Origin of the sequence: Natronoarchaeum philippinense (genome assembly GCF_900215575.1) — an archaeon.
Classification (GTDB): Archaea; Halobacteriota; Halobacteria; order Halobacteriales; family Natronoarchaeaceae; genus Natronoarchaeum; species Natronoarchaeum philippinense.
Map to the genome: position 1 here is coordinate 542,117 of NZ_OBEJ01000002.1, position 54,324 is coordinate 596,440.

Genomic DNA, 54,324 nt, shown 5'->3' on the forward strand with positions numbered 1-54,324 from the left:
TCTTCCTCGCCGATGCGCTCGACATCCTCAGGCGCCCGGCCCTCGTCGGCGGTCAGCGCGTGCACCGACACGTCGACTTCCTTCTTGCGCGTGATCGTGTCCGAGATCGTCGCCACGCGGGTCGCCCGGCCCCAACCGAGGCCGACGATGCACATGATCGAACTCAGCGCGAGGCTGACGGGGATGCCGAGATACGAGAGAAACGTCGTGATCGTCGAGGAGACGACGGCGACGATAAGTGCGGCCAGAATCGGTAGGTCAGTGAGATCGGTTCCCACAGTGTCCATCGTCCGGCGGGCGATCGTAAACCCGCCCAGTCCGATGGCGACCGCCCCCAGCAAGATCCCCCGGTCCATCGAGATGGCCTCGCTGCCGACCAGCGGTGCGACGGCGTTGGCGACGTTGCTGGCACCGGCGCTAAACGCCATGTAACAGGCGATAGCGACCACGAGCGCGCTCCCGACGACCTCCCGGGGCGTCGTGTTCGGTCCCAGCGCCGGGCGCGGCACGGCGCCGCTGCGATCCAGCGCGAACAGCGATCCGGGCGAGGTTTCGACCGCAAAGCGCGCTTCGAGGTGGGGGTAGAGATACCGACCGATCACGCCGCCGATCCAGAACGCGAGGACGGGGGCGACGATCCACCACAGCACGATCCGACCCATCTCCTCGTAGCTGAGGTCGCCGACGGCCAGCCCCAGTCCTGCGATGGCGCCGACAGCGGTCATCGACGTCGAGACGGGAACGCCGTAGACGTTGGCGACGAGCATGCCTAGGCCGATAAACAGCAGGATGGCGACGCTCGCAGAGAGCGTGAAGTAGTCGGCCGGGACGATCTTGCCGCCCATCGTCTCGACGACGTTCCGGCCGACGGTCCACCCGCCCAGCAGGACGAACACGCTCATCAGCGCCCCGGCCGTCACCTTCCTGAGTAGTCCGGCGCCGACGGCCGGCCCGAACGCGACGCCCGTCGAGGAGCCGCCGATGTTGAATCCGACGAAGGCCGCCACGAGCAGCCCGGCGATCAGCAGTACCTCGACCAAGCGACGAACACCTCTGTCATGTCTCGAAGACGACGCCGTGCGGACTTAGGGGTGCCGGGATCGGGTCGGACGATTACTCGAACAGTTCGGCTTCTTGGGAAAGGTCGTCGACGCCGTCGACGGGGCCGTTGACGAACAGTCCGTGATAGATCGCTGCCATCGCCACGAGTCCGCCGATGGCCATCGTCAGCGGGACCGCGGCCGACGTGGCGACGCCGACGCCGAGACCGGCGAGGAGGCTGATCGCGACCCCACCCAGCACGAGATCGTAGTACTGTACGGTGTAGTCCATACGCTCAACTCGGGCGCCCGGACACAAAACTCCCGGCAACTCGTCTAGATGTCACCAGCCAGCGCCTCGAACAGTCGCTCGGTGAACTCGTGTTCGGTGAGCCCCTCGGAGGGGCCGATTCCCTGCATGTGCGCGATCGAAACCTTCCCGCCGCCCATCCGGGCGTGGCCGCCGGCCGACGCCATCGGAATGTCCTCGACCGCCGAGGAGAGGATATCACCCATGTGGACGCGGTCGTCGCGCGAGCGCCCCGAGAGATGGAGACTACCGTCGTGCTCGCCGTAGACGACGACGGCCGTGATCCCTTCGAGCGCGAGCAGTTCGTCGGCCGCCTGCGGGATGGCGTCGACGTTCGAGACCGATCCGACCGCGGCGATCGCAAAGGAGCCACGGATCTCGCGCTCGCGGATCGCACGGGCCTTGATCTCTAAGGTTTCAGCGCTGACCTGCGGGTTAGCGATCCTGTCGAGTGCGCCCTCGTCGATTCCGGGAAACAGGTACGCCGCGGCGGAAAACTCGGCTTCGGTACAGCCCTTCGTAAGGTGGTTGGTGTCGGATTGGATGCCGTACAGGAGTCCGGTCGCCACCTCCCACGAGAGCGGCTGTGCCGCGTCGTCTTCGTCGTCGTCGGCCGGGCGGGCGCCGACCGACTGGAGGTACTCGGCGAGGATGCTCGCACAGGCGCCGTAGTTCGTGCGAACGTCGGTGAGTTCTTCGCCCTCGCCGCCGCCGGGATGGTGGTCGACGACGGCGAACGGGTCGACGCGATCGGCGCCGGGAAAGCCCCGGGCTGCGTTGTGATCGACGAGGACGACCGGGTCGGCTTCCAGTTCGTCTGCTGTCTCGATCTGCTCGGCTTCGAGGTCGAGGACGGTCCGGAACGCCCGGTTTTCCTGATGACGGATCTGTCCGGGGTAGCAAAGTCTGGCCTCCGTATCGACGGCCTCGGCCAGCTGGGCGACCGCCAACGCTGAGGACATCGCGTCGGGATCGGGGTTCGGATGCATCAACACTGCAATACGGTCGTGTTCGCCCAGCAGCCGCTGGAACCGAACGCCTGGAGGTCGCCTGATCCACTGGACCCCGAACCACAGCACCGCCAGCAACACGACGGCAGCGATGCCGCCGAGCAACAGCGTCAGATCGGGGCCCACCGCCCGGAGCGCGTCGTCGACGACGCCTCGCTGGGCGACTGGAGACCGCATATGCGTTGTGAGACACCCATCGGCTAAGAATGTTCGCCCGAACCGGCATCAAACAGCAGCGCCGCCTCCAAAACGTCCAGTTCAACCCACCACACGGCACCGTTTCAGCGATCGCCCCTCGCGCCCTCAGTCGGATTTGCCGGCACGGTACGCGTCGATTGCGTCCCGGTATCCCTCGCGGTACGTCGGATACACGAGGTCGTACCCCAGCGACCGAAGCCGGTCGTTCGAGCAGCGCTTGCTCGTCTCGATACGGCGTCGCGCCGCCGCCGAGAGGTCCGGATCGTCGAGCCGTTCGGCTTTCGTTCGCTTCGGCGGTGCGGACTCGCCACACCGCTCGGCCAGCCAGTCCGCGAAGTCCCACTTCGGCGCCGGTTCGTCGTCGGTGACGAGTACGACGCCGTCCCGGGCGAGATCCTCACCCAGCAGGTACGCCACGGCGCCGGCGGCGTCGTCGCGGTGAACCATGTTCAGATACCCCTCGGTCACCGGTCCGTCGAGATAGCGCTGAAGCCGATACCGTTCCGGTCCGTACAGCCCGGAGAACCGAGCGACTGTGCCGTCGATCCCGTGCTCGGCGGCGTGCTCGCGGGCGATCCGCTCGGCCTCGGCGAGCACTTCAGTCTTCTCGGTGGTCGGCTCGATCCGTGTCGACTCGTCGACGAACGCCCCGTCGTGGTCGCCGTAGACGCCCGTGCTCGACGTGTAGACGAGCCGATCCGGGGCGTCCTCGCGGGCGCCGAAGTGATCGATCGCAGTTCGGAGACCGTCGACGTACACTTCGCGGGCGGCGTCGGCGCCGCGGCCGCCGGAACTCGCCGCGAAGACGACCGCGTCGGCGTCCGGCACGGCCGACAGGGCGTCGGCGTCCGTGACATTCGCCTGTACCGCCTCGAAACCGGCGTCTTCGATCGCCGCGACGCCGTCGTCCGATCGCCTGACGCCGACCACCTCGTGACCGGCGGCCGTCAGCTGCCGTCCGAGTTCGAGGCCGACGTAGCCACAGCCGAGAATTGCGACGCGCATGGGCCCACTCGGTGCCCCGCGCAACTGCCTTTTTCGGTCGACGCTAGCGCTGCCGGTCGACGATGGCGTGCTCGATGGCGACGAACTCGTCGAGCGTCGCCGGCGCGCGGCGTTCGAGTTTCTGCTGGACCTCCTTGGCGGAGAGGTCGTCGTCGATCTCGTTGGCCAGCGTCTCGACGTCGAGGACGGCCGAGGACATTCCCAGTAGGAGGTGTTCCCACGCCATCTCGACGATCGTCTCGGCGTCGGGCGCGTCGGCGTCCAGCGCCTGCAGCGCCGCGGCGTCGCCCACCGAGATGTCGGGCGACTCACCGGCCGTCAGCGCCGTGACCGCATCACGGTCGACGCCGGTCTCCGCGATGACTGTGTCGACGCCGCCGCCGTCCTCGACGGCCGCGCGGAGAGCGTCGTCGTACTCGCTTCGCAGGTCCGCGGGCGACAGCCCGTCGGTGTCGAATCGCTGTTCGTGGAGCATATCGGTGAGAGCGCTCGCCGACAATTAGGCGTTACCACTCGGCGTCTCGGGCGCCGGCATGGCAGCGTCGTCGGGCGCACCGTCGACGAAGCCGGGATCCGGCCAGCCGCCCGAGCGCTCGGTCGGGCTGCCGCCGACGTCGCCGACGCCGCTTTTTCCGGCCGGAACGACGACCAACACGGTCGTGTCCGCCCGGAACGCGACTCGCGTCGACCGACCGATCGTCTCGGGGATGCCGTCGCCCGTCAGGTCGAGCTTTACCGAATCGCCGTCCCGGACGTACGATGTCGTTCCGCCGACGGCACCGCCCGCTACCGGCGTGCCCTGCCGGGCGTCGATCCGGAAGGTCGCGTACTTACCGGCCAGTTCGACCGTCCAGACGTTCGCCGTCGCGTACCAGTAGCCCGGCACCGGCGTCACCGGGAAGCCGGCCGGCATCTTCGAGGCGTTCGTCGCAAGCTTCGTTCGGAGGCGCTGTTGCTGTCGCTTGACGGCGTCCTGTGCCATCACTTTCGCTTGTCGACGCGTCTCTTCGACGACTGTTCCGACGGCGCTGTCGGGAAGTCGCACCGTCTCGCCGGACGCCGCGTCCGAGAGCGTGACGAGCAGTCGCGATCGCAGTCGATCTCGGAACGCCGGCGTCGAGGGCGTATCGTCGCGCTTGGCGGCAACCCGGGCTACTGCCGCGGCCGCCGAGCCGTCGACCAGCGCGATCGCGCGGGCGCTCGGTGAGTCCCACTCGTTCAGCGCACCATCGATAATTGCGGTTCGATAGTGGTAGGGAAGCGAAGTCTGCTCCCCGAGTACGCCCAGCGCTTTGCCGCGGAGAACCCGGTTCGAGCTAACGAGCTCCTCGCGCAACTGTCGCCGGCTCGCCCCGGCGCCGTCGCTTCCCGACAGCGACGCGACGCCGTCGGCCGCGGCAAGCGCCCGAGCGCTGCGCCGGAGCCCGACCGTCTCGACGTCGCCGAGCGCGCTGTCGGTGACCGCGGCCGGCACCGGGTTCGCCGGGTCCGCAAACAGGTTCGCTGTCTCGGCGACCAACGGGTGGTACGTGGCGTTTGCGGGCAGCGTCGAGAGATCGGAGTTGGTGATCGACGCGAGCGTCAGGTACGCCGGCGTTCCGTCGACGCTCAGTCTGATCGAGTCGGCGGGTGGCGCCGCGGCCGTCGACCGTGGCTCGGCCGCTTGCACGTCGTTTCGGAGCGAGAGCAGCGAGTCGAGGTTCCCGATCGGCGCGGCGCCCGCGCCGTCCAGCGAACTCTCGACGCCGTTTTGAGTCGCTTCGACATCTTCGGCGGCCGCATCGAGGTCGTCGACGAGTCGGTTGAGGTACGCCACCCGCGCCGCAGCGCGGGCCTTGTCGGCGACGCTCTCGTAGGACTGATACCGATCGGTTTCGGCGTTACGACGCGCCCGCAGTTTCGCTTCCAGTTCGGCGGCCGGATTCACGCCCGTTGCGAGACGGCCCCGGTCGACGGTCACGCTGATGTCACGGGCCGTCTCCCTGAGTTCGACGAGGTCGCGATAGATCCAGTCCCGAACTGTCGGTGCTGGCGGTCGACCGACGGTGATCTTGCGGTCGTCAAGATCGCCACGAACGGCTGCCCGCGCTGCGGCGTCAGGCCCGCCGGCAGCGTCGAGCAGCCGATCGACGGCCTCCTCAGGGACGCCGTCGAGGTTTCGGCTTTCCGCCGGGCCGCCGGGTTCGTAGAGTCGCTCGATGCGGTGCTCGGGCACGCGAGCGCTCCGGGCGGGGTTGCCGACCACCGCGATGCCGACGTGGTGTGTCGTCGTCCAGTTCGCGCTCGTCGTTCGCGTCGATCCGTTTCGGGCGATCCAGCGCGTCGTTGCGACGTGCTCGCGTGTGACGGTTCGGGCGTGGGCGGCGTACTCGTCCCAGCCGTAGGGGCCGCTCGGCGTCGGCCTGTCGTTCGCTGAGACCTCAGTAATCGTCTTCGTGACCGATTCGTCGGTCTCCCACCAGTCCGGGCCCGGCCGGGCCGGAGCGACCGATTCGTTGCTGTCGGTGCGTTCGACATCGACGACGCGCTCGACGTTGGCCTCGTACAGGTCGTCGACGATTTCGTCCAGCGAATCGCCATCGCGCCCGGTCGAGAGAGCGTCCAGTGCGACGACCGCAGAGCGGTTGACGCCGACGGTCGTTTCGGATCGCCCGGCTGCGGGCTGGCCGGCCTCAGCGGCTGGCTCGGCAATCTGGCCGCCGCCGTCGACCGGTACGGTCTGGTCCCCGAGGACGGCGTCGAGCCACCGCTCGCCGTCGTAGCCCGCCCCGGCCAGCAAGTCGGTCGTTCCCACTCGCGCTGCCGCCCGACCCATCGCAGCACGGCCGGCGGGGTCGCTGGTCCCGATCGCGGCCCGCTGGGTCTGGAGCAGCGCGGAGTTCGCGCTGAGTTCGACGTGGCGGTTCGCAAGGACGTTCTCGATCGGTGCGCCGCCGTACTGGGCGTAGCCGCGCGCCCACGTGATCGCGTACAGCCGCGCGGCGAGGCGCCGGCCGAAGCCGGGGCCGGCGAGCGCGCCCCGATCGAGTTGCGTCTCGAATCGGGTGGCGCGCTCGTGGAGCGCCAGCGCCGGCGTCGCCACCGAGACGGTTACCGATCGCTCGGTGCGCTCGATCGTCCGGCCGCGCACGGTCGCTTCGAGCGAGACGTTCTCGACTTCGACGCCGACGACGCCGACGCCGCGGTCGACGAGGCGGACCCGGTCGAGGGCGTCACGCATCGTCGAGGCGTTCGTGATCGGCTGCAGGTCGGCGTCGACCCGGACGCCGCCGACCGACGCCTCGGTGTCGGCGAGCGCGGCGACCGCCTGCTGGTAGATTCTGATCCGGAACGCGTCGCGGTACGGGGTCTCGGCGTCGAGCACTTGTCCAAACGTATTGTTCGCGCGCTCGACGACGGGGGCGCTGGCGGCGTTCGCTCCGGCACGCTCGACGGCCTGCCGGAGCTCGGTGCGGACGACGCTCTCGGCTCGGTCGATTGCGGGCCCGGCGTCGGCGTCGACCTGCGGCGGGCCGCGGGCCGAGAGCGCGACCGTCCACGTGACGCTGCCGACGAGCAAGAGCACGCCGAGCAGCGCGAAGGGCACGCGAGCGCGATCGTCCTCGGCCAGCCGAACCCGGGGGCCGGCGTCCGTCTCGCGCCACTTCATCGGTCCCACGTCCGTACGGTGATCGTCACGCGGCCGGGCGACGCCGCGCCGGCCGCCGCGATTGGATCGTCGTAGTGCTTCCGAACGTCGGCTTCGAGCGCGGTCGAGAGTCGGTTCTGTAGGCGGGTGTTGACCGCACTGACCTCCTCGGGCGACGGCGTCGACGTGATCGACGCGTTGAACGCGTCGGCGGCCAGCCGATACCGGTGGACCGCGAGCGTCGATGCGGGCGGCTGGCCGCGAAGCGCGACGCGCGTGTCGGCCGGCGGGAACAGCGTCTGAACGACACAGTCCGCGAACAGTCCCGGCAGCCTGTCGAACCCGTTCTTGCGGGCAGCGAGATCGGCCGCCTCGTTCGTACACCCCGTCGTCACCGACACGGCCGTCGTCGCCGCGGTGACATCGGCGTCCGGCGGCGGTCGCGGTCCCACGGCTACGGTCCCGTTGACCGACGACTCGGGGAACGGTTCCCAGCGCGCAACGACGCGAACGCCGGCGTCGACGACAGCCAGCTGCTCGCTCGTCGCCGCCACGACCCGCTCGGGAAACTCGTCGTGTGGCACGACGCGGTGTCCGTCGACGCGCGTCTCAGCGACCGCCGCCGCGGCGAGCAACTCGCCGAGCGTCCCGTGAGCCGAACGGCGGTAGGCCGTCTCGGACGCCTCCGGGTAGGTCGGTGCGGCCTCGCTCGTCACCGAGGGTTGTACCGAGTAGTCGACGGCCGCGGTGCTGGTCGTCAGCACGTCCGCGACCGACGCCGCCGTCCGCTCACCGCGGATCTGCTGGCCGCTCGATGGCGCCGCGACGTGGACGCCGACGGCGGCGGTCACGAGCAACAGGCAGGCCACCACGTCAAGCACCGTGCTGACGCCGCGGTCGGGGCTCACGACCAGATCACCGTCTCGAACGTGCCGGTCCGGATCCGCCCCGATCCGACGCGCACCGAGACCAGCCGCGACGCCGTCCTCGCGTCGCGGGCAGCCGGATCCGTCTCGACGGGCGGCGTCGGCCCGGCGCTCCAGCGGCGCCCACCGACGCGGAGCGAGACGTTCGCCTCGTAGCCGCCCGGGACGGTGGCGACGCTCGCGTCGAGTCGGTCCGGAACGACGACGCCGCCGTCGCTGGCTCGTTCGAGGGCGTCGCTCGTCGCCGGCTCGACGATGCTGCGCTCCGGGCCGGGAGAGCGGTCCAGCAGCGTCGTCGCGTACAGCGACACCGCCAGACAGACTACGGCGGCGGCGAGCAACGCGGGGATCGGCATGACGGCACCGCGCGTATCCGGCATCTCAGGCACCCACCAGCGTCGCGTCGATGTCGTCCCAGCTCACCGTCCGCACCGAAAGGCGATCGGGCGAGACGCGCCACGACGGATCGCGTGCTCGGGCCCGATCCAGCGCCTCGTCGAACGCTTCGGGCGACTCGAAGACGTGATCCGGCCGGGCGCCACGGAGCAGTTCCCAGAGCATAGTTCCCTCACGAACCGGCGTGACGGGGCCGTAGGCCAGCGTCTCGAAAGCCGCTTCGTCACCGGATCGGACGCCGATACGGTCGGATTCGATCCGGACCGCATCGGCCGAGAGCGGATAGGTTCCGGTTCCGGTGTGGCGGCTTCCCGCGACGGCGTCGACGGCGTTGGCCGGGCCCGCGGCGTCCGGCGGCGGTCCGTCGGGCAGTTGTGCGACGATTCCGACGAGCGACGCCCCGAGTAGGGAGAGCCCGATCCAGACGTACCACGCGTCGGCTGGCGAGTCGAACATGGCCCGCTCTCGCCGCCCGATCCGGTATAAATGCCGGCTCGGTGTGGCGTCGGTCAGACCACCAGCCCGGCGGCGACGAACGCCGTCAGATAGATCGCGGTCGCCGACAGCACGGCGCCGCCGACGCGGTAGCCGACCAGTGCGCGGTCGAGTCCCCGTTCGAGGCCGATCGCCAGCGCGGTCAGGATCGCCGCCAGCGCGAGCGCGTACGCGCCGACGACCGGGCCGAGCACCGCGGTCGGCACGGCCTCGGCGCCGTCGCCCAGCGCCGCCATCCGGTCGGACAGCGCCACGGTGACGCCGGCGACCAGCGGGCCGAAGATCGTCGCCGTGCTCCGGAGCGTGCCGGTGATCGTCGCAAGCTCCCGTCGTGCCTCGTCCTCGACCGACCGGAGCTCTTCGAGGTGGCCGGCCATCGAGACGATCGCGGTCCCGGCCGGCTTCCCCTCGCGGGCGGCCAGCGCCAACAGCGTCGCCGTGCTCCGGGCGCGCGGGCTGGGAACGTCCGCGAGCGCGCCCTGATCGCCGAGGAACGACGCCCGGACGCCGATGCGAAGCTGGCGCTGGCGGCCGGCGGCGTCGGCGAGCATCGTGCCGGTCGCGCCGTCGAGTCGCTCGCCAGCCCGTTCGATCGCCGTCTCGACGGCGGCGCCGTTTCGTACCTCGCGTCCGACGAGATAGAGGGCGTCTGGCAGTCCGTCCTCGACCGCACGCACGTGGTCTCGAACTGACGCAATGGGTCGATACCACCACGCCAGCCCCGCGCCGACGCCACAGCCGACGCCGGCGAGCGCACCTGCCCAGCCGCCGATGGCGCTTCCCGCGACGGCGCCGCCGCTGACAGCCCCTACGAGGCCGACGGCGAGGGGTCGCCACCACGCCCCAGTCACGTCTGGATGCGAGCGATCGACCGGCGGTGGCGGGAACGCGACGGGACGCCGAAGCAAGAGCCAGCACGCGCCTACGAGCACGACGCCGGGGAGCACGCCGCAGTAGACGACCACCAGCACAGGCGCGGAGATCGGTACGCCGGCCAAGCGTGCTGCGGGCGCGACCGCGATCAACGCCAGCGGGAGCAAGACGCCGAAGGCGTACAGCGCGGTCGCCGGCTCCCGGATCGAGCCGGCGAAGCCGGCCATCCGATCGCGCGTCCCGTCGAGCACGGCCCGGAGCGCCCGATCGAGCGATCGGGAGCGCTCCGTGGCGCCCGCCGTCGCCGCGGCGTCGAGCAGCGTCACCGCCCGCCCGAGTTCCGGGAACCAGCGCTCCCACTCCGCGGCGAAGCCGTCGAAGCCCGCGCGTGCGGTTCCCTCGGCCCGGCTGGCGTGGCTGGCGAGGCTCTCGGCGAGCGGTCCGTCGCCCGTCTCGGCGGCGAACGCGGCGGCAGACTCGGCGGTCGGCGTCACCCGCATTCTGAGGACCGCCCGGCCGACGATGCTGGGTGCGGCCCCCAGCGCCAGCGCGCGCCGGGCCGCGGCGAGCACGGGCGGAAGGCGATGGACGGCGTGGATTGCCCCGAGCGCGGCGACGAGCACGAACAGGACGGCTGCGGGGCGGAACGCCGGCGGCGCCAGCAAGACTGTCGGCGTCAGTGCGACGGCTGCGACCACGGCGGCGCCGTACCCCGCTTCGACGACGGTTGCGGGGCCGACCGGCAGGTCGAGAAAGGCGAGCGCCCGCCGGAGTTCGACGCTCGCGGTTTCGCTGCCGGGCTCGCCTGCTGCGTTGGCAGACGCGGACGCCGCGGCGTCGCCGGCATCGGTCCGACGCCGCACCCCACCGGATCTGCCGGGTGTGGGACGTGTCCTGTTTTCCCCATCTACGTCGACCGGCGAGACACGGGCGAGCGCGTACAGCAGTCGCGCCAGCATCACTTGCCGGCCTCGCCGTCGACCTCGGCCCGGTCGCTGTGCTCGTTCTCTCTGAGGGCGTCGCGTTCATCCCGCCGGCGCACACCGTAAGCGGTCGCCACGTCGGCCGGTCGAGTTCTACTCTCCGTCACCAGACGCTCCAGTTCGGCTTCGCGGTCCGACAGCAGTTTGCGGATATCGGCGTAGGACTCCCCTGAGCGCCGGAGCCGGTCGAGCAGCCGGCTCTCGCCGCGCCCGATGCGCCCGGTCGGTTCGAGGATGCCGTCGTGCAGTTCGAACAGCGACGCGAACGCGACGCCGTCCTCCCGGTCGAGCACTTCCTCGACGCGCTCGACACGGCGTGCGCGCCCCTCGGGGCCCTCGTAGGCCGCGACCGTAACGACGAGGTCCGTCACCGCGAAGGAGGACTCGGGCACGTCGAGGTCGGCGACGACGCGCTCGCGGACCGACGCGCCGCCGTCGCCGTGGATCGTTCCGAGGACGGCACTGCCGCTGGCGCCGACGCGCATCGCCTCGTAGAGCACTTGGGCCTCCTCGCCGCGGACTTCGCCCAGTACGAGCGCGCCCTCGCCGAGGCGGAGCGCCGTCCTGAGCGCCGCGGTCGGCGTGATGCCCGGCCCGTCGTCGGCGTCGACCGCGGTCGTTAGCTGCTGTACGTCTCGATCTGTGTCCAGGAGGGCGCCGACGGGCAGCTCGGGCGTGTCTTCGATGACGACCGTCCGCGTCGCGGGCGACAGTTCCCACAGCAGGGCGCCGAGCAGCGTCGTCTTGCCGGCGCCGCGGGTGCCGGCGATCAGCCCGGCGCAGGATCGTTCGACGGCGACCGAGAGCAACGCGGCGGCGTCGGGCGGGAGCGTTCCGTTGGCCACGAGCGCGGGGATCGTCAGCGGCTCGTCGCCCTGATCGCGGAAGACGAAGGCGTCGCCGTCGCTGACGGGATCGGTGACGCCCGCGACGCGGACCGTCCGGTCGTCTCCGATCTCGGCAGAGGCGGCCAGCGTCGGGCTGGCACGCGAGAACGCCCGGCCGCTCGCGCGGCGGAACCGGGAGGCAAGCGCCGCGGCGTCCTGCTCGGTGAGCCGAACGTTCGTCGGGAGCCGGTCGCCGTCGAACAGCACGCGCACCGGGTTGTCATCGACCGGCGCGGTGGCGAACACGTCCGAGACGGCGGGGTCAGAGAGGAGATCGGAGACGGCGCCGAACCCGCGCGTGTGCTTTTCGAGGATCTCGGTCAGTTCGGTGACAGGAGTCCCCTCGTCGGCGACGCGCCGGACGGCACGGCCGGGCGCCCGATCCTCGCCGTCGACGCCGCCCGCTGCGAGCAGTCGATAGGCCGCGGCGAGCGTCGCTCGCGCGTCGGCATCGAGACGCCACGACGCGGGCAACAGGTGGTAGGTTCGACCGGCGCCCGGCCGCTCGTAGATCCGGGCGTCGCTGCCGGTATCGAGCGACCGCGTGTCGAGTAGTCGACCGTCGGCTGGCGGTCTAGCCGCAACCCGGGCGCCGGCGACCGTCGGCCCGACGTAGGGCCGGAGCGCTGTCTCGTAGCTCGCCGCCGACTCGGCGACGGCGGCCAGCCCGGTTTCGGCGGCGACGCCGCTGATTTGCGATCCTCTGGCGTCGGCGTCGCGGCTGGCTCGCAGCGGATCGCGGCGTGCACGCTCGGCGAGTCGTTCGTCGCGAAACGCGATCCGCTCGGCGAACCGGCCCGCGGCGACCAGCAGGGCGGCAGCGCGGTCCTCGTAGGCGCGTTCGACGCCGTCGGTGCGCGTCACCACGCGCTCGGCGTCGCGCTCGGTCAGCGCGTCGACGACGGTTGCCCGACACTTCTCGCTCTCGGCGAGTTTACCGGCGCCCGCGCAGTCGCCGGCATCCACCCTGAGCGTCTCACCGTCGAACGCCGGGCGACAGCCACAGTACCCGTCGTCGCCGCCACCTCTGATACGATCGAGTAGCTTCCGCATGGCCGGTCCTCGCCGCGAGTTCCGGTATAAATCTGCGCCCGGTCGGTCCGGATTATCTCTCGGACGCGATGCGCTCGACGACGATTCGACGGCGCTCGTCTTCGTGCAGCGAGAGGGCGATTTCGTGCGGGCCCGCTCCGTCGAGTTCGACCGGCGTGTCGCCGTCGGTAGTGATCGCAACGGGGGTGCTGATGCGACGGACGCGCCGCTTGCCGCCGCCGATTCGGTAGCTGAACAGCAGTGTGCGTTCGGACCGCGCGTCGAGCCGGGCAGCGTCGATCTCGGCTTCGTCCCAGCCGCCGCCCGGAAGTTCGATCTCGACGACGCGACGGGCGCCGGGCCGCCCCTCCGGAACTGCCTCGTCGGCCGCGACCGAGCGCGCGGCGGCTTCGAGACGGTCGACAGCAGTCTCGATCCCCCCGTTGGCGCGGCGCACGCGAGCCCGGTCGATTCCCGGCGTCGCGGCGGCTGCCAGCGCGGCCGACAGCAGGGTGGCCAGCAGCGTGCGACGGATCACAGCGCGTTCCTGAGCCGGGCGACGATCCCCTGCTCGTCGACGTCCTCGATCGGGTCAGCGTCACGCTCGTCGCTGTGGTGGTTCTCTGGTTGGTCGGGCCGAGTGGTGTGGTCGTCGCCTCGGGTGACGCCGCAGTGAGGACAGTGGCGACGGGTATCGGCGGATCGGGGGGTAGCAGTCTGCGACCCGGCGGGCTGACGTTGCTGTCGAGGCTGCCTCGGAGCGTTTCGTGTTCGGTGGTCGGTCGCGTGCTCTGTTGCAGCCCCGTCGCCTCTCGTGGGCGGTCGCCGGCGATCACCGGGCCGGTCGGTGCCGCGTGGGGAGGGATCGGGGCTCGGAGTGGCGTCGTCGCGGCCGATGTCCGAGGTATCACCACCGCGATCAGCGTCTGGGCGGGAACCATCGCTCTCGGCGTCTTGCGACGGCTTCGGCATCTCGACGCCGCCGTCTTGCAGTCTCTTCTCGACGGCGTCGAGGCGCTCCCTGATGTCGTCGAGCCCGTCTTCGGCATCGTCGACGGCCGCCAGCGCAGCGTCGGCTCGTGCCGCGAGATCGTCGTCAGTCGAGCGCACTTCGCCGACGTAGCCCCGAACCGCTTGCAGTCCGGCTTCGATCTCTGCCGTCGTCGATTCGAGGTCGTCGACGCGCTCGGTCAGTTCGCCCGTCGGATCGACGAGATCAGCGTCGGCGTCACCGTCGGCGACAGCACGCTCGACAGCTCTGAGTCGCTCGTCTACCGCGTCGATGTCGGTCACGGTCCGGGGTCGCCGCCCGATCCGACATAAGGGTGTGGTAGCACAAGGTTCATGGCCGCCGCCCGAATTGGCAACTGTATGAAAGTCGCCCTCGTCGGCGTCGGACAGGCTGGTGGCAAGGTGACCGAAGCCATCGCCGCGTTCGACGACCAGATGGACTTCGGCGCGGTGCGTGGCGCCCTCGCGGTCAACAGCGCACAGGCGGACCTCCGATCGCTTTCGCTGGATACCGTGCTCGTCGGGCAGGACCGGGTGAACGGACACGGCGTCGGAGGCGACAACGAACTCGGCGCCGAAGTGATGCAGGCAGACGCGAATCAGGTGATGAGTTCGCTCGACGGCCGAATCACCGCCGAGGCCGAAGCGATCGTCGTCGTTGCGGGGCTCGGCGGCGGCACCGGCAGCGGCGGCGCGCCCGTGCTCGCCCGCGAACTCTCGAAGGTCTACAGCGTCCCCGTCTACGCGCTCGGCATCCTGCCGGGCCGCGACGAGGGCTCGCTGTATCAGGCCAACGCCGGGCGCTCGCTGAAGACGCTGACGCGGGAAGCCGACGCGACCCTACTGATCGACAACGACGCGTGGCACGACGCCGGCGAGAGCGTCGAGGGCGCGTTCGATGCGATCAATCAGGAAATCGCCCGTCGGGTCGGGCTGTTGCTGGCCTCCGGCGAGGCCGTCGAAGGCGTCGGCGAGAGCGTCGTCGACTCCAGCGAAGTGATCAACACGCTGCGCGACGGCGGCGTCGCCGCGCTGGGCTACGCCAGCGCCGCCGCCAGCGACGACAGCGCCGACAACATCAACACGGTCACGAGCACCGCTCGGAAGGCGCTCTTTACCGGCACCAGCCTGCCCGACGCGACGACGGCCGACGCAGCCTTGCTGGTCGTCGCCGGCAAGCCCGAGGCCATCCCGCGCAAGGGCGTCGAGCGCGCTCGCCGGATGGTCGAGGACGAAACCGGCAGTCTGCAGGTCCGAGGCGGGGACTTCCCGCTGCAGTCCGACCAACTGGCCGCGCTGGTGCTGCTCGGCGGCGTCGAGCGCTCCGACCGGATCGACGAGTTCATGCAGCGCGCGCGGGAGGCCCAGAAGGCTGAAAACGAACCCGAGCGCGACCCGACCGAACAGTTCCAGAACGACGAACTCGACGGCCTGTTTTAGCGGTCAGTCCCCCGATTTCGTTTGTGCCCCTCGACGCGGTGGCTTCGGCGCCGAGCGACGCCGCTGGTCGACCGCTTGCGGGATGAAAAAGACAGCGTCGCCTACAGCAGCGTCGCGCCGTCGAAGTCAGCGCGACCGTACTCGATGTCGAGCAGGTCGAGCAGCGTCGGCGTGATGTCGAACAGGTCGGCACCTTTGACCGTCGCCTCGGGATCGTCGATGAACAGGCAGGCGTTGTCGAAGCTGTGCATTCCGTTGCGCGGGCCCTTGCCGAACACGTCCTCGTGGCCCTTGAAGCCGGCCTTGAGGTCGTAGCCGTGGTTCGGGATCACGACCAGATCGGGCGCGATGTCGTCGTGGTCGCCGCGGAAGGCGTCTTCTTTCTCGACGACGCGGTCGGCCACCGGTCCGTGGGGGCCTTCGAGCGCTTCGAGTTCCTCCTTGAGTTCCTGTCGGACCTCTTCGTAGTCTTCCTCGGGGACGCTCCCGCGGGGCTCGCGGCCCTCCAGATTGATGTAGAAGCGACCGGGAATCAGCGAGTACGCCGTCGTGTCGTCGGAGATGTCGCCCAGTTCCTCGTGATCGTCGTCCTCGAAGTCGAGCCAGCCGTTCTCTTCGAGCCACGCGTTGCAGTGGACCTCGTGTTCGAGCGTCGTGAAGCCGTGGTCGGAGGCGACGACCATCGTCACGTCTTCGGGAAGTTGCTCGCGCAGTTGGCCGAGATAGTCGTCGAGTTTGCGGTAGAACTCGAGGAACTCCTCTTTGTACTCGCCGTCTTTCTCGTAGTGCTCGAACAGGAAGTGGTTGACACGATCGGTCGTCATGAAGACGCCGAAAAACAGATCCCAGTCGTCCTGCTCGACGTAGTTCGAGAACGCCTCGTACCGGGCGTCGAGCGTCTTGTGGGCGTTCTCGATGAACGCGGACTTGTCGTCGTCGTGGCCGAGCTTGGCGTTGGCGTCGATCTTGTAATCGATGCCGTCCAGATACTCGGCCAGCTCGTCGGGGTAGGCGGCCTTGTCGATACCCGGCGAGAGGAACCCAGAGACCATCCGCTGGACGTTTCGCTGTGGCGGGAACGTGACGGGGACGTTCATCACGGTGGCGTCGCGGCCCTCCTCTTGGGCGATGTCCCAGACGCGGTCGGCCTGCACGTCCCGACCCATCGGAACGTAGGTGTCGTAGGAGCCGACTTCGCGGTCCTGAAAGCCGTAGACGCCCGTCTCGCCGGGATTCTTCCCGGTCGTCAGGCCCGGCCAGCAGGCGGAGGATTCGGGCGGGACGATGCTGTCTATCGGACCGGCGGCGCCGTCCTCGGCCAGCGCCGCCAGATTCTCGAACTCGTCGAAGTGGTCCGCGAGCAGGCTATACGGTACGCCGTCGATGCCGAAAAAGGCGACACGCGGGGCGTCGTCGCCGCGCAACCGATCGAAGAGACCCATGTTGCCCCCTTGAGTGGACTGATACAAGAAGGTTCTTTTCGGGTGCGAGAACGGCCGCTCGTCGCCGATCGCGTCAATGCTTGCAGGAGTCGAGCCGTCGCGGCGTCGAGACGCCGCCGCGCACGCTCTCCGGACGGGTCACTCCTCGTCGCGGTCCTCGGCGTCCGGCGTCGTCTCCGAATCGAAGTTGACCGGAACGACGGTCGGATGAGCGATGCCGACGCTGGGCCCGTCTTCGCGGCGATCGTCCGAGGGCGGTGTTCTCGTAGCCATCACGGCTGGACGTAGGAGTGGGACGCCCAAAAGATTACCCATGCTCATAACACATGACCGGATCGGCGCAGTATTCCTCCGGTGCATGTGGGCGACGCCGAAACCGCGCGACGCCGCCGTGGAGACGCCAGTGTTGGCTGTCGGGGCGATCTGGCGACCGGCCAGCGGCGTCACGACGGCGCTGAAAAAACGAAGTTCGAACGACGGCTCAGTTGCGCGGGCTGTCGAAGTTCTCGTCGTAGAGGTCCATCGCGTGTTCGATGGCGTCCTTCGCGGCGTCTTTGTCCTCCCAGCCGAGCGTCTCGACTTCCTTGCCCGCTTCGAGGTTCTTGTAGGTCTCGAAGAACTCCTCGATCTCGTCGAGCTGCTGGTCCGAGAGGTCTTCGAGGCCCTCGACGTGGTCGTAGCGGGGGTCCTCAGTGGGGACGGCGATGACCTTGTCGTCTTGCTCGCCGTCGTCGTCCATCTTCATCAGTGCGACCGGACGGGCCTCGATCACGCAGCCGGGGAACGTCTGGTCCTCGACGAGCACGAGCACGTCGAAGGGGTCCTCGTCGTCGTAGTACGACCGCGGGATGAACCCGTAGTCCGAAGGGTAGTGAACGTTCGAGTGGAGCACGCGGTCGAGCACGACGCCGGGCACGTCCTTGTCGTACTCGTACTTGTTGCGCTCGCCTTTGAGACACTCGACGACTGCGTAGATCTCTTCGGGCGGGTTCGGTCCCGTCTCCAGATCTTCCCAGAGGTTCGTCATTGCAGGTACGGATCGTCGAGGCGGCCAAAAAGCATTTTCGGCATTGCCCCGAGCATCAATACGGACAAAAACGGCCACGAAACGACGGTGTCGGCCGGACGCGAGTTGCGAACGGCCGTCCCGTTCCAGTGGCTACTGACCCGCATATTACGAATTGATATCGAAGAATAGTTACGAAGTGTTAAATATCCTGGTTACATTCACACACTCAGCCATGTCAGAGGCACGGACAATCACCGAACAGGGAGTCGCACGCGACCTGACAGCGTTTCAGCGAAATATTCTAACCATTCTCGCCGAAGAACCGATGTACGGTCTCGCAATCAAGCGAGAGCTTGAATCGTACTACGGCGACGAAGTGAACCACGGGCGCCTGTACCCCAATCTCGACGAGCTCGTCGAACTGGGTTTCGTCGAGAAGAGCGAACTCGACAAGCGAACGAACCAGTACGAACTCACCGACGACGGTGAAGCTGCGGTGTTCGACCAGTTCGAATGGGCCCTCTCGAAGGTCGTCACCGACGAGAATCGAGCAGAGGACCTCCGAACGCTCGTCGACGACCAGCTCTAAAACTCGGGGAGTCGGGCGTCTGCAGTCTCGAAGACGAGTTCGATCGACCGATCGATTTCGGCCTGTTGCGTTTCGGACGGCCACGCGTTACGTGGGAAATACTCGCTGAGAAACGTCTGGATTTCCTCACCCGTGGCCGATTCGACCGGCTTGGCCAGATGGTTCTGCATGAAATCGGCGAACGCAGCGGCGTTGTCGCCGTGTACGTCGCCGTGTGCGTCCCGTACCTGCTCGGCGATCGCCTCGTTGTGGTCCCGCACGTCGTCCCACTCGTCGGGGTCGCCGGGGCCTTCGAGTGAGATCTCGGTCGCACGATCGGTGTCCTCGATCCGATCGGGATGGATCCGGCCGTCCTCGATCCACTCCTCGGGATGTAACACGAGCACGTCGCCCGTCTCGTCCTCGCGGATTCGGGCGGTGAACTCGTGGTTGTCGAGCAGACTCGCTCGTCTGCGGCGGTAGGCCGCCGCCTCGTCCTCGTCGACGGCTTCCCGGGCGAGTCTGGTCAGGCGCTCTGCTTCCTCACTGACATCTGTCGGTAGCTCTGACATCGTGATGTGGTCGCCGGATCGGTCACTCGCCGTCCAGCGCCTCGTTTGCCAAGTCGTCGGCGCGCTCGTTTATCTCCCGCGGTACGTGTTCGAGCGACCACGTCTCGAATCGGTCGAGCAGTTCCCGCGCTTTGACTCGTCGCTCACGGAGTCCCGGATCGTTCGTGTCCCACTGGCCCGTGACCTGCTTGACGATCAGTTCCGAGTCACCCCGAACGTCGACCTCGTCGAAGCCGTAGTCGGCCGCCATCTCCAGCGCGCGCACGAGCGCCTCGTACTCCGCGCGGTTGTTCGTCGTCTCACCGATACGCTCGCCGCCCTCCGCGACGATGCCGTCGCTGGTGACGATCGCCCAGCCGACCGCCGCCGGGCCGGGGTTGCCACGGCTCGCCCCGTCGAAATAGACGTGGGCCCGGCCGCCTTCCTCGCGCAGGATCGCCTCGATGTCCTGTGGATTTGCTCCCTGAATCACGACCTTGCCGTCGTAGGCGACGGCCGTGGCGTCTCCCCGCGAGGCGCGCCATCGCTCGTGGTCGGTGTTGCCCTCGGCCACCTCGACGCCCGCGTCGAGAAGCCGCTCCCGAGCGCGCTCGGCGTCACATTCGATCGTCGGCATTGACGGAAGGTCAAGCGATTCGGGATATATGTGTTTCCGTTCTCGATCGCCCGTTACTACCGGTAATCGGCCGCAGTCTTCCGATTCGATGATTTCGGCCCCTATTCTGTCCTCTGGGATAGAATAGAATTCCCACCGAGGGTTTAAGTGCCTCGATGATACTACTATAAAAGTGCGATGACACGGTCCACCCGCCAGCGGGAGCGCGAACACGAGACGGAGCAAGGAGAGGAGGAGGAAGAGGGGGTCCGGGAGTGTCCCGAGTGCAACTCCGATAACCTCGTTAAGAGCTCCGACAGGGGCGAACTCGTCTGTAACGACTGTGGCCTCGTGGTCGAAGAGGAGAAGATCGACCCCGGTCCAGAGTGGCGCGCATTCAACCATCAGGAGCGCCAAGAGAAGTCGCGCGTGGGCGCCCCGACCACGCAGACGATGCACGACAAAGGATTGACAACGACGATCGACTGGAAAGACAAGGACGCCTACGGTCGCTCTATCTCCTCGAAGAAGCGGAGTCAGATGCACCGGCTGCGCAAGTGGCAGGAGCGAATTCGGACCAAAGACGCCGGCGAGCGTAATCTACAGTTCGCGCTCAGCGAGATCGACCGGATGGCCTCCGCGCTGGGGGTCCCCCGCTCGGTACGCGAGGTCGCCTCGGTGATCTATCGGCGCGCGCTCAAAGAAGACCTCATCCGCGGGCGCTCGATCGAGGGCGTCGCCACGTCGGCGCTGTACGCCGCCTGTCGGAAAGAAGGCATCCCGCGCAGTCTCGAAGAGATTTCGGAGGTCTCCCGGGTCGAGCGAAAGGAGATCGGCCGAACGTATCGCTACATCTCCCAAGAACTCGGCCTCGAGATGAAACCCGTCGACCCCAAAAAGTACGTCCCGCGCTTTTGCTCTGAACTCGAACTCTCCGAAGAGGTCCAGACGAAGGCCAACGAAATCATCGAGACGACGGCCGAGGAAGGACTACTCTCGGGCAAGTCCCCGACCGGCTACGCAGCCGCCGCCATCTACGCCGCCTCGCTGCTGTGCAACGAGAAAAAGACCCAACGCGAAGTCGCTGACGTTGCTCAGGTGACGGAAGTCACGATCCGGAACCGCTATCAAGAGCAGATCGAGGCGATGGGCATCCACAGTTAATCTCCCGCCTTCTTCACCGCTTTCCCGCATTCGGAGCACCTGCTGGTTTTGGACTCTGTCGACGCCGATCCGGCGTCATCGCGCCGAAGCCCGACCTCGATCGACTCACGCCGCGGCGTCGGATTCGTTCGACCAGTGCGTCGTCGACTCAGTCATCAATCGATTACAGCCGAGGTCGGGCCCAGACGTGGCCCCACCACAGCTCACTGTCTGTCCGTCGACGGTCGTTGCGACGCGGTGGCCGACGGTGTCGTCGCTGGCGTGGGTGTCGTACTCGATCCGGTACGCGATCCGACCGGGACACGTCTCGTTTGCGGTGGTCGTTTCGTGCGTTCGGAGGTCGATTCGGTACGTAGTGATCGCTGCGCCCTCGGGCGACGTTCTGCGGATCTGAGCCGAGAGTTCGGTCTCGGGCGTCGCCGTGTCGATCGTTCCGAACTCGGTACCGTCGGTCCCGCTGCTCGACGACGAGAATTTGCGGACATCGTCTTGACAGCCTCGATCGGTGATCTCGAACGACTCGATTTCGGGGGGACCTGTCGGCTCGGCGTCGCTCTGGAACGGCCCAGCACCGGCCAAGGCGGCGCCCGTGGCGACTGCTGCGAGTACGACAATGAGGAGGGACAACCGCTTCATATCCACACGCTTGTATTTGATACCCAATAGATCTATCCGTTCGATTGACACTCGGCCATCGACGCACCGACGCCGGGAGACGAACATTCATAGGCGCGACGCGCCAACTACTGGCGAATGCGGCTCGACGAGTTCGTCGAGGGACTGGAGCGCGACGAGGCCGCCGAGCGACGGCGTCTCGCCGAGGAGAAGTCCTACGAGATCACAGACTACATCGACCGCGTCGAGGACCGGTTCGAGGACGTCGTCACGGGCGACTCGCTGGTCGGCTCGACCTCGCCCTCGATCTTCGTCGGGCGAACGGGGTATCCCGACGTGTCGACGGGCGTGCTCTCGCCGGTCGGCGACGAGGACGACGCCGCGGACTACGTCACCGACGGGAACTGGTACCAGCAGGGCTACTCGATCGACGACGTGTTCCAGCGCCGGACCGGGCTGATGAACTCCCGTCGGCGCTCGAAAGTCGACGTGGAAGACGTTTGGGACGGCTTCGTCGGTGCCCAGCGCGAGGTCGCTATCGCCGACCGGCCGGTCGACGTGGAGATCGGACTCGACGGTAGGCCCGAACTGGACATGGACGTCGACGAGATCGCCGCGCCAACCGGCCCGAACGTCGACGCGAAGTCGGTCGATCTCACCGAGAACCCCTACGTCCCGAAACCGGTCAAAAAGACCCTCGAAGACGACGATTGGCAGGCCCAAGGCGCGATGACGTACCTCTATCGCCGCGGGTTCGACGTGTACGACATCAACAAGATCCTCTCGGCCGGCGCGCTCGGGCAGGGCGAGAATCGCAAACTCGTCCCGACGCGCTGGTCGATCACCGCGGTCGACGATACGATCGGTCAGTATCTCCGGGGCCAGATCCGCAACTCGCCGTCGATCGACGAGACGCAGGTCTGGTACAACGAGTTCATGGGCAACCGCTTCTGGATCGTCCTCTCGCCGGGGCAGTGGGAGTTCGAACTGGTCGAAATGAAAGCGCCCGGCAGCGTCTGGAATCCCAACACCGACACGGGCTACTGGATGTCGAGCGCCTCCGAGGGGTACGAGGGTCGCACCGGCTACGTCGACGAGACCGCCGGCGCGTACTACGCCTCCCGACTGGGCGTGCTCGAACACCTCGCCGACGAGGATCGGCAGGCAAAGTGCATCGTGCTTCGGGAAGTCACCGACGACTACTGGGCGCCCGTCGGCGTCTGGCAGATCCGCGAGAGCGTCCGGAACGCGTTCGACGCCGACGCCGGCCGCAAGTCACCGGCCGGTCCGGAGACGCCGCCAGAACTGGCCGGCGAGTACGCCACCGCCGAGAGCTTCCACGGGGCGATCAAAGGGCTCGGCCCGCAGCTGCCCGTCTCGATCGCAGACCTCCGCCGGAAGTCGGACATGGTGGCGGGGCTGCAGGCGCAGTTGACCGACTTCTGAGGGCGCCGGCGTCTACTCGATATCCTCGAACAGCGCCTCGGCCCGCCGGAAGATCGGCGCGCCGAGCCAGTCCCGACGCTCCGCGATGGTCTCGACTCGCTCTCGGGCGTCGTCGGCTTCGAGCACACCACGTTCGACCAGCGCTCGGAGGACGATCGGTGAGATTGCAACTTTCGCGTCCACCAGCGACTGCAGTTCGGGCAGCGCACGGAGATCGTCAGTGATCAGGAACTCGGCGCCGATGTCGGAGAGGAGCGACGCACAACTGGCTTCGCCGGCATCGACCCGTGAGGACATCACGCCCGGTTCGTCGATACAGTGAACGGACAACCGGTCGCGCGCTTCGAGCACGGTCCGTGCAGCGTCGGCGTGTTCGTCGTCGTACTCGGTCGTCGCCTCGATTTCGGACGTGACGACCGTCGTCGCGTGAACGTCGAACTCGGCGAGCACGACGCCGAGCGAATCGCCCGCGGCCAGCGAGAGCAGCGCGCTGGCGTCTGCGACGATCATCTACAGATCAGCGAGATCCTCGGCCAGCTCGTCGCCCTGATCGAGCAGCGTCTTCGAGGCCCGCACGGCTTCGGCGTCCTGCCGCCCGACGAACTCTTTCAACGTCGAGAACTCGATCTCGCCGTCCAGATACAGTTCGACGACGGCCTCGCGGAACGCCTCGTCGTCTTCGACGGTATCGAGGTACGCCCGGAGCGCCTCGGTGACGATCTCCGTTCGGTTCTTGTGTGTCACCTCGGCGGCGACATCGGCTTTCTCCAGCAGTTCGTCCGGTAGTCGGAAATTGACGTGTCTCGTTCCCATGTCGATGGCAACCCGTTGTAATTACGTTGTACCCACACTCGCCTAAGCGTTTCCCCGATCAAGGTGATCGGGCCGGGTGCTAGCCCATCTGCCCACGCGAGGACGCCGGAGCGCCTCGGTGACGAATATGTTCGGGACCACCCGGACGGACGCTCGGGCGCTATCCCCGCCTATGAGCGCCGTCCCCGGCAACGTCGACACCGACCGACAGCCGCCGATGACCGTTCCGTTGCGCCACTTCGTCGTCGCGCTGGCGTTTCTGCTGGCGGGGATCGTGCTGGGCCTCGGCGACGCCGCCGGTCGGGTTTCGGGACTGGCTGGACTGGCCCACGTCCACCTGTTGCTCGTGGGCTGGGTCTGTGTGACGATCATGGGCGCGATGACGCAGTTCGTGCCGGTCTGGTCCGGCGTCGAGTTACACTCCCGGCGGCTCGCGGTCGTCCAGCTCTGGCTCGTCACCGTCGGCCTCGTGGGCTTCGTCGTCGGCCTCCAGCAGTGGCGTCCCGCCGTCCTACCGTGGTTCGGCGCCGCGATGGTGCTCGGCTTCTGGACGTTCGCGTACAACGTCGGCCGGACGCTCGCGGCCGTCGAGCACTTCGACGTGACCGAACGGCACTTCGCCGCCGCGCTGGGGTTTTTCGTGCTCCTCACCACGCTCGGCCTCCTGCTCGCGCTCGATTTCGCCCGGCCGTTCCTGTTCGAGTTCGGCATCGCCCGCGGCGATGTCGTCGCGGCCCACGCCACGCTGGGGGTGTTCGGCGCCGTGCTCACAACCGTCGTCGGCGCGCTCTACCAGCTTGCGACGATGTTCACACAGACCGAACTCCACGGCGTCGACGTGTCGATCCGGCGATTCGAGGAAGTCGCGTATCCCGTCGGCGTCTTGGCACTCGCGGGCGGCCGACTCGCCGCTTCAGCGCCGATCGCCCGGCTCGGGGGAGCGCTCGTCGCGCTGAGCCTGCTCGGCGTCGGCGTCGTGCTCGCCAGACGACTCTACGAGACGCGCGTGGAGTGGACGCCGATGCTCTCGCGGTACGCCGTCGCCGCGCCGGCGCTGGCGCTGTGGGCGCTCCTGACCCTTCCGGCGTGGCTCCGGACGCCGCTCGACCCGGCCACCCGTTTCGGCGCGCCCGGCACCGGTCACTTGCTCGCGTTCGGCGCCGTCGGCTTCGTCGTGCTCGGCACGGTGTACCACGTCGTCCCCTTCATCGTCTGGGTCCACCGGTACAGCGACCTGCTCGGGTTCGAGGACGTGCCGATGATCGACGACCTCTACGACGACCGGCTCGCTGCGGCTGACTTCGCGCTGCTACTCGCCGGCTTCGCCGCGATCACGGCGTCGGACTGGCTCGCTGGCGACGCCCTCGGCGCCGCGGCGCTGACGGCGCCCGAGTGGCTGGTGCCCGTCGGCGGCGCGCTCGCAGGACTTGGCGCTGCGCTGTTCGTTGTCAACGTCGCGTTGGTGCTCCGGAACCACGGCCAGCACACGCTCCGCGAACTGCTGGTCGGCGGCGGGACCGACGGCGAGGACGCGTCGACGCCGGAGTAGCCGCGGCGGCGTGACGCCGAAGGAGACCTGTTCGCGGGACAGCGACAGTGCAGTCAGAACGGCGCGCTCGGCCCCGGAACGGCGTCGTCGTCGATCGAGTCGTCCGCGGGCATCGCTCCGAGCCCGTCGGAGCCGTCGCCGTCCGGCACCTCGCCAGTTTCGACGAGCTCGGCTTCGAGGTTCGCTAACTGTTCGTTGATCGCCCGGCTCTGGTGGTGCATCGGTGCGGCGCGCACCCGGACGAGATCGTACTCGTGACGCTCGGCGAGGCCGTTCCAGGCCCGGAACGAGCCGATCGTTAGCGTGTGGGTCTGGGGACAAAACGGCGTCGTCGGCGTGAACTCCGCCCGGAGCACCGACCGATCGCCCGCATCGGGACCGTCGAGGTCGCTCGCGTCGGTCTCCTCGGCGTATCGGTAGCCGGCCCCCTCGTGGCGCGTATCGAAGTTCAACCGGGCGAGGTTGTAGTTGAACGTCATATCGTACACCGTGCGCTCCTCGAACAGTTCGCGGGTGATCTCGTGAAAGTCGAGGTGATCTTCGCCCGCCAGAACCGCCTGCTCTTCGATGAACGGTCCCGGATCGGGCAGGTGCTCGGGGACGAACTCGTCGTAGCCGTCGAACAGCGCGTCGTCGTCGCCGCCGAAGGGTGAGGGAAAGCCCGCCATGCAAGAGCGTTAGCGCTGCCACCGGGTAGCGATAGTCCCCAACATGTTCGTCCGATCGGCGTGATCGTCCGATCAGAGCGGAATCGGAACCCACGAGAGCCAGCGCAACACGGCCTCGGGCGGAAACACGGGCGGTCGGAGCACCAGCCAGTCGAGCAACACCAGCCCGCAGCCGTGGGCGACAACGGAAGGGAGAATCGACCCGCTGTTGTAGTCGACGGCGCCAAAGAGCACGTCAGTCGGCCCCGACAGTGCGAGTTCGATCGGCGGCTTCCCCGAGTGCAACAGCGCGTAGACGACGGGGCTGACGAACACCGCTTTGGGGCCGATGTCGCGGACGCCGACACAGAGCAGCCCTCTGAAGTACGTCTCGGTCGCCAGCGCAAGCGCGAACAGCTTGATGGCGTGGGGGAGGAACTCGCCCGGTGCCAGCGTCGTCTCCCAGAGCGGGTAGAACGTCCTGATCGAGGGCAGCGACGAGCCGACGACGTAGAAGGGCAGCACGAACAGCGCCAGCAACACGGTGTCGCGCAGGGCCGTTCGGTTGACGGTCCAGCCGACGCGCCGGCCGTGTAGCAGTCCGAGCGCGAGCGGCCCGGCGACCAGCAGCACGAGGTCACGGACGATGCGAGCGCTCAGCGTCGGCGTCGACCAGCGGACGTAGGCTAACAAAAGCACTGCGGCGCCGATGAACGCCCGCTGAACCCACGTGAGCGATTCGAACCGATGGCGAACGGTCCGAGCGACATCTGTCACGGGCGGACGGCCTCAGCTCGTCTGGACGGGGCCGGTACCGACGACATCCTCGACATCGGCGACGAAGTCCTGCCGGCGCGAGAAGTACGTCGTCTCGACATCGTCGAGCACGTCCCCGAGTTCTTGAGGGCCTTCGGGCGTTCGGATCGTGACCTCGCCTTCCTTGCGGACGATCTCGCTCTTCTGGATCGGCCACTCGAGGCGCGAGGCGACCCGCGCGAGCGGCGCGCCCTCGACCGGCGTGCGCTCGCCCAGTTCGACGGCGGGAGCGTCCTCCTCTTCGTCGGCGTCGTCTGACATGCTCAGACGTTCGACAGCCCGTCGATTATGCTTTTCGTTTCGCTACATCGCTAGCGTGTGGTCTCCGTGCGCGAACGTGAAGCGGTCGAACGCCGTCGAGGGGTTTTTGTTTCATCGCATGGAGACGCCGCCAATAGGTGACGCGGCGACGACGAGTGAGCGTCTGACGTAGTGTTATGTACCCGGAGCAACAAAGTGGCAAGCATGACCAGCCTCGCTGACGTTTACGAAGGGCACGTCGGGGAGGTCCGGAACGTCCGACGGCTGTACCTCGGCACGGGCCTGTTTCTCGCAGGCGCGCTGGTGACCGTCGTGGGAATGCTCGTTGCGACGACCGGCCTCGCCGGACTGGTGGGGATCGAGAGGGAGTTCGCGCCGTACCGGTACGGCGGCCTGCTGGCCGGGCTCGGCGTCCCCGCGATCTTCGTCGGCGTCTCGACGGTGCTGCCCGCGAGCGTCCGCCTTCGGGCGGCCGCCGGCATCGGCGCGAGCATCGCGGTGCTGGGCGTCGCGCTGTTCTGGTACGCCTACCCCGACCACTGGCTCGACTACGGACAGGAGCTGACGGCGATCGTCGTCGGCGTCTACTTCATCGGCGTGATCACGACGCTTGGCTGCCTGTTCGTCGGCATCGCCAACTTCAAAGAGCGCAACGCGCCCGGCGGAACCGTCTCGATGCAGTTCACCACCGAGGAGGGCGAGACGCGCGTCGTCGAGGTCGAGCGCTCGGAGATCCGCGACAACGGCCTCGGCGGCGTCGGCATGCTCGGGGGGACGCCCGACGGCAACGTCGAAACCCAAACCAACCGACCGAACGAAACGCGATCCGCGACCCGCTCGCGGTCCAGCAGATCGAACGGATCGGGGACGAGCACGCGAGGCGACCGCGGTCGGTCGTCCGGAAACGGTGGCGCGTTCGGAACGGCGTCGAGTCCGGCGAGCGACGGCGGCGCGACCACCGCCGACATCTCGTTCCCGCTGGACGAGCAATCGGGCGACGCCGCGGCGTCGAACGCCGACCGCGATCTGGCAGACCGATACTGCGGCAACTGCGAGCACTTCCGGTACGAGCGCTCCAGCGACGGGATGGTACCCTACTGTGGCTACCACGACGCCGCCATGGACGACATGGACGCCTGCGACCAGTGGGAGCCAAACGGGTAGTTCAGACGCGTTGGGCTCGTTCTCGGTCTCGTTTTACTCGCCTTCGGTTGCACGTCGCACGTCGGCGAGCGTCCGCTCGACGCGCGCCCAGTGGCTTCCCTTCCAGAAGTACTGCCCGCAGTCCCGACAGTGCCAGAGATCGGGCTCGGCGTCGACGCCGGCGCGTGGCAGGTCATCGGGGACGTACTCGGGCAGTTCGGTGGTACCGGAATTCTGATCGACGGCGTCGAGCCGGCCGTTACAACGCCCACAGCGCGACGGCTCGGCGTCCGGCGTCAGGTCGACGCCCGCCACGGCGAGTTCGCGCAGTTGGTCGACCGACTCGCGCTCGGTCAGCAGGATGCCGCCGCCGGCGGCGGCCAGTTGTTCGTCGCGCGTGATGACGGTCCGATCCTCGGCGTCGGCCAGCGCCAGCACGGCGCTGTCTGCCTCGGCGTCGCGGTCGAGCGCGTACGCGGCGTCGTGCCCGGCCATCCGGAGATAGGCGCGCAGGCCGCCACACATCGCGTCCAAAAGGAGTTTCATCGGTCAGTGCAGGAACTCGCGCAGATCGTCGATCGACCACGCGTTGAGCACGTCCGCCGGTTCGGCCCACCCGCGCCGGGCCGTGTGGACGCCGTAGCGAACGTGCTCGAACTCGCCGGGGCTGTGGGCGTCGGTGTCGATAGCGATCGGCGCACCCGCTTCGATGGCGGCTCTGACGGGGCGGCCCCACAGATCGAGCCGCGCGGGGTTGCTGTTCACTTCGAGAGCGGTGTCGGCGTCGGCCGCCGCGGCTGCGAGGTCCGGAACGTCGAGGTCCAACCCCGAGCGCTGGTTGAGCAGGCGCCCGTGGGGATGGCCGAGCACGTCGACCGCGGGGTGCTCGACGGCCGCGATCAGCCGGTCGGTCCCCGCGTCGCCGTCGGCGTCGAGCGCGCTGTGTGGCGAGGCCACGACGAGATCGAGTTCGTCGAGCACGTCGTCGCCCGTCGAGAGTTCGCCGTCGGCGTCGACGTTCGTCTCGACGCCGGTCAGCACCTCGATGTCGTGGTCGGCGGCGACCTCGCGGACCGCGTCGATCTGCTCCAATAGCTCCTCGTCGTCCAGTCCGGTGTTGCCGAAGATGCCGGGGCCGCTGGCGTGGTCGGTCACCGCGAGGTACTCGTGGCCAACGTCGGCGGCGGCCGCGATCATCTCCTCGATCTGATAGCCGCCGTCGGACCAGTCGGAGTGGGTGTGGAGGTCGCCGCGCACGTCGTCTTCGCCGAGGAGGTCGGGTAGGTCGTTCTCGGCGGCGGCTTCGATCTCGCCGGTTCCCTGCCGGATCTCGGGCGGCATCCGGGGGAGGCCGAGAGCTTCGTACATGCTCTCCTCGGTCGTGCCGCCGATGCGCTCGCCGACGCGCTGGTCGGCGTCGGGATCCCCGACCTCGGAGATGTCGAACGCCCCGTACTCGTTGAGCTTGACATCCCGGTCGAGCGCGTAGTTGCGCAGCGCGACGTTGTGGTCTTTGCTCCCCGTGAAGTACTGGAGCGCGCTGCCGAACTCGTCGGGAACGACGACGCGCAGATCGAGGCGGACGCCGCCGCCGGCCCGGACGCTGGCCTTGTGCGTGCCGGCCTCGATCACGTCCTCGACGCGCTCCCAGTCGGTGAACGCCTCGACGACGGCCTCGCTGTCCTCGCTCGCCGCGAGCACGTCCACGTCGCCGACGGTGTCCTTCCAGCGTCGGATCGAGCCGGCGACCTCGCAGCGCTCGACCGTCTCGTGCTCGCTCAGATGCGAGAGCAAGGCGTCCGCGAGCGGTCGGCCGTCGCCCAGCAGTTCGCGCTCGCGGGCCGACTTTGCGAACTCGATGTTCTCGGCGATGTTCTGCTCGGTCTTGGCGCCGAAGCCCGACACCTCGCGGATCTTCTCCTCGCGGGCCGCCCGGTCGAGGTCGGTGAGCGTCCGGACGCCGAGGGCCCGATACAGCGTCCCGACGGTCTTCGGGCCGACGCCCTCGACCCGGGTGAGCGCTTCCATCTCGACGGGAAGCTCTTGACGCAGGTCCTCTAGCTCGCCGATCGTGTCGGTCTCGACGTACTCGACGATCTTCTCGGCGATGGCGTCGCCGACGCCGTCGATCTCGTCGAGCTGAGCGGGGTCGTCGGCCGCCAGATCGGTGACGGAGGCGGGATGATCGCGGATGTTCTCTGCGGCCCGACGGTACGCGCGGGGCTTGTACTCCACGTCGTTGGCCTCCAGCAGGTCGGCCATCTCCTCTAGGGCTCCCGCGACGGCGTCGTCGTTCGTCACCGTCCTCGCCCCCGTCCGGCGCCGCCGCCGAGCCGTCCGGAACTGGCGTCTTCGTGGCCGAGCGCCTGCTTGAGAAAGGACATCCAGCGCTTGCGGTCGGCGGCCTCGGTCGCCTGCTGCTCGCGTTCGAGATCGGTCGGGCCGAGATTCTCCAACCCGTTGAGCGCCCGGTCGATGCCGATGATCGAGCGCACGAGGCGCTCGCCCTCCTCGAAGGAGATGTCGCCCTCCTCGATCTGCTGGCGGCGCTGGAGACGCTCCCGGCGCAGGTTCTTTTTCGCCTGATCGACGCGCTCGCGTTCGCCCGACGGGATCGTCTCGCGGCGCTTGATCTCGAAAACGAACTGCCGCAGATCGACCGGCTCGCCCTGAACCTCGATGCGCTCGGGGATCTCAGCGCCCACCGTCGCGCCCTCCCGGTCGAGGCGCTCGATGAGTTGCTTGCGCTCGTACTCTTTCACGGCCGTAGGTCGGGGCCGAACGATCAAAAAACTCACTCGCGCGCTCGGACAGGATGTTCTCCCATCGCCCGCGATCCTCTATTCACCCGTTCGAACACCGGAAAGTAGTGCGCGGGACCGCAAACCCCTTTGGACCGCCTCCCGAAACTCCTGCAAATGGCGACGTGTGAACTGTGTGGGCGCGAGGAGAACATGCCGTACAACTGCAGCCAGTGTGGCGGCACGTTCTGCTCCGAACACCGGCTGCCGGAGAACCACGACTGTCCGGGCCTGAACCAGTGGAACGACCCGGACGGCGTCTTCGACAGCGGCTTCGACGACAGCGTTCAGAACGAGGGCGGAGGTTCAAAGAGCCTGCTGCGGCGACTCGGCATCGACACCGGCCCCGGCGGGCCGCTCGGCTACTTCCGCGGGAACATGACCTACGTGTTCCTCGTGTTGATGTGGCTGACGTTTCTGGCGCAGTTGGTTGCAGAGGCGACGTTGAACGTCTCCAGATACTGGCCGGCTGTGTTCACTGTGAACACGTTCCACATCGAGTACGTCTGGACGTGGGTGATTTCCGTGTTCGCACACGGCGGCTTCGGCCACATCGCGGTCAACAGCATCATCATCTACTTCTTCGGCCGCTTGGTCGAGGACTACATCGGCTCCCGGGACTTCACGCTGCTGTTCCTCGTCAGCGGCGTCCTCGCGGGACTTGGACAGACCCTCATCGCGCTTGCGCTGGGTGAGCCTTCGCTCGGACTCGGCGCCAGCGGGGCCGCCCTCGCGTTGATGGGTGTCCTAACCGTTCTGAATCCGGACCTGAAGGTGTACATCTGGATGATTCTCCCGGTCCCAATCTGGCTGCTCACGGTGTTTTACGCCGGATACTCGGTGCTGGGGATCGGCGCGGGGATCGCCCCCGGCGTCGGCCACCTCGCCCACCTGATCGGCCTCGCAATCGGCCTGCTGTACGGCAACCACGTCAAAAACGAGATCCGGACGCCGAACCAGATACAGATGGGCGGCGGGCGCGGGCCGGGCGGTCCCGGCGGCCCCGGCGGTCCCGGACGCGGCCGATTCTGACGCCGCTACGTTCTCTGCCACATGCTCTCAGTCCAACGCCCTGATCTGCTCCCCGATCCCGCGCTCTCCCGCGAGGAGATGGAGGCGCTCCAGCGCGAGATCGCCGCCGAAGCCTCCTTCGAGAACGATCTATCGTTCGACCCCGCGGCGGTCACCGACGGCCCGCTTTCGACGCCCGGCGAGGGGCCGCCGCTGGTTGCCGGCGTCGATCAGGCGTTTCTCGACGACCGGGCGATCAGCGCGATCGTGGTCTCGCGCGGCGGCGAGATCGTCGAGAGAGTCTACGCCGTCTCCGAACTGTCGATTCCTTATATCCCCGGGCTGCTCTCGTTCCGCGAGGGCGGGCCGATCGTCGACGCCGTCGCCGAGTTGACCGTCGAGCCCGATCTCGTGCTGTTCGACGGCAGCGGGCGGATCCACTTCCGCGAGGCCGGGCTCGCCACCCACATGGGCGTCGTCTTCGACGTGCCGAGCGTCGGCGTCGCAAAGAGCTTGCTCTGCGGGACGCCGACGGACACGACCGACAATCTCCCCGAGGGCGCCCGCGTGCCGATCGAGGCCGACGCCGACGTGACCGCTGCGGCGGGGACCGTGATCGGCCACGCCGTCCAGACGCGACAGTACGACTCGGGAAATCGGTCGATCAACCCGCTGATCGTCAGCCCCGGCCACCGCGTCGACGCCGACACCGCCGCGGCGCTCGTCGCCGCGCTGACGGATGGGTACAAACTTCCCGAGCCGACCCGCCGCGCCGACGCCTACGCCGAGGAGGCCAAGTCGCTGTTCGACGGCTGACCGGCGGCGTCGCCCCGCCGCGACCGGATGCCGTAGCCGGGTACCTCGGACATCACCGATTCGCACACGCTTTTTTGCTTCGCCACTGAACGGTCCGGCATGGCAGACACGGAATCCGACGAATCGGTCGGCGACGACGAGCGATCGGGCCAGAGCGTCCGCAAGACCGCCCTGATCACCGGCTGTTCCTCGGGGATCGGCCGCGAGACCGCGCTCCAGTTCCTCGACGAGGAGTGGACGGTCTACGCCACGGCCCGCGATCTCGACGACATCTCGGATCTCGCTGACGCGGGCTGCGAGACGGCCGAACTCGACGTGACCGACGAGAACCAGTGCCGAGCGGTCGTCGAGCAAGCGATCTCCGAGACCGGCCGGATCGACTGTCTGGTCAACAACGCGGGCTACGGCCAGCTCGGCCCGATCGAAGAAGTGCCGACCGAGGTCGTCAGCGAGCAGTTCGACGTGAACGTCTACGGCCCCCACCGGCTGATTCGGGCGGTCCTCCCCCACATGCGCGAGCGCCGGACCGGGACGATCGTCAACGTCTCCAGCGTGGCCGGCCGGATCTCCTACCCCGGAAACGGCGTCTACTGCGGCTCGAAGTTCGCCCTCGAAGCGATGAGCGACGCGCTCCGGGCAGAGGTCGATCCGTTCGATATCGACGTGGTGCTGGTCGAGCCCGGCCCGGTCGACACGCAGTTCGAGAACCGTGCGGTCGAAAGCGCAGACGAGGGCGCCGAGCGCTCGGGCGCCTACGAGTGGTTCTACGATCTAGTCGAAGATTCGCAGGTGCTCGGTGGCGGCGGCGTCGGCGCCGTCTCGGCCGGCGAGGTGGCCGACTCCATTCTCGACGCCGCGACGCGGACGGCGCCACCGGCGCGCTACCCGGTCGGGCCCGTCGCCAAGTACGGCGTCTTCGCTCGATTCCTCCCCGACGCGATGCAGGACAAGCTCTACGGCGTCGTCCGAAAGTTAGTCTAGACAGCGAGCGACGATCCGAAGCATCTCCTCGCCTCGAACCTCGTCGGCAAACAGCGGGACGCGCTTGATCTCGTGACCTCGAAACAGATCCTGTGCCGACGCGAGCGCGTCCTGTTGGACGTCCCAGCGGCGCTGGCAGAACTCACAGGAATCGAGGTTCGGCGAGACGAACTGCGAGGCGTCCACGTCGTCGGTAACGTCTGCGAGATTCTCCATCACCTTGTTGACGATGACGGTCCCGACCGGAATCTCGAACTCGTCTAACTGGCCGACGAGGCGCTGGCTCTCGACGACGCTCATCTCCTCGGGTACCATCACGACGCGGAAGTCGGTTTTCGATGGGTCCCGGAGCGTCCCGCGAAGTTTCTCGATCCGGTCCTGTAGCTCCCGGAGGTCGTCGATCCCGTCTTCGTCGCCCGGCGCGTCGCCGCCGAACATTCCCTTGACGCCGTCGATCATCCCGCCGATGCGCTCGCGGATGGTGACCATCCGCCCGACCATCGTGTCCATGATCTCGGGCAGTTCGAGCAGGCGTAGGGTGTGGCCCGTCGGCGCCGTGTCGACGACGACGCGATCGAACCGCGGGTCGTCCATGTACTCGACGAGCAACTGCATCGCCGCGGCCTCGTCGGCGCCCGGCATCGCGCCGCCCATCAGCGCGTCCATCGGGCCGTCCCCGCCGAGCAGGTCGCCCAGCCCGCCGAGCGGGCCGCCGGCGCCGCCGGCCGGCCCTCCCGTCGGACCGTCAGCAGGACCGCCGGCTTCGCCGCCCGCTTGCCCGTCTCCGAAGGGGTCGTCAGCACCCCCAGCGCCGCCGGACTGGTCGCCCATCCCGAAGACAGAGGCGGTCTCGGCCATGGCGTCGTCGGGGTCGATCTCGGCCGCCCACAGCGGCACGTCGTCGCGGATGCGCTCGGGACGGGGCGCGATCTCGGTCTCGAACGTGTCCGACAGCGAGTGGGCCGGGTCGGTCGAGACGACGAGCGTCGCCGCGCCGGACTCGGCGCTGGTCAGCGCGGTCGCGGCGGCCATCGTCGTCTTTCCGACGCCGCCTTTCCCGCCGTAGAGGACGTACTCGGGGGCGTCCGGCGAGAGGTCATCCGCCGTCCCCACGTCGATGCGCGAGTCGTCGTCCGGCTCGGAGCGGTCGGCCGCCGAGGACTCCTCGTCCACGCTCTCGACGGGTTCGACGTCCAGTGAACTCATGCCCGTGGGTATCGGCCAAGGACTTGTGTACTCGTCGGTCCAACTCGGATCGGACGCTACGTACCGCTACCGAGCGCCATACACCCATCATAGCAACCGTTTACGCAGCAGAGAGACGAATTCGGTGCATGGAATCGCACGAAGCGGCGTCGGCCGCGGACCCAACGCGACTGCGAGCGTTCGTCGAGTCCGTACGGGAGTGTGTGGGTCAGCTACCGACGCTGTTGAGCCAGTATCGCGGCGACGACGAAGCGTTCGAGGAGACGGTAGCAGAGATCGACGCCATCGAATCGCAGTGTGATGCGACGGTGCGCAGTCTGCGACACTCCCTCGTCAGCGGCGTCGACGGCGCCACGAACGCCGGGACGCTCCAGTTGCTCGACGACATCGACCGGATCGTCTCCCGGACCGAGCGCTTCGCCAAGGAACTCGCCGCAATCCGTCCGGCGCTTCCAGTGTCGGTCGCCGGCACGCTGTTGGATATGGCTCGAGCGACCGTCGAGGCGACCGAGATGCTCGTCGGCGCCATCGAAACGCGATGGCTGCAGACCTCTCCTGACGACATCGGCGGGCAGTGCCAGCGCGTCCGCACGCTCGAACGCGAGTGCGACGAGCGCAAGTACGAACTGCTCGAACGACTGTTCGGCGACCCTCGCGTCGACGATCCGAAGCTGCTCAAGGAGTTCGTGACGGCGTTCGACGAGATTCCCAACGCCGTCGAGGACGCCGCCGATCGGTTGCTGTACGTGCCCCGGGATGGTTGGTAATCGCTGGTTGGACCCCCGTCGACCGGCCTACCGGAAATACTCGGCCAACCGATCCGCGGCTTCCTCGACGCGCGGCGTCACCAGCGCGAATCGGAGCCAGTCCTCGCGCGCCGAGCCGAAGGCGTCGCCCGGCATCCCCGCGACGCCGGCCTCGTCGATCAGGCGCTCGACGTTGTCGAGCGTGCCCGGGAAGTCATCGAAGCGCGCCAGCACGTAGAAGCCGCCGTCTGGCGTCGTGTACTCCGCGCCGGCGTCGTCGAGCGCGGCGGTGAACGTCTCGACGCGCTCGGCCATCAGGTCTCGGTTGTCGGCGTAGTAGTCGGGACCGGTCTCCTGAAGCGCGGTCAGGACCGCGCGCTGGGCGGGCTGGCTCCCGGCAACGTTGACGAGCATGTGGCGAGTCTTGGCGTCGTCGACCAGTGCCTCGGGGAAGACGGCATAGCCAACGCGGAAGCCGGTGATCGCCATCGACTTCGAGAAAGAGTTGGTGACGATCCGGTGCTCGGAGTCGACGCCGAGCGCGCTGGCGAACCGGCCGGAGTAGTCGAAGTGGTCGTACACCTCGTCGCTGAGCAAGAGGGCGTCGTTGTCCTCGGCGATGGCGACGAGTTCGCGCATCGTCGCCTCGTCGTAGACGGCGCCGGTCGGATTGTTCGGCGTGTTCACCAGAATCGCAGCGGTGTCCTCGCTCGCGTGCTCTCTGACGGTGGCCGGATCGAGTTGGCCGTCCTCGGCGACGGGAACGTATCGTTCGGTCCCGCCGAGCAGTTCGGTCTTGCCTGGGTAGTACGGGTAGACGGGATCGGTCAGGAGGAGTTCGTCGCCCGAGTTCCGATCCAGCGCAGCGGCCATGGCCAGATAGTTCGCCTCGCCCGCGCCGTTGGTCACGACGACCTGCTCGATGTCGACGCCCCGGCGCTGTGCGATCTCGGCGCGGAGCTTCGTCAGCCCCTCGCTGGGCGGGTACTGGAACGCCTCGATGTCTGCTTCGGCATACTCAGCGAGCCCTTCGCGGAGCGCGGCTGGCGGCTCCCAGTCGGGGTTGCCACTGACCATGCCGACGACATCCCTGTCGGCCCGGGCCGCGTACTGCATGACGCGGAAGAACAGCGGGCGCTCGTATTCCATACCGGCAGGTGCGCGCGGGAGACAGTGATTCTTTCGAGAGACGCCGAGCGCCGGCACCGACTGACCGGGGTTTCAAGCCCGTACGCCGAGAGCACGACGTATGAACGCGAATCGCGGCGACGGCGACGACGCCGCAGTGGACGCGGCACAACGGGACGCGGCTCGATCGGACGGCGGCGAGCCGATCGAACGACGCGTCGGCGAGGCGTTGCGCGACGCCGACGCGACGGTCGCGCTCGCGGAGTCGTGTACCGGCGGGCTGATCGGAACGCTCCTGACCGCGGTGCCGGGCTCCAGCGACTACTTCGATCGGTCGCTTGTCACCTACGCCTACGACGCCAAGCGCCAGTTGCTCGGCGTCTCCCGCGAAGCGCTCGACGAACACGGCGCTGTCAGCGAACCCGTCGCCCGACAGATGGCTCGCGGCGTCCGCGACACGGCCGACACCACGTGGGGCATCGGCGTCACCGGCGTCGCCGGACCCGGCGGCGGCACCGAGGAGACGCCCGTCGGGACGGTGTACGTCGGTGTCGCCTACGCCGGTCCGTGGGGAAGCGAGTCCTCGTACGCGACCGTCGAGCGCTACGAGTTCGACGGCGACCGTGAGGCCGTCCGCGAGGCGGCGGCGCAGCAGGCGCTCACAGATTTGCTCGCCGAGATTGACGCGGCCGACGCTGCCTGACTCCGGGACGGGTTCTCCGACGTACTCAGAGCGTTACCTGTCGGCGACCGTCGAGTACCTGTGAAGGGAAAGTACCATCTTCCGGGAGTGCTCAGAGTGGAGTACGTACCGGTTTCATGAACAAAAAAGGCCACGTCCTGAACGCTGTGTTGTTGAGCATCGGTCTCGGATATCTTCTCGAACCCGCCGGCGACGAGACGACGTTCATCCGAATCATCGAAGTCGGAACGCCGGTCGTGCTGGGCGCGCTGTTTCCGGACGTCGACACCGCATTCGGCAAGCACCGCAAGACGCTGCACAACCTGCCGATCCTCGTCGGGTTCCTCGCGTTCCCGTACTTCTTCGGCAATCTCGAATACGTCTGGCTCGGGGTCCTGACCCATTACGTCCTTGACGTTGCGGGCAGCACGCGCGGCATCGCGCTGTTTTACCCGCTCTGGAAGAAGGAGTTCGGGCTTCCGATCGGCGTCACCGTCAGCAGCGAGCGGGCCACGCTGATGACCACGATCGTGACCGTCGCAGAACTCGCGCTGGTCGCGCTAGTCATCTATCGCGTCCCCCTGAGCGCCGTCGATATGGCACGCCAGTCGCTCGGAGTGTAGCTGGGTCAGTACACCGCAACGTCGTCGAACCGACCGTCGTAGGCGTCGTGTCGCGGATGGGTCGCCTCGCGGCCGGACAGCAGAATGCGGTCGATTTTCTTCCACGAGTTTTCCCAGCCCAGATGGGCGAACTCGGCGGCCGAGAGAACGCCGTACTCGACGCCGCTCCGTCGGTACACGTCCCGCGGCACGCCCTCACGGAGCGCCTCGACGAGGGCGGTCGCACTCTCGATCGCTCGGTCGAACTCGGTCCAAGCCGCCCCCACCGTCTGTCGCAGGTGTGCGTACGACGACGCAAACGACGGCCGGTCGACGGCGTCGGCGATCCGGTCGGCCCGTCGCGTGTGGTGTGGCCAGTGTTTCGGGTTGTACACTTCGACTGCGTCGACGACATCGGCGTAGTGCTCGATGTCAGACTGGTTCATGCCGACCGAGAGGAACTCCGGGTGGGGAACGACGACGGCGGCGTCTTGCCGCCGAAACTCGGCCATCGCGCCGTCGAGGGTCACGAAATCCGGGACCGGGTCGTCGAGGCCGATCGCCAGCACGTGCTTTCGACTTTGCCACGCTTCGGCGAACACCTCTCTGGCGGGGACGACCAGCAGGTCCTCGTCGGTGTAGCGCTCGGCGCGGCGTCGGATCGTCGGCAGTCGCTCGAAGTGGGGCGCGTACACGAGCACGTCGATGCCCCGGTCTTTCGCACGCTGGGCGACGTGCTCGTCGAGCACTTTCACGTGCATGTCCACCCGCGTCCCCTCGCTGTCGCTCACGCGGTCGGATTCTCGATAAGTCACATTATGGGTTCTGATTCCCGGACGGGGCAGCCGATTCGGCTCCGGCGTCGCGGCGGAACAGTTTTAGGATTCCCGGCGAAACCATCGGCAACGATGACTTGGGCCTGCGGTATCGACGACTGCGGGGAGACCTTCGAGGACGTGGAAGACGCGGTCGTCCACCAGACCAACGAGCACACGCGCCGCGAGTGTGCGGTCTGTGGCGTCGTCGTCCCGGACGGCTATCTGGCGATCCGCCACGCGTTCAACGAACACACTCGCGCCGAGTACGTTCGGGCCTACGGCGCCGACTCCGAGGAAGTCCGCCAGCGCGAGGAGATCAAAGACGAGATCGAAGCCGAAGCCGACCTGCAGGAAGTCGTCGAGCGACTCAATCAGGCTGAGCTGTAAGACCATCTTTGTGCGGCCCGGATGCGCTGGAGGCGCACCACTCGGCGCAAAAACGTGGGCGAAAAACTCTGCTCACTCACTCCGTTCGCTCGCAGTGAACCGTCGGCTTCGCCGCCGGATGCTCTATCGTTCTTCGGAGTCCAGCACGCGAATCTGGTCGCCACGCACAGTCACGGGAATCGGGACGGTCGCCTCGTACAGCTCCACCGTGACCTGATCCTTGCCCTCGTCGATGCGCTGGACCTGCGCCTTCTCGCCCTTGAACGGGCCGGCGATGAGTTCGACGATGTCGCCCTCCGCGATGCCCTCGACGTCCGGCGTCGGCGAGAGGAAGTGCTCGACTTCGGAGATGTCGCTTTCGCCGGGAACGATGTCGCGGGCGTGGGGGATCTCTTCGAGGACGCGAGAGAGGATGGCGTCGTCCTCGGCCTCGACCATGACGTAGCTGGTCAGCGAGTCCGGCGCCAGCGCGGCGTGGATGTCGTCGGCCTCGCGGTTCATGATCATGTCGGCGACCGTCCGCTCCTGACTGGCGGTCGTCTTGACGGCGTAGATCGGCACGGCTGCTAGACCCCCATCGGAACGGTGCCTGCCAGCCCGATCACCGAGCCGGCCTCGAACGGCGGCACGAGGTGGAACATGATGGATGCGATGACGAAGCCGATCAGCCCGATCAGCAAGATGCCGGCGCCGGCGATCTTGGCGACCTGTGAGAACTCGTCCCACGCGGGCGTGCTCGCCATCTTGAGCACCCGCACGTACGACGTGAGGTCAAGTGGAACGTCCATTGTTTCTGCCCGATCCTTGCAGATGGGGCTTTTTCTATCTTTCTACAAGGAACTCGAACGGTTCTGGCTGGCGCTGTCTCTGACAGCGACAGTCCACGGCCCAGTTACCGATCGCTCGCTTTCCCGTCGGCGGCGTCGCGCTCGATCGACGCCGAATCTCGGTCGTCCGGATCGCCGTACCCGCCGCCTCCGGGCGTCTCGACGGTGACTGTCGTCCCGGCGGGAACGTCTCGGGTGGCTTTGGCCGGCACCGGCTCGCCGTCGATCAGATTCCGTCCCGGTTGGCCGTCCTCGCCGCCGGCGACGCCCGACGGCGCCGTACGACGCCGTTCGGTCAGCAGCGAGACGGTCGCGTCGTCGAGGACGCGCACCGATCGGACGAGGCCGAGGCCGCCGCGGTGCTCGCCCGCGCCGCCGCTGTCGGGGCGGAGCGCGTAGCGCTCGACGCGGAAGGGGTACGCCGTCTCCATGGCCTCGACGGGCGTGTTCAGCGTGTTGGTCATCCCGACCTGCACGCCGTCGAGGCCGTCGCCGGCGAGTCGGCCGCCGGCGCCGCCGCCGATCGTCTCGTAGTAGGTAAAGCCCTCGCGGCCGCCGGCACCGATCGTGAGGTTGTTCATCGTCCCCTGCCCGGCGGCGGGGACGCGCTCGGGCGCGGCGTCGGCCAGCGCCGCGAACACGACATCGACGACGCGCTGGCTCGTCTCGACGTTGCCCCCGACCACGGCTGCTGGGGCGTCCGGATTCAACACCGATCCCTCGGGAGCGGAGACGGCGATCGGTTCGTAACAGCCCTCGTTGGGCGGCACGTCGGGGTCGGTCGCACAGCGCACCGCGAAGTAGACCGCGCTCCGGGCGACCGCCAGCGGCGCGTTGACGTTGCCCGCGACCTGCTCGTCGGTGCCCGCGAAGTCGACGGTGATCTCCCCGCCGTCGACGGTCACCGTCACCGCGATCTCGATCGGGTCCTCGGTGACGCCGTCGCCCTCCAGCGCGTCGGTCGCCCGGTACTCCCCGTCCGGTAACGCCTCGATTTCGGCGGCCGTCCGATCGCGCGAGTAGTCGATCACGGCGTCAAACGCCGCTCGAAGCCGCTGGACGCCGTGCTCGGCCGCGAGTTCGTCGAGCCGTTCGGCGCCTCGGTCGTTGGCGGCCCGCTGGGCCCGCAGGTCCGCGCGGCGCTGTTCGGGGTCGCGCACGTTGGCGAGAAACAGATCGAGCACGTCGTCGACGCGCTCGCCGCCCTCGACCAGTCTGATCGGCGGGATCCGAACGCCCTCTTGGGTGATCTCGGTCGCGCCGGCCGGCATGCTCCCCGGCGCCATGCCGCCGACATCGGCGTGGTGGGCCCGCGAGGCTGCGTAGCCCAGCACTTCACCGTCCCCTCCGATCGGCGAGACCATCGTCACGTCCGGCAGGTGCGTCCCGCCGGCGTAGGGATCGTTCAGCACGAACACGTCGCCCGGCGCCGGATCGCGGTCGAGCACCGCGTCGACGGCGGCTGGCATCGCACCGAGGTGGACCGGGATGTGCTCGGCCTGCGCGACGAGCCTGCCGTCGGCGTCGAACAGCGCCGTCGAGCAGTCCCGGCGCTCCTTGATATTCGGCGAGTACGCACCCCGGATCAGTACTTCGCCCATCTCCTCTGCAATGCCTTCCAACTGGTTACGCAGCACCTCCAGCGCGACGGCGTCGAGATCGGCGCTCGCGGCGGCCGACTCGTCGGCGTCGTCACGCATCGCCCTCACCTCGCGTCAACAGCAGCGTGCCGTCTCCTTGCACCGCGGCGCGCCAGTCCGGCGGGACGACGGTGGTGCTCTCGGCCTGCTCGACGACCGCGGGGCCGTCGATCTCGCGTCCGGCGTCGAGCCCCGCCCGGTCGTAGATCGGCGTCGAGACGGGCCCGTCCGCGCCGAACGTGACTTCGCGCTCGCCGCGTCGCGCGTCTGCGCTCGACTGGTATCCGATCGGAAGCTCTCGCCCCGGAACGACGGCGCGAGCCCGAAGCGTCACCAGTTCGACGGCCTCGTCCATCCGGTAGCCACGAGTGCGCTCGTGGGCCTCGTGGAAGCGTTCGGCGAGCGCGGCCGGATCGACCGGTTCGTCCGCCTCGACTTCGAGTTCGAAGCTCTGGCCGGCGTACCTGAGATCGGCCGAGCGCTCGACGCGAGCGGCGGCCGGATCGCTCGCCGACGCCAACACTTCCTCCCGAAGCCCCTCGTAGCGCTCCTCGATCGCGGCGCGGTCGGCGTCTGCTGAGAGTTGCGTGCGGTGGGTGCGGGCGGCGTCGTGGGCCTCGTCGGCCGCGAGCAGGCCGTATGCCGAGAGAACGCCGCAGGCGCGGGGCACGAGCACGGCGTCGATCCCCAGTCGGTCGGCCAGCGCGGCGGCGTGCATCGGCCCCGCGCCGCCGAAGGCCGCCAGCGCGAACTCGCGGGGGTCGAGCCCGCGCTCGACCGTGGCCGACCGGATCGCACGTGTCGTCCGGGCGAGGGCGACCTCGTGGACGCCGCGGGCTGCCGCGAGCGCGCCGTCGAGGTCGGCCGCATCGGCGAGGTCGGCGAGCGCGCTCCGGGCGGCGTCGGCGTCGATCGACAACTCGCCGCCCAGTTCGGCGTCGGCGCCGACGTAGCCGAGCACGACGGCGGCGTCGGTGACGGTCGGCTCCGTCCCGCCGCGGCCGTAGCACGCCGGGCCCGGCTCGGCGCCGGCGGATTCCGGACCGACGGTGAGCGCGCCGCCGGCGTCGACGCCCGCGAGGCTCCCGCCGCCGGCGCCGACGGTCGTCACGTCGACCACCGGCAGGCCGATCGGGCGTCCCCCAATCTCTGCGTCGGTGGTGCGCTCGGCGCCGCCGTCCCGGACGAGGCTCACGTCGGTCGAGGTGCCGCCCATGTCGACCGTGACGACGCCGTCGTACTCGGCCAGTGCGGCGGCGCCGTTGCTGTCACCCTCGCCGCGCCCACCATCGAGCGCGCCCTCGGCGATCTCTCCGGCGCCGACGACGCCCGCGGCCGGCCCCGAGAGCGCGGTCGTGATGGCGCGCTCGCGGACCGTCTCGGCGTCGGCGATGCCGCCGTTGGACTGCATCACGCGGGGCGCCGGGACGCCGGCGTCGGCGGCGCGTTCGACGAGCCGTTCGAGGTACTCGTCGACGACCGGCCGGACGGCGGCGTCGAGCGCGGTCGTCGCGGTGCGCTCGTACTCGCGGAACTCCGCGAGCACCTCGTGACTCGCCGAGACCGGAACGTCCAGTTCCTCCCGGAGGACGGCCGCGGCTCGGCGCTCGTTCTCGGGATGGGCGTAGGCGTGGAGAAAGGCGACGGCGACGCTCTCGACGGCGCGCTCGCGGAGGTCGGCCGCAAGGTCGCGGACCTCTCCCTCGTCGACCGACTGTTCGATTCCCTCCGGCGTCGCCCGTTCGTCGACCTCGAACCGGCGGCGTCGGGGGACGACCGGGTCCGGCGGCGTCGCGTCGAAGTCGTACAGCGCGGGCCGGTCCTGTCGGCGGATCTCCAGCACGTCGCGGAATCCCTCGGTCGTCACCAGCGCCGTCTTCGCGCCACGCCCTTCGAGCAGGGCGTTGACCGTCACCGTCGTCGCGTGGCGGAACCGGTCGATCCCGTCCGGCTCGACGCCGGCGGCCCGGCAGGCTTTCTTGATCCCCGCGAGGACGCCCTCGCTCTGGTCGGCCGTCGTCGGCACCTTCGCGGTGACGAGCCGGCCGCTGTTCGGCGCAGCGTCGGCATCGTCGCTGGACGCCGCCCGAGAGCCGCTCTCAGACGCCGCTTCGGCCGCGGCGTCGACCAGCACCACGTCGGTGAACGTGCCCCCAACGTCCACGCCGACCCGGAGTTCTCGGTCGGCGTTCCCGTCTGCGTTCTCGCGCATGGATTGCCGGTCGGACCCGAGGCTACTCAAAGTGGGCGGTTCTGGAAAAATTGCAGTGAACTGCCGACGGCGCGGTCAGGGCGCGTCGTCCGGCACGTCGAAGTCGTGGTAGTGCTCGCCCTTCTCGTCGCTGAGGATCGACAGCGCGGCGGCGCCGCCGTCGCCGGCCGCGATGACGGCCTGCCACTCCTCGGCCCGGACCATCGCGCCGGTCGCGTAGAGATCGTCGACGCTGGTCTCCATCGAGAGGTTCACGTCGACGGTGTCGTCGTCGCTGAAGTCACAGCCGAGGTCCTCGGCCAGCGAGCGATCGGCGCCGGTCGCCAGCACGACGTAGTCGGCGTCGTACTCGCCGTCCTCGGTCGTCAGCGAGAAGCCGTCGTCGGTCTGCTCGATCTCGGTGACCTCCTCGTCGGTGCGCACGTCGGCCTCGTAGTCCTCGGCCTGCCCGCGTGCGATGGCCATGTACTCGTCGCCGCTGAGGCTCCGGATTCCGGGGTAGTTGAACAGGTGGGCCTTGTGCATCCACGTCTCGTCGCCGTCGAAGACGACGGTGTCGAGGCCGTTTTTCGCGGTGAACAGCGCCGTGCTCAGGCCGGCGGGACCGCCGCCGACGACTGCTACGTTCGTCATATTCGACAGGACGGCCGCTGGGAGTATAAAAACAACAGTGACGGCCAATGAGGGTGGCTTCCTGTGCGGCGTCGCCGCGGCGTCTACACGCCGCCAGTCAGGGGCGTCGGCCGGCGTCGCCGCAGTCTACGCGGCACGTCAGTTCAGGGCGTTACTCGACGTAGTCGATGTCTTCGACCTGCTCTGCCGACTCGGGTTCTGCTTGGGCGTCGGTGTTGCTACCGTAGATCTGGGGCGACTCGACGCCCGTGACGACGATCATCGTGCGCATGGTGCCTTCGAGCTGTTCGTCGATCGAGGTCCCCCAGATGATCCGGGCGTCCGGGTCGATCCGGTCGTAGATCTCCTCGACGACGCCTTCGGCTTCCTCGATGGACATGTCCGAGCCGCCGGTGACGTTGACGAGCGCGCTGTTGGCGCCCGAGATGTCGACGTCGAGCAGCGGAGAGCGCAGGGCAGTTTTGACCGAGTCTTGGGCTTTGGCGTCCGAATCGGACTCGCCGAGGCCGATCATGGCGACGCCGCCCCGCTCCATGACGGTGCGAACGTCGGCGAAGTCCAGATTCACGAGACCGGGCTTGGTGATCAGTTCGGTGATGCCCTTGACCGATCGCATCAGCACCTCGTCGGAGACCTTGAACGCCTGCCGGACGGGAAGCTTGCCGACCGAGTCGAGCAGGCGGTCGTTGGGCACGACGATCACGGTGTCGGCAACGTCGCGCAGCCGTTCGAGGCCGGCCTCGGCGTTGGTGCGCCGGACCTCGCCCTCGGCGGTGAACGGCGTCGTGACGATGGCGATGGTCAGCGCGCCGCTCTCGCGGGCCGCCTTGGCGACGACGGGCGCGCTGCCCGTGCCGGTGCCGCCGCCGAGTCCGGCCGTGACAAAGACCATATCGGAGCCGTCGACGGAGTCGTAGATCTCTTCTTGGCTCTCGATCGCGGCTTCCTCGCCGACCTGCGGGAGCGAGCCGGCCCCGCGGCCGCGGGTCTTCTGTTCGCCCATCAGAATCTTCGTGTCGGCTTCGACGTCGACGAGGTGCTGCACGTCGGTGTTGGCCGCGACGAGCTTCGCGCCGTGGATCCCCTCCTCGGCCATCCGGTTGACGGTGTTGCCGCCAGCGCCGCCACAACCGACGACCGTGATGTTGGTCTGAAGGTCCTGTAGAACGTCCTGTAGTTCGTCGTCGGTCATCTTGCCGGAGGCGTTGACATCGGTCGAGGCGGTCTCGCCCTGTCCCGCGGAGTCGTCGCCCCCGCTTTCGGCCTCGTCGATGGCGTCGTCTACGATCGAGTCCATTCTTGCCCAACTGTTACAGGATGGAGGTTAATTACCTTTCCCCTCAAGTGTCAGATAGTCGGGGGAGACCGGAACCGCCAGAGATATTCGGCCGCGTTGACGGGCCTCAGACCTGTCGCGCCGGTCGGGCACGAGCGCTACGCGAACAACTCGACGAACGGGTCGACGCGCTCGCGCGTCCCCGTGACCAGTACCGAACGCCCGTCTTGGGTAGTCGTGACGGATGTGTGTGGCGCAAATCGTCCGTCTTCGGAGCTGTTCTGGTCGACCCAGCTCCGGACCGCCTCGACATCCACACTGGCCTCGTCCGCGAAGACGATCACGTACGTTTCCTCGAAGGGATCGCCATCGAGGCCCAGCGCGTACCCGTATCCGACCTGTCCCTCGAACACCGGGATCGTGAGATCGGTCTCGGGAATCTCGTCGGAGGTTTCCGCGAGGACGCGGTCGCCGTCGCCGACGTGGTCGAGTACCTCGGCCATGTCGGGGTTTTCGTCGGCGTACAGCGGCGTCTCCTCGGTCTGGGTGTCGGCCAAGTCCCGAAGCCCTTCGACGGGCGACTCGTTCTCGATCCACAGGAGAACGAACTCGCTGACGCCGATGGCGACCTGCGAAGACTGGCCGTCGACCTCGTTGAGGTACAGATCGAACTCCCGGTGTTCGCCCGCCGTCTCGAAGCCGAGATTGTCGACCAACCCCTCCCCGATCGCATCGGCGGGGTGGTCGCCGTACAGCACCTGCTGGCTGTTGTTGTCGGTCGTGACGTATTCTTCGAACGTGTCGACCGGGCTTCCGGCAGCTGAGGGCAGCGGAAACGGCGCCCGACCTTTGCCGTTCGTCCGGTCGACCAGCTCGGAGTACGCGCCCTCGATGAACGAGTTTTCGACACTCAGCAGCGCCTCGAACGAGAAGTACTCCGCTGGGTAGTGGTCCTGTCCCGTCACCGCGCCGGGCGCGGCGATCCACGTCTCCAACGAGAACGACGGTTTCTCCGAAGGGCCGTCGTCGCCATCGTCGTCATCATTGCCGTCGCTACCGCCCAGACATCCCGCGAGGCCGGCCGTCGCTCCCGCCGACGCGAGCGCACCGACGGTTCCGAGTAGATCCCGCCGCTCGATCTCCTCTGACATTTCGATATGCGGATCGGTTCGCCCATCCACATAACTGTTGGCAAGTGGGTGTGGTGGTCGACCTGCTGTCCGTCGGCGTCTCGCCGATCCGCATCAGTTTTCCCCGTCGAGAGGCTACCTGCGGGCATGACAGACCCCGCGAATCTCGACGTGACGCTGGTCGACGGCTACGTCGACGAGCCGGCCCACTTCGGGGTCCCGCCGTACATCTCGACGTACCCGCGCTTTACCGCCGGCGCGCTCGTCGACGCCGGCGTCCCGAAAGACCAGATCACCTACCACACGATCGACGAACTCCGGGACGACCGCTCGAAGTGGCGCGACGTGGCCGAGGCGGATCTGACCTGCTACATCGGCGGGATGACCGTCCCCGGCAAGTACGTCGGCGGCACACCCGCGGAACCCGACGAGGTCCGGGAGATCGCCTGGACGGCGAAAGGGACCTGTCTGATGGGCGGTCCCGTCAAGTTCGGCGTCGGCGACCAGAACGAGGGCGCCAGCGAAACCGAACGCGACGATCTCGACTACGACTTCGTGGCGAAAGGCGACATCGAGGCCGCCGCCTACGACCTCGTCGAGAGCGGACTGGAGGGCTTTGGCGACCGGATGCGCGATGTCGAGGAGGTCGACCGCTGGGCCGCCAAAGGAGCCTTCGTCGTCGAACAGCACCCCAATCATCCCGAGTACCTGATCGCCGAGATGGAGACTTCTCGGGGCTGTCCGTATCGCTGTTCGTTCTGTACGGAACCGCTGTACGGCAACCCCTCGTTCCGGCCGCCCGAGTCCGTCGTCGGCGAAGTCGACCGGCTCTCGGACCACGGCGTCAAGCACTACCGACTGGGCCGACAGGCCGACATTCTCGCCTACGGCGGCGACGGCGAAGCGCCCAATCCCGACGCGCTCAGGACACTCTACGGCGGCATCCGCGAGGTGGCCCCCGATCTGGAGACGTTGCACCTCGACAACATGAATCCGATCACGATCGTCGAGTGGCCAGAGAAAGCGCGGGAGGGCATCCGGATCATCGCCGAGCACAACACGCCCGGCGACACCGCGGCGTTCGGACTCGAATCGGCAGATCCCGAGGTGATGAGCGACAACAATCTCAACGTCACCGCCGACGAGTGTCTCGAAGCCGTGCGCGTGGTCAACGAAGAAGGCGGGTGGCGTCCCGGCGAAGAGCCCGGAAGCGGCCCCTCGACGGGTGCGGACGCCGCGAATCGCCTGCCGAAACTGCTGCCCGGAATCAACCTCGTCCACGGGCTCAAGGGCGAGCGCGAGGAGACGTTCGAGCACAACAAGAACTTCCTCCACCGCGTCTACGACGAGGGGTTGATGCTCCGCCGGGTGAACATCCGGCAGGTGATGGCCTTCGCGGGGACAGACATGTCCGACACCGGCGCCGAGATCGCCCGCGATCACAAGAAGATGTTCAAGCAGTACAAACGCGAAGTCCGCGAGGAGATCGACAACCCGATGCTCCAGCGCCTCGCGCCGCCGGGCACCCGACTGCCCGACGTGCATCTGGAGTATCATCAGGACGGCAAGACGTTCGGCCGCCAGTTGGGTACCTACCCGCTGCTCGTCGGCATTCCCGGCGAACTCGAACTCGGCCGAACGATCGATGTCGCGGTCGTCGACCACGGCTACCGGTCGGTCACGGGCGTTCCCCACCCGCTGGATCTCAACGACGCCTCGATGGACGAACTCACCGCGATCCCGGGCATCGGCAAACAGCGCGCCGGCGACATCGTCGTCAATCGCCCCTACGAATCGCCCGACGAGATCGAGGCCGATGTCGACCTGACGGCGTTTGCGACGGCGGGGCGGCCGGGCGATGCGGACTGATCGAAGCGTCGACCGGTGTTCGTTTGAATCGGATTTTTCCTGCTAGTGGCGTCCCGCCATGGTGGTGATCCATCGAATTATCCGCCGTCTACGGCGAAAACGGCCGTGCGAACTGTCGACAGTTCTATTATGGATGGCTCCAACGGTCGACACGGAGGCATCTGACCTTGGAGATATCTGATAAACTGCTGTGTCTGTTCAGCGCCGAGGTATCAGTCGACGACGACAACTACGTCGTCGAGATTCCCCGACGCGAGGTCGAGACGGGCGACATCGACCCCGGAGACACCTACCGAGTCGCGCTCATCTCTCGTGACGTCGAAGAGGCCGACGAGGAGCCGGCAACCGCCAGCGCCCCGTCTGAACCACAACCCCCGGTCGAGATCGGCGAGACGCGCTACGTCGAGATCGAGGACATCGGCAAGCAGGGCGACGGCATCGCCCGCGTCGAGCGGGGCTACGTGATCATCGTCCCCGGCGCCGAGGTCGGCGAGCGCGTCAAAGTCGAGGTCACCGAAGTGAAATCGAACTTCGCCGTCGGCGAAGTGATCGAAGAAACCTTCTGAATCGGTTCTCCGGCGGCATCACCGCCCGCCGTTACCCCGCGACAGCAGTCACTCGATGAGCGTGCCGTCGTCGGTTTTCGCCCCTTCGGAGTCGTGGACGACGACCCGATCGTCGGCGTCGACCGGCCGGTACTCGTCGCGCACGTCGATCGCCTCTTCGAGTTCCGTGATCGCCCGTTCTTTGAGCGTCGCCGCGAGTGCTTCGGCGTCACTGCGAGAAATATCTCGGCCCAGTCCCTCGCACTCGTGGGCTCGGACCATTCCCGACTCGTCGACGGCCTCGCCCATCGGCTGGCTCGTGCCCGCCAGCGCGACGCTGAAGGGGTAGGTTGCACAGATTAGCGGCCGGTCGCCGTGAATCGAGCAGGCGCCGACGCCGTCGTCGTCTTCCTCGTAAAACGTGCAGTCGCCACAGCCGTCAGTCTGGAGCGCCCACTCGAACGTCTGGCCGGTTCGGTCGCTGGTCTCCTCGTCGGCGTCGAGGCCATACGGCATCGGCCGCGCAACGTCGCGCCAGTCGTACTCCTCGTCGTGTTCCGACTGAATCTCCCGGACTTCGTCGGGGAACACCGTCGCCGTGTGTGGGTCGTCGTCCTCGGCCTTGCAGCAGGACCCACAGCGGGTACACTCGAAGCCGATCGACTCGATGGCGTCGGCCAGATCGGCCACGTCGAGATCTCGGGCGCGGTCGAGTTCGGCTTCGAGCGATTCCATGCGAGTACGGAGCGGGCCCGCGGGCAAAAGCGTCGCGCTGTCGTCCCGATTCCGTCGGCGAAACCAACTTTTGTCTACCCTCCTGAGGGGACGCATGGTCGTTCCCTTGGCGATGGGCTGGCGACACTTGCTGTTCGAGAACTGGCCGATCGACCCCGACGTGATGGACGCCCACCTACCGGATGCGCTGGCGCCGGACACGTACGATGGATCGGCGTGGCTCTCGGTCGTCCCGTTTACCAACGTCGCCGTCCGACCCAAAGGAGTCCCCGAGGCGTTCGGCATCCGGCTCCCGGAACTCAACCTCAGGACGTACGTCACGCGAGACGGCGTTCCCAGCGTCTACTTTTTCAGCCTCGATGCACAGGGGCTCACGAGCGTGCTCGGCGCGCGGGTCTTCCAACACCTACCGTACTACTATGCGCGGATCTCGCTGGAGTGTGCGGACGGCCGTGTGGCGTTTCGCAGCCGTCGGAAACACCCCGGAGCACGCCCTGTTCACTTCGAGGGGCGATACTGGCCGACCGGCGAACCGTTTTCGGCGCCCGAGGACCCGCTCGCGGAGTTCTTGGTCGAACGCTACCGATTTTACACGGAGGCCCAAGACGGCTCGATTCGCTACAGCGATGTCAGCCATCCGCCGTGGACGCTGTACCCGGCCGCCACCGAAATCGAGACGAACACGCTGCTGTCGGCACACGGGTTCGCTGAACCGGACACAGAACCGGTGTGCTACTACAGCCCGGGACTGGATGTGACCGCCTCCCGGAGCCAGCAGGAGTGACCCCGGGTGCGATCGGGGGGTTGCCCCCGGTCACTCCTCGATCGGCCGGGCGCGCTCGCCGTCCCAGTCGAGCGCGTCCTCGACTGCCAGCTTCTCCAGATGCGCGATCACGGCCCGCCGAGCAAGGTCACGGACGCCGGAGAGATCTTTGTCGTAGGCCGCCTCCACGACGGCGTCGGGCGTCGTCGCTCCGTCGCGGACGGCCGCCAGCACGCGGCGCTCGCGGTCGAGTCGGTGGTCGACGAGTCGGGAGAGGACGGCCGCCGGGTCGGTGATCGGCGGGCCGTGCCCAGGCAGCAGTGCTTCTGGTGCCCGCGCGTGCAGCCGCCGGAGCGCGGTGAGATACCCGCGCATGTCGCCGTCCGGCGAGCCGACGAACACGCTCCCCTCAGCGACGGCGAGGTCACCGACCAACATCTGATCGTCCTCGCTCGACGCCGCGGCGTCCGCGGCGTCCCGGACGGTCAGCGCGATGTGATCCGGCGCGTGGCCCGGCGTCGCCGTTACCGAGATGTCGAGGCCGCCAGTCGAAATTGTGTCTCCGTTGCGCAGGGTCGCGTCCGGCGTCACGCCGGTCGCCCGCTCGAACCGATCCTCGTAGCCCGCTCGCGCGTACACGTCAAGGTCGTATTCTGCGGCGTACTGTTCGAGAGCGCCGACGTGGTCGGGGTGGGCGTGGGTGACCAGCACCGCGTTGGGCGAGCGCTGATCGAGGCGGGCATCGAGGTCGGACGATCGTCCAGCGGGATCGACGAGCACTGCGTCGGACGTGCCGATCACGTACGCGTTCGTGGTGCCGGTCGGTACGGCGTCCGAAACGGGAAGAACGACGCGAGCGATCGGGTCCATGGCCGGTGAGTACCGGGTGGGAGAATAAAAAGACCAGCAGCAGAACGGTCAGTTATGTAGGAAGTACACCTGTTTGCGGGCGTCACGGAAGCTGTATCGGGAGCCGACGAGGCCGACCTCTTCGAGCCGGTTCAGGGCGTATCGAACTGTGCGGTCGGGCAGCAACGATTCCTCGGCGAGCTGGCCCTGCGAGAGGGGCGCATCGGTTTCGAGAACCTTGGCGATCAGCTTCGCGCTGGGCGGGAGTTCGCGCAGCCGATCGCGGTACTCGGTGTCCGAAAGCGGTTCCTCTACCCTGTCAGCGCGTTCCTCGCCGGTGGTCGTGCTCATACTGAGCGGTGGTCCGTCACCGATGGTAAAACTTGGCTATATGGGGATTGAAACAATTGAGAGAATATATAGTGTATATATAGCATACCTATTTTGTGGTGGTGCTTGCCGTCGCAGGGAGTCAGCACACGATCGACGAGCCCCAACCGGTCGGCGACCATGCTGTGTCCGCACATTTTGGACTCGTCGCGTGGCGTGTGGCGTCGCAGCGGCGGGTACAGAGTAGACGAACGTCCAGTTTCGGACGCCACACGATGCCGGACTCGCTGCCGGGACCTGCTCCGGCCGGTGACGGGAGTAGAACCACACGCAGATGGGCGCACCGCGATGGACGATTCCCGGCGAAGCGAACGCCACGATCGGTTCAACGTTTGACGAATCGTTTCCAGTATCGTTTTATCCCCGGGGCAGGTAGCAAATCTCAGCGTGAAGGGCCAGGAGTGGTATCAGGCGACCGATGTCGCCCAAGAGTACGACGACAAGCGGTTTTCCCGCGGCGGTCGACTGATCGACCGGCGCGAAAAGGAGGCCGTACTGGACGCGATCGGTCCCGTCGACGGGAAAGACGTCCTCGAAATCGCCTGTGGAACCGGTCGGTTCACCGCGATGCTCGCCGAGCGCGGCGCCGACGTTGTCGGGCTCGACATCTCCGCCGAGATGCTCGCTGAGGCCCGCCAGAAGGCCAAGGCCAGCGGCGTCGGTGACGCCGTCGAGTTCCTGCGCGGCGACGCCGGCCGACTCCCCTTCGAGGATGACGAGTTCGACGCCGTCATCGCGATGCGATTTTTCCACCTCGCGGACACGCCGGCAGCCTATCTGGATGAACTCCAGCGAGTGTCCCGCGATCAGGTGATGTTCGACACGTTCAAGCGCTATAGCACGCGAAGCATCTACAACTGGGCGCTTCCGATGGGATCGCGGCTGTACTCCCGGTCGGAGGTCGAGTCGCTGATCGACGGCGCCGGCCTCGAACTCGTCGAGGATTCCCACGATTTCGTCCTGCCGTACGGCTTCTACCGGAAGATCCCGGACAGCATCGCCAGCACCCTCCGATCGATCGACACGACGCTCGGCGTCGGACCGGGTGGCGACGCCATCGCGTCGGTCTCGTACTGGTCGGCGAGCGTCGAGTGACCGGCGCGGTCGGTCGGGACGCTTTTAACCTTTGCCGGAAATATCGGGGTGTATGGACCTCTCGGTAGTGGTCCCCACGTTGAACGCCCGGGAACAGCTGGCCGGGTGTCTCGACGCCCTGACGGAACACGCCCCCGACGACGAGGTGATCGTCGTCAACGGGCCCTCGTCGGACGGGACCACCGGGATGGTTCGAGAGCGCGGCGATGTCGACGTGCTCGTCGAACTGTCCGATCGGAACGTCAACGTCTCGCGCAACGCCGGGATCGAGGTCGCAACCGGCGACGCCGTGGCGTTCGTCCACGACGAGCTTGCGGTCGAGCCGTCGTGGCGCGAGGCCGTTGCCGAGTCGCTCGCCGGCGGCGCCAGCGTCGTTACGGGGCCGACCCATCGGACGCTCCGCGCGGGCATGACGACCGAGAACGAAACTTCGAACACCGTCGCCGGCCGCGAGGTCGCGTTTTTCAACGGTGGCAACGTCGCCTTCGCACGCCCCGCGATCGAGGCGCTGGACGGCTTCGACGAGTATCTCGAAACCGAGGGAGCACGCGACGCCTCACATCGACTCGCCGCACTGGACTACGACGTGTGCTGGAACGACGAGATGGGCGTTCGCGGCGAGTACGGTACCGACGGCGGGCGTCCTCAACAGGAGTTCGGCGCGAAGTACCGATCGCTTTCGTATCAGCTTGCAAAGAACTACGGACTCCGCCCGACAGTCGCTCGATCGACGGTTGCGTCCGCGATCCGAGACTCGCTGTCGGCCGCCCGCGAAGTGACCCGCGGCGACGTGACGCCGACAGCGTGGTTGGGAACGGGCCGGGAAGTCGTATCGAGCATCGCCAGCGGCGTCGCCGCGGGACTTCGTGCTCGCCGAGACGACGAGACGTGTCGCCGGAACCCCAACGGCGTCTCGACGCGTCACGATCGGGCCGTCCGACGATACGACTGGCGCTGAGTCGACGGTTGATGCGTCCCGCTAGCCGCCGTCGGGGCCGAGGGCATCGACGACGCGCTCGGAATTCTTGCTGAACACGCGCCGAAGCTTATCCTCCGACACGTCGAGCGTCAGCATCTCCATGACGGCGACGTTCGGGTGGGTCTCGGGGGCGCCGCTGCCAAAGAGCACGCGGTCGGGATGTTCGAGCAGCGCGCGCTCTAGAAGATCGCGGAATCGGACGTAGCTCGTGTCGAGATAACAGTCGTCGTGGGCCGCGAGCACGTCGATCGCGTCGGCCATCAGGTCGCGGTTCAGCGGGTAACCACCGAAGTGCGCGAGGATCACCGGGAACGAGTAGCTAAGTAGCG

At 67.8% G+C, this 54,324-nt stretch carries 58 protein-coding genes and 1 pseudogene (2 of these 59 only partly in view); 18 read left to right on the plus strand and 41 right to left on the minus strand.

Going from position 1 to position 54,324, the window contains the following annotated elements; translation table 11 throughout:
• The 13 genes from CRO01_RS09585 to CRO01_RS09645 all read right to left on the minus strand — a co-directional run.
• Positions 1–1,040, minus strand: the 5' portion of a protein-coding gene (locus CRO01_RS09585) for an inorganic phosphate transporter (protein WP_097008901.1). 130 nt of this gene lie to the left of the window's left edge; the window shows 1,040 of its 1,170 coding nt (coding positions 1–1,040); the start codon lies at positions 1,038–1,040; its stop codon lies beyond the left edge, outside the window.
• Between the two features lie 73 nt (positions 1,041–1,113).
• Entirely contained in the window at positions 1,114–1,332 is a 219-nt protein-coding gene (locus CRO01_RS09590; protein WP_097008902.1) for a hypothetical protein, read from the minus strand.
• 44 nt (positions 1,333–1,376) lie between these two features.
• Positions 1,377–2,537 carry a DHH family phosphoesterase gene (locus CRO01_RS09595; RefSeq protein WP_097008903.1) on the minus strand — a complete coding sequence of 387 codons (1,161 nt, stop codon included), beginning with the start codon at positions 2,535–2,537 and terminating at the stop codon, positions 1,377–1,379.
• Positions 2,538–2,663: 126 nt separating this feature from the next.
• On the minus strand, positions 2,664–3,563 hold the full coding sequence (locus CRO01_RS09600) for an SDR family oxidoreductase (protein WP_097008904.1): 900 nt from the start codon (positions 3,561–3,563) through the stop codon (positions 2,664–2,666).
• A gap of 43 nt (positions 3,564–3,606) precedes the next feature.
• Positions 3,607–4,038, minus strand: a complete 432-nt coding sequence (locus CRO01_RS09605; protein ID WP_097008905.1) for a DUF5791 family protein — start codon at positions 4,036–4,038, stop codon at positions 3,607–3,609.
• Between the two features lie 24 nt (positions 4,039–4,062).
• Positions 4,063–7,212, minus strand: a complete 3,150-nt coding sequence (locus tag CRO01_RS09610; RefSeq protein ID WP_097008906.1) for a DUF7286 family protein — start codon at positions 7,210–7,212, stop codon at positions 4,063–4,065.
• A complete protein-coding gene (locus CRO01_RS09615) occupies positions 7,209–8,099 on the minus strand; it encodes a DUF7284 family protein (RefSeq protein WP_097008907.1) in 891 nt (296 codons plus the stop codon). The genes CRO01_RS09610 and CRO01_RS09615 overlap by 4 nt, the downstream gene beginning before the upstream one ends.
• Positions 8,096–8,497, minus strand: a complete 402-nt coding sequence (locus CRO01_RS09620) for a DUF7285 family protein (protein ID WP_097008908.1) — start codon at positions 8,495–8,497, stop codon at positions 8,096–8,098. Before CRO01_RS09620 ends, CRO01_RS09615 begins: the two co-directional genes overlap by 4 nt.
• 1 nt (position 8,498) lies before the next feature.
• The gene (locus CRO01_RS09625) at positions 8,499–8,969 is read right to left on the minus strand and encodes a DUF7283 family protein (RefSeq protein WP_097008909.1); all 471 of its coding nucleotides are present in this window, start codon (positions 8,967–8,969) and stop codon (positions 8,499–8,501) included.
• 53 nt (positions 8,970–9,022) lie between these two features.
• Positions 9,023–10,840, minus strand: a complete 1,818-nt coding sequence (locus CRO01_RS09630) for a type II secretion system F family protein (protein ID WP_218839166.1) — start codon at positions 10,838–10,840, stop codon at positions 9,023–9,025.
• Complete coding sequence (locus tag CRO01_RS09635; RefSeq protein ID WP_097008911.1) at positions 10,840–12,804, minus strand: ATPase, T2SS/T4P/T4SS family; 1,965 nt, start codon at positions 12,802–12,804, stop codon at positions 10,840–10,842. The genes CRO01_RS09630 and CRO01_RS09635 overlap by 1 nt, the downstream gene beginning before the upstream one ends.
• A gap of 52 nt (positions 12,805–12,856) precedes the next feature.
• The gene (locus tag CRO01_RS09640) at positions 12,857–13,321 is read right to left on the minus strand and encodes a DUF7311 family protein (protein ID WP_097008912.1); all 465 of its coding nucleotides are present in this window, start codon (positions 13,319–13,321) and stop codon (positions 12,857–12,859) included.
• Positions 13,318–14,076 (minus strand): DUF7310 family coiled-coil domain-containing protein, encoded by a 759-nt coding sequence (locus CRO01_RS09645; protein ID WP_097008913.1) that lies wholly within the window; start codon positions 14,074–14,076, stop codon positions 13,318–13,320. The genes CRO01_RS09640 and CRO01_RS09645 overlap by 4 nt, the downstream gene beginning before the upstream one ends.
• Positions 14,077–14,154: 78 nt before the next feature.
• Here CRO01_RS09645 and CRO01_RS09650 point away from each other — a divergent pair, with 78 nt between their 5' ends.
• Entirely contained in the window at positions 14,155–15,234 is a 1,080-nt protein-coding gene (locus tag CRO01_RS09650) for a tubulin/FtsZ family protein (RefSeq protein WP_097008914.1), read from the plus strand.
• Between the two features lie 101 nt (positions 15,235–15,335).
• Here the strand turns inward: CRO01_RS09650 and CRO01_RS09655 are convergent, their stop codons facing one another.
• The 3 genes from CRO01_RS09655 to CRO01_RS09660 form a co-directional block, all read right to left on the minus strand.
• Positions 15,336–16,676: an alkaline phosphatase family protein gene (locus CRO01_RS09655; RefSeq protein ID WP_097008915.1), complete on the minus strand. Its 1,341-nt coding sequence runs from the start codon at positions 16,674–16,676 to the stop codon at positions 15,336–15,338.
• 138 nt (positions 16,677–16,814) lie between these two features.
• Positions 16,815–16,949, minus strand: coding sequence for a hypothetical protein (locus tag CRO01_RS17025; protein WP_259370014.1), 135 nt, complete (start codon positions 16,947–16,949; stop codon positions 16,815–16,817).
• 208 nt (positions 16,950–17,157) lie between these two features.
• Positions 17,158–17,703: an inorganic diphosphatase gene (locus CRO01_RS09660; RefSeq protein ID WP_097008916.1), complete on the minus strand. Its 546-nt coding sequence runs from the start codon at positions 17,701–17,703 to the stop codon at positions 17,158–17,160.
• A 214-nt stretch (positions 17,704–17,917) separates the two neighbouring features.
• On the opposite strand from CRO01_RS09660, the gene CRO01_RS09665 reads away from it, so the two are divergent.
• On the plus strand, positions 17,918–18,274 hold the full coding sequence (locus CRO01_RS09665) for a PadR family transcriptional regulator (protein ID WP_097008917.1): 357 nt from the start codon (positions 17,918–17,920) through the stop codon (positions 18,272–18,274).
• Here the strand turns inward: CRO01_RS09665 and CRO01_RS09670 are convergent.
• Together CRO01_RS09670 and rnhA are read right to left on the minus strand one after the other, a co-directional pair.
• Positions 18,271–18,825, minus strand: a complete 555-nt coding sequence (locus CRO01_RS09670) for a DUF7108 family protein (RefSeq protein ID WP_097008918.1) — start codon at positions 18,823–18,825, stop codon at positions 18,271–18,273. The two genes, CRO01_RS09665 and CRO01_RS09670, sit on opposite strands and share 4 nt — an antisense overlap.
• 22 nt (positions 18,826–18,847) lie before the next feature.
• Positions 18,848–19,441 (minus strand): ribonuclease HI, encoded by a 594-nt coding sequence (gene rnhA, locus CRO01_RS09675; RefSeq protein ID WP_097008919.1) that lies wholly within the window; start codon positions 19,439–19,441, stop codon positions 18,848–18,850.
• Between the two features lie 177 nt (positions 19,442–19,618).
• On the opposite strand from rnhA, the gene CRO01_RS09680 reads away from it, so the two are divergent.
• Positions 19,619–20,584, plus strand: a complete 966-nt coding sequence (locus CRO01_RS09680; RefSeq protein WP_097008920.1) for a transcription initiation factor IIB — start codon at positions 19,619–19,621, stop codon at positions 20,582–20,584.
• 105 nt (positions 20,585–20,689) lie between these two features.
• On the opposite strand, the gene CRO01_RS09685 is transcribed toward CRO01_RS09680, so the two are convergent.
• The gene (locus CRO01_RS09685) at positions 20,690–21,220 is read right to left on the minus strand and encodes a hypothetical protein (protein WP_097008921.1); all 531 of its coding nucleotides are present in this window, start codon (positions 21,218–21,220) and stop codon (positions 20,690–20,692) included.
• Between the two features lie 117 nt (positions 21,221–21,337).
• Here CRO01_RS09685 and nreA point away from each other — a divergent pair, with 117 nt between their 5' ends.
• Entirely contained in the window at positions 21,338–22,645 is a 1,308-nt protein-coding gene (nreA, locus tag CRO01_RS09690) for a DNA repair protein NreA (RefSeq protein ID WP_097008922.1), read from the plus strand.
• 12 nt (positions 22,646–22,657) lie between these two features.
• Here nreA and CRO01_RS09695 read toward each other — a convergent pair whose 3' ends face one another.
• Together CRO01_RS09695 and CRO01_RS09700 are read right to left on the minus strand one after the other, a co-directional pair.
• Positions 22,658–23,155: a hypothetical protein gene (locus CRO01_RS09695; protein ID WP_097008923.1), complete on the minus strand. Its 498-nt coding sequence runs from the start codon at positions 23,153–23,155 to the stop codon at positions 22,658–22,660.
• On the minus strand, positions 23,156–23,458 hold the full coding sequence (locus CRO01_RS09700; RefSeq protein ID WP_097008924.1) for a ribbon-helix-helix domain-containing protein: 303 nt from the start codon (positions 23,456–23,458) through the stop codon (positions 23,156–23,158).
• A 172-nt stretch (positions 23,459–23,630) separates the two neighbouring features.
• Here CRO01_RS09700 and CRO01_RS09705 point away from each other — a divergent pair, with 172 nt between their 5' ends.
• The gene (locus tag CRO01_RS09705; protein ID WP_179747452.1) at positions 23,631–25,007 is read left to right on the plus strand and encodes a hypothetical protein; all 1,377 of its coding nucleotides are present in this window, start codon (positions 23,631–23,633) and stop codon (positions 25,005–25,007) included.
• 53 nt (positions 25,008–25,060) lie between these two features.
• Here CRO01_RS09705 and CRO01_RS09710 read toward each other — a convergent pair whose 3' ends face one another.
• The 3 genes from CRO01_RS09710 to CRO01_RS09720 all read right to left on the minus strand — a co-directional run bounded on the left by CRO01_RS09710 (position 25,061) and on the right by CRO01_RS09720 (position 26,731).
• Positions 25,061–25,675 carry a hypothetical protein gene (locus CRO01_RS09710; protein ID WP_097008926.1) on the minus strand — a complete coding sequence of 205 codons (615 nt, stop codon included), beginning with the start codon at positions 25,673–25,675 and terminating at the stop codon, positions 25,061–25,063.
• Between the two features lie 72 nt (positions 25,676–25,747).
• Complete coding sequence (locus CRO01_RS09715; RefSeq protein WP_097008927.1) at positions 25,748–26,431, minus strand: CPBP family intramembrane glutamic endopeptidase; 684 nt, start codon at positions 26,429–26,431, stop codon at positions 25,748–25,750.
• 12 nt (positions 26,432–26,443) lie between these two features.
• The gene (locus tag CRO01_RS09720) at positions 26,444–26,731 is read right to left on the minus strand and encodes a DUF5789 family protein (protein ID WP_097008928.1); all 288 of its coding nucleotides are present in this window, start codon (positions 26,729–26,731) and stop codon (positions 26,444–26,446) included.
• A gap of 204 nt (positions 26,732–26,935) precedes the next feature.
• On the opposite strand from CRO01_RS09720, the gene CRO01_RS09725 reads away from it, so the two are divergent.
• On the plus strand, positions 26,936–27,895 hold the full coding sequence (locus CRO01_RS09725; protein ID WP_097008929.1) for a DUF7139 domain-containing protein: 960 nt from the start codon (positions 26,936–26,938) through the stop codon (positions 27,893–27,895).
• A gap of 33 nt (positions 27,896–27,928) precedes the next feature.
• On the opposite strand, the gene CRO01_RS09730 is transcribed toward CRO01_RS09725, so the two are convergent.
• Genes CRO01_RS09730 through CRO01_RS09740 form a run of 3 tightly spaced genes read right to left on the minus strand, consistent with a single transcriptional unit; the run spans position 27,929 to position 30,636 of the window.
• Complete coding sequence (locus CRO01_RS09730) at positions 27,929–28,420, minus strand: Mut7-C RNAse domain-containing protein (protein ID WP_097008930.1); 492 nt, start codon at positions 28,418–28,420, stop codon at positions 27,929–27,931.
• A 3-nt stretch (positions 28,421–28,423) separates the two neighbouring features.
• Positions 28,424–30,175, minus strand: coding sequence for a DNA polymerase/3'-5' exonuclease PolX (gene polX / locus CRO01_RS09735; RefSeq protein ID WP_097008931.1), 1,752 nt, complete (start codon positions 30,173–30,175; stop codon positions 28,424–28,426).
• The gene (locus tag CRO01_RS09740) at positions 30,172–30,636 is read right to left on the minus strand and encodes a DUF5788 family protein (RefSeq protein WP_097008932.1); all 465 of its coding nucleotides are present in this window, start codon (positions 30,634–30,636) and stop codon (positions 30,172–30,174) included. Before CRO01_RS09740 ends, polX begins: the two co-directional genes overlap by 4 nt.
• A gap of 156 nt (positions 30,637–30,792) precedes the next feature.
• Here CRO01_RS09740 and CRO01_RS09745 point away from each other — a divergent pair, with 156 nt between their 5' ends.
• From CRO01_RS09745 to CRO01_RS09755, 3 genes are all read left to right on the plus strand, one after another.
• The gene (locus CRO01_RS09745) at positions 30,793–31,707 is read left to right on the plus strand and encodes a rhomboid family intramembrane serine protease (RefSeq protein ID WP_097008933.1); all 915 of its coding nucleotides are present in this window, start codon (positions 30,793–30,795) and stop codon (positions 31,705–31,707) included.
• Between the two features lie 21 nt (positions 31,708–31,728).
• Positions 31,729–32,502 carry an endonuclease V gene (locus CRO01_RS09750; protein ID WP_097008934.1) on the plus strand — a complete coding sequence of 258 codons (774 nt, stop codon included), beginning with the start codon at positions 31,729–31,731 and terminating at the stop codon, positions 32,500–32,502.
• A gap of 99 nt (positions 32,503–32,601) precedes the next feature.
• Positions 32,602–33,483, plus strand: coding sequence for an SDR family oxidoreductase (locus CRO01_RS09755; protein WP_097008935.1), 882 nt, complete (start codon positions 32,602–32,604; stop codon positions 33,481–33,483).
• On the opposite strand, the gene CRO01_RS09760 is transcribed toward CRO01_RS09755, so the two are convergent.
• Positions 33,475–34,689, minus strand: coding sequence for an ArsA family ATPase (locus CRO01_RS09760; RefSeq protein ID WP_097008936.1), 1,215 nt, complete (start codon positions 34,687–34,689; stop codon positions 33,475–33,477). The two genes, CRO01_RS09755 and CRO01_RS09760, sit on opposite strands and share 9 nt — an antisense overlap.
• A gap of 128 nt (positions 34,690–34,817) precedes the next feature.
• Between CRO01_RS09760 and CRO01_RS09765 the strand changes: the two genes are divergently transcribed.
• The gene (locus CRO01_RS09765) at positions 34,818–35,456 is read left to right on the plus strand and encodes a DUF47 domain-containing protein (RefSeq protein ID WP_097008937.1); all 639 of its coding nucleotides are present in this window, start codon (positions 34,818–34,820) and stop codon (positions 35,454–35,456) included.
• A gap of 27 nt (positions 35,457–35,483) precedes the next feature.
• On the opposite strand, the gene CRO01_RS09770 is transcribed toward CRO01_RS09765, so the two are convergent.
• Entirely contained in the window at positions 35,484–36,584 is a 1,101-nt protein-coding gene (locus CRO01_RS09770) for a pyridoxal phosphate-dependent aminotransferase (RefSeq protein WP_097008938.1), read from the minus strand.
• Positions 36,585–36,684: 100 nt separating this feature from the next.
• Between CRO01_RS09770 and CRO01_RS09775 the strand changes: the two genes are divergently transcribed.
• Both CRO01_RS09775 and CRO01_RS09780 read left to right on the plus strand, forming a co-directional pair.
• On the plus strand, positions 36,685–37,266 hold the full coding sequence (locus tag CRO01_RS09775; protein WP_097008939.1) for a CinA family protein: 582 nt from the start codon (positions 36,685–36,687) through the stop codon (positions 37,264–37,266).
• A 116-nt stretch (positions 37,267–37,382) separates the two neighbouring features.
• Positions 37,383–37,868 carry a metal-dependent hydrolase gene (locus tag CRO01_RS09780; protein WP_097008940.1) on the plus strand — a complete coding sequence of 162 codons (486 nt, stop codon included), beginning with the start codon at positions 37,383–37,385 and terminating at the stop codon, positions 37,866–37,868.
• Positions 37,869–37,873: 5 nt separating this feature from the next.
• Here the strand turns inward: CRO01_RS09780 and CRO01_RS09785 are convergent, their stop codons facing one another.
• Positions 37,874–38,638 carry a PHP-associated domain-containing protein gene (locus CRO01_RS09785; protein WP_179747453.1) on the minus strand — a complete coding sequence of 255 codons (765 nt, stop codon included), beginning with the start codon at positions 38,636–38,638 and terminating at the stop codon, positions 37,874–37,876.
• A gap of 117 nt (positions 38,639–38,755) precedes the next feature.
• On the opposite strand from CRO01_RS09785, the gene CRO01_RS09790 reads away from it, so the two are divergent.
• Positions 38,756–39,052: a DUF7565 family protein gene (locus CRO01_RS09790; RefSeq protein ID WP_097008941.1), complete on the plus strand. Its 297-nt coding sequence runs from the start codon at positions 38,756–38,758 to the stop codon at positions 39,050–39,052.
• Between the two features lie 123 nt (positions 39,053–39,175).
• Here CRO01_RS09790 and CRO01_RS09795 read toward each other — a convergent pair whose 3' ends face one another.
• The 7 genes and pseudogenes from CRO01_RS09795 to CRO01_RS09825 all read right to left on the minus strand — a co-directional run bounded on the left by CRO01_RS09795 (position 39,176) and on the right by CRO01_RS09825 (position 46,791).
• Positions 39,176–39,613, minus strand: a complete 438-nt coding sequence (locus CRO01_RS09795; RefSeq protein ID WP_097008942.1) for a transcription elongation factor Spt5 — start codon at positions 39,611–39,613, stop codon at positions 39,176–39,178.
• Positions 39,614–39,690: 77 nt separating this feature from the next.
• A pseudogene (locus CRO01_RS09800) lies at positions 39,691–39,840 on the minus strand (protein translocase SEC61 complex subunit gamma); the annotation flags it as partial.
• 104 nt (positions 39,841–39,944) lie between these two features.
• On the minus strand, positions 39,945–41,579 hold the full coding sequence (locus CRO01_RS09805; protein ID WP_097008944.1) for a hydantoinase B/oxoprolinase family protein: 1,635 nt from the start codon (positions 41,577–41,579) through the stop codon (positions 39,945–39,947).
• Entirely contained in the window at positions 41,572–43,731 is a 2,160-nt protein-coding gene (locus CRO01_RS09810) for a hydantoinase/oxoprolinase family protein (protein WP_097008945.1), read from the minus strand. The genes CRO01_RS09805 and CRO01_RS09810 overlap by 8 nt, the downstream gene beginning before the upstream one ends.
• 75 nt (positions 43,732–43,806) lie before the next feature.
• A complete protein-coding gene (locus CRO01_RS09815) occupies positions 43,807–44,364 on the minus strand; it encodes an NAD(P)/FAD-dependent oxidoreductase (protein WP_097008946.1) in 558 nt (185 codons plus the stop codon).
• A 151-nt stretch (positions 44,365–44,515) separates the two neighbouring features.
• A complete protein-coding gene (gene ftsZ, locus CRO01_RS09820) occupies positions 44,516–45,661 on the minus strand; it encodes a cell division protein FtsZ (RefSeq protein ID WP_097008947.1) in 1,146 nt (381 codons plus the stop codon).
• A 137-nt stretch (positions 45,662–45,798) separates the two neighbouring features.
• Positions 45,799–46,791, minus strand: coding sequence for a hypothetical protein (locus CRO01_RS09825; protein ID WP_097008948.1), 993 nt, complete (start codon positions 46,789–46,791; stop codon positions 45,799–45,801).
• 126 nt (positions 46,792–46,917) lie between these two features.
• Here CRO01_RS09825 and CRO01_RS09830 point away from each other — a divergent pair, with 126 nt between their 5' ends.
• Together CRO01_RS09830 and CRO01_RS09835 are read left to right on the plus strand one after the other, a co-directional pair.
• The gene (locus tag CRO01_RS09830) at positions 46,918–48,639 is read left to right on the plus strand and encodes a radical SAM protein (RefSeq protein WP_097008949.1); all 1,722 of its coding nucleotides are present in this window, start codon (positions 46,918–46,920) and stop codon (positions 48,637–48,639) included.
• Between the two features lie 167 nt (positions 48,640–48,806).
• Positions 48,807–49,205, plus strand: a complete 399-nt coding sequence (locus CRO01_RS09835) for a TRAM domain-containing protein (RefSeq protein WP_097008950.1) — start codon at positions 48,807–48,809, stop codon at positions 49,203–49,205.
• Between the two features lie 48 nt (positions 49,206–49,253).
• On the opposite strand, the gene CRO01_RS09840 is transcribed toward CRO01_RS09835, so the two are convergent.
• Positions 49,254–49,919 (minus strand): YkgJ family cysteine cluster protein, encoded by a 666-nt coding sequence (locus tag CRO01_RS09840; RefSeq protein ID WP_097008951.1) that lies wholly within the window; start codon positions 49,917–49,919, stop codon positions 49,254–49,256.
• 94 nt (positions 49,920–50,013) lie between these two features.
• Between CRO01_RS09840 and CRO01_RS09845 the strand changes: the two genes are divergently transcribed.
• Entirely contained in the window at positions 50,014–50,703 is a 690-nt protein-coding gene (locus CRO01_RS09845) for a YqjF family protein (RefSeq protein WP_097008952.1), read from the plus strand.
• Between the two features lie 30 nt (positions 50,704–50,733).
• Here the strand turns inward: CRO01_RS09845 and CRO01_RS09850 are convergent, their stop codons facing one another.
• Together CRO01_RS09850 and CRO01_RS09855 are read right to left on the minus strand one after the other, a co-directional pair.
• A complete protein-coding gene (locus tag CRO01_RS09850; RefSeq protein ID WP_097008953.1) occupies positions 50,734–51,552 on the minus strand; it encodes an MBL fold metallo-hydrolase in 819 nt (272 codons plus the stop codon).
• A 48-nt stretch (positions 51,553–51,600) separates the two neighbouring features.
• Positions 51,601–51,882 carry a MarR family transcriptional regulator gene (locus CRO01_RS09855; RefSeq protein ID WP_097008954.1) on the minus strand — a complete coding sequence of 94 codons (282 nt, stop codon included), beginning with the start codon at positions 51,880–51,882 and terminating at the stop codon, positions 51,601–51,603.
• 426 nt (positions 51,883–52,308) lie between these two features.
• Here CRO01_RS09855 and CRO01_RS09860 point away from each other — a divergent pair, with 426 nt between their 5' ends.
• Together CRO01_RS09860 and CRO01_RS09865 are read left to right on the plus strand one after the other, a co-directional pair.
• Complete coding sequence (locus tag CRO01_RS09860; protein WP_097008955.1) at positions 52,309–53,016, plus strand: class I SAM-dependent methyltransferase; 708 nt, start codon at positions 52,309–52,311, stop codon at positions 53,014–53,016.
• A gap of 52 nt (positions 53,017–53,068) precedes the next feature.
• Positions 53,069–53,974, plus strand: coding sequence for a glycosyltransferase family 2 protein (locus tag CRO01_RS09865; RefSeq protein WP_097008956.1), 906 nt, complete (start codon positions 53,069–53,071; stop codon positions 53,972–53,974).
• A 21-nt stretch (positions 53,975–53,995) separates the two neighbouring features.
• On the opposite strand, the gene CRO01_RS09870 is transcribed toward CRO01_RS09865, so the two are convergent.
• Positions 53,996–54,324, minus strand: the 3' end of a protein-coding gene (locus tag CRO01_RS09870) for an amidohydrolase family protein (protein WP_097008957.1). It continues 490 nt past the right edge of the window; the window shows 329 of its 819 coding nt (coding positions 491–819); its start codon lies off the right edge, out of view; its stop codon occupies positions 53,996–53,998.

What these genes read in the sequence shown, in the direction of transcription:
- CRO01_RS09590 (WP_097008902.1), bottom strand. Translation starts at nt 1,332, where the DNA reads ATGGACTACACCGTACAGTACTACGATCTCGTGCTGGGTGGGGTCGCG.
- CRO01_RS09595 (WP_097008903.1), bottom strand. Translation starts at nt 2,537, where the DNA reads ATGCGGTCTCCAGTCGCCCAGCGAGGCGTCGTCGACGACGCGCTCCGG.
- CRO01_RS09600 (WP_097008904.1), bottom strand. Translation starts at nt 3,563, where the DNA reads ATGCGCGTCGCAATTCTCGGCTGTGGCTACGTCGGCCTCGAACTCGGA.
- CRO01_RS09605 (WP_097008905.1), bottom strand. Translation starts at nt 4,038, where the DNA reads ATGCTCCACGAACAGCGATTCGACACCGACGGGCTGTCGCCCGCGGAC.
- CRO01_RS09610 (WP_097008906.1), bottom strand. Translation starts at nt 7,212, where the DNA reads ATGAAGTGGCGCGAGACGGACGCCGGCCCCCGGGTTCGGCTGGCCGAG.
- CRO01_RS09620 (WP_097008908.1), bottom strand. Translation starts at nt 8,497, where the DNA reads ATGCCGGATACGCGCGGTGCCGTCATGCCGATCCCCGCGTTGCTCGCC.
- CRO01_RS09625 (WP_097008909.1), bottom strand. Translation starts at nt 8,969, where the DNA reads ATGTTCGACTCGCCAGCCGACGCGTGGTACGTCTGGATCGGGCTCTCC.
- CRO01_RS09630 (WP_218839166.1), bottom strand. Translation starts at nt 10,840, where the DNA reads ATGCTGGCGCGACTGCTGTACGCGCTCGCCCGTGTCTCGCCGGTCGAC.
- CRO01_RS09635 (WP_097008911.1), bottom strand. Translation starts at nt 12,804, where the DNA reads ATGCGGAAGCTACTCGATCGTATCAGAGGTGGCGGCGACGACGGGTAC.
- CRO01_RS09650 (WP_097008914.1), top strand. Translation starts at nt 14,155, where the DNA reads ATGAAAGTCGCCCTCGTCGGCGTCGGACAGGCTGGTGGCAAGGTGACC.
- CRO01_RS09655 (WP_097008915.1), bottom strand. Translation starts at nt 16,676, where the DNA reads ATGGGTCTCTTCGATCGGTTGCGCGGCGACGACGCCCCGCGTGTCGCC.
- CRO01_RS17025 (WP_259370014.1), bottom strand. Translation starts at nt 16,949, where the DNA reads ATGGCTACGAGAACACCGCCCTCGGACGATCGCCGCGAAGACGGGCCC.
- CRO01_RS09660 (WP_097008916.1), bottom strand. Translation starts at nt 17,703, where the DNA reads ATGACGAACCTCTGGGAAGATCTGGAGACGGGACCGAACCCGCCCGAA.
- CRO01_RS09665 (WP_097008917.1), top strand. Translation starts at nt 17,918, where the DNA reads ATGTCAGAGGCACGGACAATCACCGAACAGGGAGTCGCACGCGACCTG.
- CRO01_RS09670 (WP_097008918.1), bottom strand. Translation starts at nt 18,825, where the DNA reads ATGTCAGAGCTACCGACAGATGTCAGTGAGGAAGCAGAGCGCCTGACC.
- rnhA (WP_097008919.1), bottom strand. Translation starts at nt 19,441, where the DNA reads ATGCCGACGATCGAATGTGACGCCGAGCGCGCTCGGGAGCGGCTTCTC.
- CRO01_RS09680 (WP_097008920.1), top strand. Translation starts at nt 19,619, where the DNA reads ATGACACGGTCCACCCGCCAGCGGGAGCGCGAACACGAGACGGAGCAA.
- CRO01_RS09685 (WP_097008921.1), bottom strand. Translation starts at nt 21,220, where the DNA reads ATGAAGCGGTTGTCCCTCCTCATTGTCGTACTCGCAGCAGTCGCCACG.
- nreA (WP_097008922.1), top strand. Translation starts at nt 21,338, where the DNA reads ATGCGGCTCGACGAGTTCGTCGAGGGACTGGAGCGCGACGAGGCCGCC.
- CRO01_RS09695 (WP_097008923.1), bottom strand. Translation starts at nt 23,155, where the DNA reads ATGATCGTCGCAGACGCCAGCGCGCTGCTCTCGCTGGCCGCGGGCGAT.
- CRO01_RS09700 (WP_097008924.1), bottom strand. Translation starts at nt 23,458, where the DNA reads ATGGGAACGAGACACGTCAATTTCCGACTACCGGACGAACTGCTGGAG.
- CRO01_RS09705 (WP_179747452.1), top strand. Translation starts at nt 23,631, where the DNA reads ATGAGCGCCGTCCCCGGCAACGTCGACACCGACCGACAGCCGCCGATG.
- CRO01_RS09710 (WP_097008926.1), bottom strand. Translation starts at nt 25,675, where the DNA reads ATGGCGGGCTTTCCCTCACCCTTCGGCGGCGACGACGACGCGCTGTTC.
- CRO01_RS09720 (WP_097008928.1), bottom strand. Translation starts at nt 26,731, where the DNA reads ATGTCAGACGACGCCGACGAAGAGGAGGACGCTCCCGCCGTCGAACTG.
- CRO01_RS09725 (WP_097008929.1), top strand. Translation starts at nt 26,936, where the DNA reads ATGACCAGCCTCGCTGACGTTTACGAAGGGCACGTCGGGGAGGTCCGG.
- CRO01_RS09730 (WP_097008930.1), bottom strand. Translation starts at nt 28,420, where the DNA reads ATGAAACTCCTTTTGGACGCGATGTGTGGCGGCCTGCGCGCCTATCTC.
- CRO01_RS09745 (WP_097008933.1), top strand. Translation starts at nt 30,793, where the DNA reads ATGGCGACGTGTGAACTGTGTGGGCGCGAGGAGAACATGCCGTACAAC.
- CRO01_RS09750 (WP_097008934.1), top strand. Translation starts at nt 31,729, where the DNA reads ATGCTCTCAGTCCAACGCCCTGATCTGCTCCCCGATCCCGCGCTCTCC.
- CRO01_RS09755 (WP_097008935.1), top strand. Translation starts at nt 32,602, where the DNA reads ATGGCAGACACGGAATCCGACGAATCGGTCGGCGACGACGAGCGATCG.
- CRO01_RS09760 (WP_097008936.1), bottom strand. Translation starts at nt 34,689, where the DNA reads ATGAGTTCACTGGACGTCGAACCCGTCGAGAGCGTGGACGAGGAGTCC.
- CRO01_RS09765 (WP_097008937.1), top strand. Translation starts at nt 34,818, where the DNA reads ATGGAATCGCACGAAGCGGCGTCGGCCGCGGACCCAACGCGACTGCGA.
- CRO01_RS09770 (WP_097008938.1), bottom strand. Translation starts at nt 36,584, where the DNA reads ATGGAATACGAGCGCCCGCTGTTCTTCCGCGTCATGCAGTACGCGGCC.
- CRO01_RS09775 (WP_097008939.1), top strand. Translation starts at nt 36,685, where the DNA reads ATGAACGCGAATCGCGGCGACGGCGACGACGCCGCAGTGGACGCGGCA.
- CRO01_RS09780 (WP_097008940.1), top strand. Translation starts at nt 37,383, where the DNA reads ATGAACAAAAAAGGCCACGTCCTGAACGCTGTGTTGTTGAGCATCGGT.
- CRO01_RS09790 (WP_097008941.1), top strand. Translation starts at nt 38,756, where the DNA reads ATGACTTGGGCCTGCGGTATCGACGACTGCGGGGAGACCTTCGAGGAC.
- CRO01_RS09805 (WP_097008944.1), bottom strand. Translation starts at nt 41,579, where the DNA reads ATGCGTGACGACGCCGACGAGTCGGCCGCCGCGAGCGCCGATCTCGAC.
- CRO01_RS09810 (WP_097008945.1), bottom strand. Translation starts at nt 43,731, where the DNA reads ATGCGCGAGAACGCAGACGGGAACGCCGACCGAGAACTCCGGGTCGGC.
- CRO01_RS09815 (WP_097008946.1), bottom strand. Translation starts at nt 44,364, where the DNA reads ATGACGAACGTAGCAGTCGTCGGCGGCGGTCCCGCCGGCCTGAGCACG.
- ftsZ (WP_097008947.1), bottom strand. Translation starts at nt 45,661, where the DNA reads ATGGACTCGATCGTAGACGACGCCATCGACGAGGCCGAAAGCGGGGGC.
- CRO01_RS09825 (WP_097008948.1), bottom strand. Translation starts at nt 46,791, where the DNA reads ATGTCAGAGGAGATCGAGCGGCGGGATCTACTCGGAACCGTCGGTGCG.
- CRO01_RS09830 (WP_097008949.1), top strand. Translation starts at nt 46,918, where the DNA reads ATGACAGACCCCGCGAATCTCGACGTGACGCTGGTCGACGGCTACGTC.
- CRO01_RS09840 (WP_097008951.1), bottom strand. Translation starts at nt 49,919, where the DNA reads ATGGAATCGCTCGAAGCCGAACTCGACCGCGCCCGAGATCTCGACGTG.
- CRO01_RS09845 (WP_097008952.1), top strand. Translation starts at nt 50,014, where the DNA reads ATGGTCGTTCCCTTGGCGATGGGCTGGCGACACTTGCTGTTCGAGAAC.
- CRO01_RS09850 (WP_097008953.1), bottom strand. Translation starts at nt 51,552, where the DNA reads ATGGACCCGATCGCTCGCGTCGTTCTTCCCGTTTCGGACGCCGTACCG.
- CRO01_RS09855 (WP_097008954.1), bottom strand. Translation starts at nt 51,882, where the DNA reads ATGAGCACGACCACCGGCGAGGAACGCGCTGACAGGGTAGAGGAACCG.
- CRO01_RS09865 (WP_097008956.1), top strand. Translation starts at nt 53,069, where the DNA reads ATGGACCTCTCGGTAGTGGTCCCCACGTTGAACGCCCGGGAACAGCTG.